This window comes from Prevotella sp. P3-122, assembly GCF_002251365.1.
Lineage (GTDB): Bacteria > Bacteroidota > Bacteroidia > Bacteroidales > Bacteroidaceae > Prevotella.
The window spans coordinates 1-57,671 of sequence record NZ_NPJH01000021.1 but is presented as its reverse complement, the minus strand read 5'-3'; the positions used below and the strand labels follow the sequence as shown (position 1 = coordinate 57,671).

The 57,671-nt window shown below is 49.5% G+C and carries 27 protein-coding genes and 5 tRNA genes (1 of these 32 running past the window's edge); 24 read left to right on the top strand and 8 right to left on the bottom strand.

Annotated elements, in window-relative coordinates; all coding sequences use genetic code 11:
- From CIL02_RS03955 to CIL02_RS03925, 7 genes are all read right to left on the bottom strand, one after another.
- On the bottom strand, nt 1-3,288 hold the 5' portion of the coding sequence (locus CIL02_RS03955; RefSeq protein WP_094399270.1) for a SusC/RagA family TonB-linked outer membrane protein. The gene continues 3 nt to the left of window position 1, outside the view; 3,288 of the gene's 3,291 nt are visible here — the first part of the coding sequence; the start codon lies at nt 3,286-3,288; its stop codon lies beyond the left edge, outside the window.
- 25 nt (nt 3,289-3,313) lie between these two features.
- Nucleotides 3,314-5,050, bottom strand: coding sequence for a fasciclin domain-containing protein (locus tag CIL02_RS03950; protein ID WP_094399268.1), 1,737 nt, complete (start codon nt 5,048-5,050; stop codon nt 3,314-3,316).
- A gap of 11 nt (nt 5,051-5,061) precedes the next feature.
- Nucleotides 5,062-7,149: a fasciclin domain-containing protein gene (locus tag CIL02_RS03945; protein WP_094399266.1), complete on the bottom strand. Its 2,088-nt coding sequence runs from the start codon at nt 7,147-7,149 to the stop codon at nt 5,062-5,064.
- Nucleotides 7,150-7,155: 6 nt separating this feature from the next.
- Nucleotides 7,156-8,922, bottom strand: a complete 1,767-nt coding sequence (locus CIL02_RS03940) for a RagB/SusD family nutrient uptake outer membrane protein (protein ID WP_094399264.1) — start codon at nt 8,920-8,922, stop codon at nt 7,156-7,158.
- A gap of 14 nt (nt 8,923-8,936) precedes the next feature.
- The gene (locus CIL02_RS03935; protein ID WP_094399262.1) at nt 8,937-12,332 is read right to left on the bottom strand and encodes a SusC/RagA family TonB-linked outer membrane protein; all 3,396 of its coding nucleotides are present in this window, start codon (nt 12,330-12,332) and stop codon (nt 8,937-8,939) included.
- Nucleotides 12,333-12,346: 14 nt separating this feature from the next.
- Nucleotides 12,347-15,169 carry a hypothetical protein gene (locus tag CIL02_RS03930; RefSeq protein WP_141210120.1) on the bottom strand — a complete coding sequence of 941 codons (2,823 nt, stop codon included), beginning with the start codon at nt 15,167-15,169 and terminating at the stop codon, nt 12,347-12,349.
- Between the two features lie 465 nt (nt 15,170-15,634).
- Nucleotides 15,635-16,627 carry a malate dehydrogenase gene (locus tag CIL02_RS03925; RefSeq protein ID WP_094399258.1) on the bottom strand — a complete coding sequence of 331 codons (993 nt, stop codon included), beginning with the start codon at nt 16,625-16,627 and terminating at the stop codon, nt 15,635-15,637.
- A gap of 242 nt (nt 16,628-16,869) precedes the next feature.
- On the opposite strand from CIL02_RS03925, the gene CIL02_RS03920 reads away from it, so the two are divergent.
- From CIL02_RS03920 to rpoC, 18 genes are all read left to right on the top strand, one after another.
- Nucleotides 16,870-18,657: an aminopeptidase P family protein gene (locus CIL02_RS03920; RefSeq protein ID WP_094399313.1), complete on the top strand. Its 1,788-nt coding sequence runs from the start codon at nt 16,870-16,872 to the stop codon at nt 18,655-18,657.
- 643 nt (nt 18,658-19,300) lie between these two features.
- Nucleotides 19,301-19,492 (top strand): 30S ribosomal protein S21, encoded by a 192-nt coding sequence (rpsU, locus tag CIL02_RS03915; RefSeq protein WP_094399256.1) that lies wholly within the window; start codon nt 19,301-19,303, stop codon nt 19,490-19,492.
- Nucleotides 19,493-19,570: 78 nt separating this feature from the next.
- Entirely contained in the window at nt 19,571-20,452 is an 882-nt protein-coding gene (gene xerC / locus CIL02_RS03910) for a tyrosine recombinase XerC (protein WP_094399255.1), read from the top strand.
- Between the two features lie 25 nt (nt 20,453-20,477).
- The gene (gene hpf / locus CIL02_RS03905) at nt 20,478-20,777 is read left to right on the top strand and encodes a ribosome hibernation-promoting factor, HPF/YfiA family (protein ID WP_094399253.1); all 300 of its coding nucleotides are present in this window, start codon (nt 20,478-20,480) and stop codon (nt 20,775-20,777) included.
- A 100-nt stretch (nt 20,778-20,877) separates the two neighbouring features.
- A tRNA-Thr gene (locus tag CIL02_RS03900) sits at nt 20,878-20,951 on the top strand.
- Nucleotides 20,952-20,981: 30 nt separating this feature from the next.
- Nucleotides 20,982-21,063: transfer RNA gene (locus CIL02_RS03895), tRNA-Tyr, on the top strand.
- Nucleotides 21,064-21,073: 10 nt separating this feature from the next.
- Nucleotides 21,074-21,146: transfer RNA gene (locus CIL02_RS03890), tRNA-Gly, on the top strand.
- An 11-nt stretch (nt 21,147-21,157) separates the two neighbouring features.
- A tRNA-Thr gene (locus tag CIL02_RS03885) sits at nt 21,158-21,229 on the top strand.
- Nucleotides 21,230-21,306: 77 nt separating this feature from the next.
- On the top strand, nt 21,307-22,494 hold the full coding sequence (tuf, locus tag CIL02_RS03880; RefSeq protein WP_094399251.1) for an elongation factor Tu: 1,188 nt from the start codon (nt 21,307-21,309) through the stop codon (nt 22,492-22,494).
- Nucleotides 22,495-22,543: 49 nt separating this feature from the next.
- Nucleotides 22,544-22,616, top strand: a tRNA-Trp gene (locus CIL02_RS03875).
- Nucleotides 22,617-22,632: 16 nt separating this feature from the next.
- Entirely contained in the window at nt 22,633-22,824 is a 192-nt protein-coding gene (gene secE, locus CIL02_RS03870) for a preprotein translocase subunit SecE (RefSeq protein ID WP_094399249.1), read from the top strand.
- A gap of 11 nt (nt 22,825-22,835) precedes the next feature.
- On the top strand, nt 22,836-23,381 hold the full coding sequence (gene nusG / locus CIL02_RS03865; RefSeq protein ID WP_094399247.1) for a transcription termination/antitermination protein NusG: 546 nt from the start codon (nt 22,836-22,838) through the stop codon (nt 23,379-23,381).
- Between the two features lie 62 nt (nt 23,382-23,443).
- A complete protein-coding gene (gene rplK / locus CIL02_RS03860) occupies nt 23,444-23,884 on the top strand; it encodes a 50S ribosomal protein L11 (protein ID WP_094399245.1) in 441 nt (146 codons plus the stop codon).
- A 23-nt stretch (nt 23,885-23,907) separates the two neighbouring features.
- Nucleotides 23,908-24,600, top strand: coding sequence for a 50S ribosomal protein L1 (gene rplA, locus CIL02_RS03855; protein WP_094399243.1), 693 nt, complete (start codon nt 23,908-23,910; stop codon nt 24,598-24,600).
- An 18-nt stretch (nt 24,601-24,618) separates the two neighbouring features.
- Nucleotides 24,619-25,137, top strand: a complete 519-nt coding sequence (gene rplJ, locus CIL02_RS03850) for a 50S ribosomal protein L10 (RefSeq protein WP_094399241.1) — start codon at nt 24,619-24,621, stop codon at nt 25,135-25,137.
- An 82-nt stretch (nt 25,138-25,219) separates the two neighbouring features.
- Nucleotides 25,220-25,597 (top strand): 50S ribosomal protein L7/L12, encoded by a 378-nt coding sequence (rplL, locus tag CIL02_RS03845; protein ID WP_094399239.1) that lies wholly within the window; start codon nt 25,220-25,222, stop codon nt 25,595-25,597.
- Nucleotides 25,598-25,745: 148 nt separating this feature from the next.
- Entirely contained in the window at nt 25,746-29,558 is a 3,813-nt protein-coding gene (gene rpoB / locus CIL02_RS03840; RefSeq protein WP_094399236.1) for a DNA-directed RNA polymerase subunit beta, read from the top strand.
- 11 nt (nt 29,559-29,569) lie between these two features.
- Nucleotides 29,570-33,898, top strand: a complete 4,329-nt coding sequence (gene rpoC, locus CIL02_RS03835; RefSeq protein WP_094399234.1) for a DNA-directed RNA polymerase subunit beta' — start codon at nt 29,570-29,572, stop codon at nt 33,896-33,898.
- Nucleotides 33,899-33,999: 101 nt separating this feature from the next.
- Here the strand turns inward: rpoC and CIL02_RS03830 are convergent, their stop codons facing one another.
- A complete protein-coding gene (locus CIL02_RS03830; protein ID WP_094399232.1) occupies nt 34,000-36,204 on the bottom strand; it encodes a sodium-translocating pyrophosphatase in 2,205 nt (734 codons plus the stop codon).
- Nucleotides 36,205-36,948: 744 nt separating this feature from the next.
- On the opposite strand from CIL02_RS03830, the gene CIL02_RS03825 reads away from it, so the two are divergent.
- The 6 genes from CIL02_RS03825 to CIL02_RS03800 form a co-directional block, all read left to right on the top strand.
- A complete protein-coding gene (locus tag CIL02_RS03825; RefSeq protein WP_170935008.1) occupies nt 36,949-37,308 on the top strand; it encodes a LytTR family DNA-binding domain-containing protein in 360 nt (119 codons plus the stop codon).
- A 260-nt stretch (nt 37,309-37,568) separates the two neighbouring features.
- Nucleotides 37,569-44,180: a dockerin type I domain-containing protein gene (locus CIL02_RS03820; RefSeq protein ID WP_094399228.1), complete on the top strand. Its 6,612-nt coding sequence runs from the start codon at nt 37,569-37,571 to the stop codon at nt 44,178-44,180.
- Between the two features lie 155 nt (nt 44,181-44,335).
- Nucleotides 44,336-48,076 (top strand): hypothetical protein, encoded by a 3,741-nt coding sequence (locus CIL02_RS03815; RefSeq protein WP_094399226.1) that lies wholly within the window; start codon nt 44,336-44,338, stop codon nt 48,074-48,076.
- A gap of 394 nt (nt 48,077-48,470) precedes the next feature.
- On the top strand, nt 48,471-52,541 hold the full coding sequence (locus tag CIL02_RS03810; protein ID WP_094399224.1) for an ATP-binding protein: 4,071 nt from the start codon (nt 48,471-48,473) through the stop codon (nt 52,539-52,541).
- Between the two features lie 179 nt (nt 52,542-52,720).
- Nucleotides 52,721-55,384: a glycosyl hydrolase gene (locus CIL02_RS03805; RefSeq protein WP_170935007.1), complete on the top strand. Its 2,664-nt coding sequence runs from the start codon at nt 52,721-52,723 to the stop codon at nt 55,382-55,384.
- Nucleotides 55,385-55,394: 10 nt separating this feature from the next.
- Nucleotides 55,395-57,671: carbohydrate binding domain-containing protein (locus tag CIL02_RS03800; RefSeq protein ID WP_141210119.1), on the top strand; the 2,277-nt coding region annotated here is incomplete at its 3' end.

The following is a 57,671-nucleotide window of genomic DNA, read 5'->3' as shown; positions in this document are numbered from 1 at the left end:
AAGATTAATCTTCAGTCCGAATGTGAAAGCACGGCTAAGAGCTATGTTGCCTGGGTCGATACCCTGATAGAGTACGCTGTTGGAAGCAGAGAACTCTGGGTCGCTGCCAAGGTAGTGGGTAAGTGTGAAGAGGTTGGAAGCCTCTGCCCAGATGGTCAGTCCCTGGAGCCACTCGCTGTTTACAGGCACCTTGTATGAGAGGTTCAGTGTCTTCAGCCTGAGATAGCTTCCGTCCTCTATCCAGCGGTCGCTGAAGCGAGAGTTGCCCATTGCGTCATCGAAGCTGATGCGTGGGATGTCGGTCTGCTGTCCCTCCTGACGCCAGCGGTTTGTCATTGCTGTGGTCTGGTTGTAGAAGTTGTTGCCACCCTCAAGGATAGAGCGTGAGTAGTTGAACACGTCGTTGCCCAGTGAGTAGTTGAAGCCGAGGCTCAGAGTGAAGTTCTTCCACATGATGGAAGCGAAGATGTTTCCGTAGATGTCCGGGTTCGGGTTGCCGATGATGGTCTTGTCGGCCTCGCTGATCTCACCGTCTCCATTGATGTCGACGAAGTGCATGTCGCCAGCCCTGAAGTACTGCTTTGCGCCAGTATTGTCGGTGAGGTAGAGGTAGCCGTCCTTGCCTGCTGCAGCGGCCTCCTTGTCGTCAGCAAATACGCCGGCTGTCTTGTAGCCATAGAAGCTTCCGGCTGCCTGTCCTACGATGGTAGCGATGTTGTCGGTGCCATATATAGAAGATGTGTAGCCGACAGCGTCCTTCTTTCCGTTGAGATAGATTTTGTCATCGTTAGGCAGAGACTTGATCTTGTTGGTGTAGTGGCCAACGCTTGCGCCCACCTCGATGTTGAAGTCCTTTGATACGACAGGCTTGGCTGTAAGAGTAACCTCGAAACCGTTGTTGTCCATGCTGCCGCCATTGCTCCAGTAGTTGTTGATACCAGCTACAGGGTTGTCGAAGCTCTTCAGGGTGAGCAGGTTGGTGGTGTGACGCATGTAGTAGTTGAAGTCGATGCCGAGACGGTTGTTCAGCAGGAATGACTTGAAGCCGAGGTTCAGCTGTCCGGTCTTCTCGTAGGTAATCTCGTCGTTACCGATGTTGTCGAGCAGGTGTGCTGCCGACTTGTTGAGGTAGCTGACAACGCTGAACGATGTGCGTGCGGCGTAGTTGTTGATATCGTCGTTACCGGTGATGTCGTAGCCTGCGCGGAGGAGCAGGTAGTTGATGGCATTGGTCTGTGGGAACCACTTCTCATTGCTGATAGCCCATCCGAGCTGTACGCTTGGGAAATAAGCCCACTTCACGCCTGCCAGGCCGAGTCCGCTGGCATTCTCGCCGAAGCGGCTGCTGGACTCCAAAGACATGGCAACCTGTGCGAAGTAGAGGTTACGGTAGTTGTAGTCTACGTTGGCATACCATGAAATGTTCTTCCATGCGTCGTCAACACCGTAAGACTCCTTGAACTCCATGTCCTTGGAGATGTTAGGTGTCTTGTCGTTGGCAGCGCTCGCATACTGGCCCTGAGGCTGGTTGTTGTCGAACGAGAACGATGTGAAGCGCATGCCTCCGTATACATCGAGGAAGTGAGCGCCGAGCTGCTTTGTGAACTGCAGACGTGTGTCGCTCATTACGCTTGTCTCCTTGGAGAACAGTGACATGGCCATGTTCTGCACGCGTCCGATACCGTCAATAAGGAATGTAGGCATACCTCCTGTCGGACGGTAGTAGCGCTGTGAGTTACGGTTCAGGCCGTAGCTGAAAGTCTCCTGGATGTAGAAGTGGTCGTTGAACTGATACTTCGGAGCGATGATAGCGTTGAACTCAGTGTTCTCCACGCGGTTCTTGTTGATGGCGTTACCATTCTCAAGGAGAGCTGTCGGGTTACCGAGTGTCAGGTTGTTGTCGAGCAGAGATACAAAGTTGTCCTCCTCAGCCAGCGTCGATGAGAGCTGTCCATTCTGGTTGTAGGTGTAAGGGTTGAGGATAGGAGCCTTGATAAGTCCAAGGAATGTCGGCGACGATACCGGTGCGGCAGAGAAGCTCTCGGGAGCACCATTGTCGAAGACGTCGCGGTTGACCTTTGTGAACGACATGTCGAAGCGTGTAGAGAGGTTTCCAATCACGCTGATGTCGGTATTGAAGCGTACGCTCAGACGGTTGAAGCCGTTCTCGCGTGCCGTGCTCTGTCCGTCGGTATATCCGAGTGAGAGGTTGTACATACCAACGTTGTCACCACCCTGCACGTTGATGTTGAAGTTCTCGGTGAGTGCTGTGTGGTAAACCTCCTTTGTCCAGTCGGTGTCGTTGTGGTATGTCTTGTAGTAGTAGCCGTTAGGGTCATCGTTCAGGAAGTTGAACCTGTCGATGTCGTACTTGTTGATGTCGGGATGAGTACCGAGCATCTCTGAGGCGTAGAGCCTGTACTGCGATGCGTTCATCATGTCGGGGAGTGTAGGCTCCAGTGTCACTCCAATGCCTATGTTGGCATCGATGCGTGTCGCCATGGAGCGTCCGCGCTTGGTCTCGATGAGGATGACACCGTTGGCACCCTTGGCACCATAGATGGCATTGCCGTTCTTCAGTACGGTCACTTTCTCCACATCCTCTGGGTTGATGTTGAGGAGCAGGTTGTTGTAGTCGCCATAGTGGAGAGAGTTGCGTGTGGTCTGCATGTCCTTTACCACGCCATCAACAACGATGAGTGGCTGGGCGTTGGCATTGAGCGAGCTGAGACCACGAACGAACATAGCCGCACCGTAGCCAGGGCCGCCAGAGCGTGTGACGGTGTGCACGTCGGCACCGAGATTGTTCTCTATGTCAGTCTCTACGGTCTGCGAGACAGTAGTCCTGATGGTAGACTTGGAACTGGCTGTCACATCGGTGGTGTTCTCGTACATGCTCTTGAACTTGTCGGCAATGAGCACTACCCGCACCTCACCGTCGCCAATAGCTACCTGCTGGCTGAGGTACTGTGGGGCATGAACATAGAGAGCAGTGGCGAATGTAGGCACCTTGATGGTGAACTCACCCTTCTCGTTTGTCATGGCGGCATAGTTACGGTCGTTGAGCGTCTGTATCTGAATACCTGCCAATGGAGCCTTTGTAACGGCGTCAATAACCGTACCCTTTACATCCTTGGTGGGGTAGGTGGGCCGTTTGGCCTGGGCTTTCTTCTTGACAACAGTAGTCTCCGCTCCATCGTCGTATGTGACATCGTCCTGTGCGAAGGCAGCTGTGCTGACACCAAAGGCAAGGACAACGCTTAAACAAAGAATATTATTTCTTTTCATTGTTTTCGGAATTTAATAGTGAGACTTAGTAAAGGCTCTGATAGTATTTGTAATCAGGATTCTCCTGCAGATAGTCGTACAGCTCTATTGGAACCAGTCTTATGTAGTCAATACGTATTGTACGGTCGTACTTGTCTGAGATGTTACTGGTTACACGGCTGAGCAGACGTACATACGGCATGGCGTTGTCAAGGCCGGCGGTAGAGACTGGGAACTCAATCTCACCAATCTTAACCTCGTCAACCTTTGTGACATCATTCTCAAAGTAGCCGGGGAATGATTTCTCTGCATATTTGCCTTTCTCATTGTGGTAGCCGCACTTAACCTGCAGACGGTTGGGCAGAACTGATGTCACGTACATTGTGCTGTCGATGTTGGCTGGTACAATAGACACGTAGAGCATGTACTTACCAGCGCGAACGCCTGGCAGATAGAAGTCAACCTCCGGGTTACCGGAAGAAGATGTCTGGCGCACTTCAGCGTATGCGTTGTTTGAGAGCTTGCCTTCTACATTCTGGTTTTTGTTGATGGAGTTTACGTTTACCCTGCTTACTGTACCGTTGAAGGTTCCCGCAACCCGGCTTGTCATCTCACCCTGTACTATAACTTCCGGTTTCCATAAGTTCCATGGGCGGACGTGCAGAGAGTCTGCTATCCATAGATAGCCGTTGCTCTTCTCTTTCTTGGCGATGGTGCCATCAAACAGACGTTTTGCATCCTCGGTATAGAGAATGTCGTATACGGTGCTTACCAAGGAGTCGGTCTGCAGAGACTCACCGTGTTGTAGTTCCGGCAGCTTAACGTTGCCATAATACTTGTTGTTGAACGCAAGGTCTGCAACAAGGAATAGCTTCTTGAGCGAGTCTGCAAGATATACATCGTCAATCAGGTCATAGTCAACCTGGCTTGCGTCTGCACCTTTGAGAGTCTGTGGGAACTCCTTGAAGTACTGGTAGCTCGGTATGTACTTGTAGTAATTGTCCAGAGTTGCCATAGCCTTGTTCCATGCCTCGTTGGTAGGAACTATCATGGTATAGGTGGAGTCCTCGCGGTCGATGTGTGCATTAATTAAGTTGCACAATTGGTTGTACTCAACCTTTACAGAGTCAAGGTATGTAATCTCACCATCCACTACCGGTCCCTTTACGCTGGCGTCAAGGTCGAGGATTTCATGGTTGAAATGCTTGAAGTATTCCGTGATGGAGTCCAGAGCGTACGTCTTGGTGTTGAGGCTCTCAAAGATATTATAGTTGAACTTGAGCTTGCCATCAATAGTGTGCATGGTACCGTTGCTGCTTGCGATGTTGATGTCTTGCAGCTTCACGTCACCCATCTGGTAAGTGCCGTTGCCCTGGAAGATGTTCATCTTCTCGTTGAGCATGAACACTCTCTCGTTGACGGGGCCAGAGGCGGGATAGCTGAAACGTGCGACATGGTTTCTCATGAACTCGTTGGTCAGCTCGGTGACATCAGAGTTGTTGAGAGTCTCGAAGTCGAATGTGCCGTTCAGCGGTGCCCATACAGTGAAGGTCTGTGAACTTTGAAGAACCTTGTCGTAGCCCGTCTTCTTGGCGAGCTGCGCAAACTCGCTGAGGTTATCGTTTGCGCTGATGTTCTCCCACAGGGTTGCCGAAGACGAGCCTGTTACGGAACTGTTGGCTTCATAGTGGTCGTCCCAGTCGGAGCAAGCCGTGGCCATGGCGCCCATTGCGAGGGCTGCCATGACTACTTTTGCGTTATTGAATATTCTATAGTTTTTCATAATCCAAATTTTTAATACATGTCCTCAAGATAACGGGTATTGTTGTAGACATTTACAGGAACAAGTTCCATATAGTCGAAGTACATCTGACGAGAGTCATCGTCAAGTGCCGACTTGATGCGGAACCAGTATGTGCCCTGCTTGAACTCACGTCGGGTAACGATGCGTCGGATAGAACCTGTTGTGGAGCGTGCAACGGTAGACGTTCCCTTACCTACTGTGTAGTAGAGAGGTCCGCGCATCCATCCGAGGTTATGCATGTTGTTGTCAGTCTCTACTCCAAGGTCTTCCATTGCGGTGTAGAGTGTCCAGCCCGTTGTCGGGTCTGGAGAGCCGTCGGCGTTGTTGACAATAACAGTACGCTCGTCGAGAGGAATGTCGAGTGCTTCCATCTGTGTACGGTTGTTTGTGCCCTCACCAAGGTAGAACTGGTACATACCACGGTTGCCGTTGAGCGATACGCCTACGCGCAACTCATAAGTGCCGTCCGGTACAGGAGGCAGACGGAAGGCGAGGTCCACATTACCCTTGGAGTTGTACTCGTCGCCCTGGTAGTTGTTCCAGTTGTTCTCGCGTCCGGCGAGGTAGTAGAGACGTGTAGACTCACCGTTGTAGATGACCATATTCTCTGAGAAGTCGATAGGAATACGTACGTAGTCACCGCCGAGGTTTCCGTCGGTACCGGTCTTGCTACCATTGAGTGCATTGATTTCAGCACCCAGTGCGCCACGCAAGTTAGCTGATCCAAGCTCCTTTGTCATTGCGGTAACGTCGAAGCGTATGCGCTCGTTGAGCACTCCCTTTGGAACCCAAGACTCATACTCGAGCATGCCCTTGATAGGATGTAGGTAGCCGTTGAGAGCCTGGATGTTGTCCTTGGCAATCTCTATGCCTGAGTGTCCGTCAACAACCTGATGGATGGCGTCTGAGCCAAGCTCTGCCACCTGGTCGGTAAGGGTGCTGTTGGCCTCATAGCGGTTGAGGAAGAGCTTGCCGGCACCGGCCTTTGCACTGCGTATAACCTTTACGAGGGTCATGGGCAGCATGGTCTCGTAGTACTCATAGAGAGGAACCTTCGTCACCTGGTTCCAGTCGATGACCATCTTGTCGTAAGGCACGCGCTGGCTGATGATGTGGTAGCGTACCCACATGTTCAGACAGTTGTATGGGCTCTGGTAGTCGTTGCCTGTGCTGACGGTGATACCGTTGTTGCGGTAGTAGTCGTACCAGCCTGAGCCTTCCGCGGCGCAGTTGCCGTAAACGTCGTTTGCGTGACTGATAAGGTCCTCGATGTTGTTGATGTTGTTCTCAGCGAGCACGTCGTCTGTCTCTGCAAAGATAGTGTAACCGAGAATAGCCTTCTCCGGAGTATAGAAGTTGTAGCTGTTGGCAGGAGGAGTGAGCTTCCTCTCCTGCTTGGTCAGCGAGTCGGCAAGACCGGTCAGCTTCAGAGCCTGTGAGAAGAGAGTGAACAGGTCGGGATGTTTCTCCATCTCACCTGCTACGAGCAGGTTGGAGCGTCTGATGACATGGTCAATCTCGTGCAGTACACCGTTCTCCAGCTCGTTGTCCATCGACGTGATGTGTGAGTAGGCATTGATGATGGTAGAGCCGGTGATGGAGTCGATGTTGGTGTTGATGTCACGTCCCAGCATGGTGTTGATGGTCATACCGCTTTCCATGTTGATGGCCATCACCTCTGTTGCTGCGATGTGGAACTTGGCGATGTCGTTGCACAGCGAGTCGGTGAGTCCCTCCAGTGAGTTCTCCGTCATGCCGTTGTGCGGCAGTTCCTTGTTCTCCTGGTCGTTGTACAGACTGTCGATGTATTCTGTTACCGCCTCGTTGGTAGGAGCGAAGCAGGTGTAAGTACCATATCCCGACATTAGTTTGTCGAGACCTGCGCGCTGCAATATGTAGTTGAAGCTGCTGAACTGGTCAGGGCGGTTGGCAAGATAGTCTTCGATGGTCTCGCCGGTGAAGGTGTAGAGGTTGGACTCGTCGATGTCCTCGCTACAGCTTGCAAGGCCCATCATGCCGGGTAGGAATGCCACGGCTGCAATCTTGCAAATAAGCTTCTTATAATTGTTCATTTTCATTGTTGACTAATTTTTACTTGTTGTTTCATCATCGAAGTAAACCGGATTCTGCTTGAGCAGACTGTTCACGTTAATCTCGCTTCGCTGTATCGGGAAGTAGAGATATGGCTCGCTCTTCATCTTGAACGATACGGCATCACCACCGCTCTCGTACTTTCTTGTGACAATCTTCATCATGTTCTTGCTCAATGCTGGCCATGATGCTCTGTCGGCGAGCTTGGTTGTGATGTCCACGCCTTCCATGTGGCGGTAGCCGTAGCGCACGAGGTCGAACCAGCGCTTGCCCTCGAAGCACAGCTCGCGTCCGCGCTCTGCGAGAACGAGCTGCTCCATATCATCAATGGTCTTGAAGTCGGCCATCTTCAGAGTGTCGGTAGCGTTAGAGAGCATAGAGCGCTTGTTTACGGTCTGTACGAGCGCGAATGCTTTTGTGAGGAGTTCGTCTTCGTCGCTTGTAGCCAGCTGCACCTGTGCCTCAGCCTTCATAAGCATCACGTCGGTGAGTCGGTAAACAATCCAGTTCTGACGGAAATATTTGAAGGCGCGGCTTGTTGTACGTGACATTCCCACTGTCGGTACGGTTGTGCCTTGTAGGTAGCCATCAGTACCAATCATCTTTCTAACGTACAGCTCGGATGCTTCCTCACTGCCTACTTCATAGACATTGTCCCAGAAGCGGCGGTCGTTCTTCGACTGGTACATCTTGCGTCCGTTAGAATTGCTTGCATTCTCGTCAACAACGTTGAATACGCTTGATGCCATTACCTCGCCGTAGCTCTTGTGCTCTTTTTCCGAACCTGTCATGTAGTATAGGTTCTCCAGTCCGATGTTGGTGTTTGCCGTACCATCGTACTGCCATTCCAGAATGCTTTCCTCGGCATTTCCGTAAGAGGAGCCGAAAATCGTAGAGAATGCGATGGAACCTGATGTGAGGTGATAGATATTGCTCTTGTCAGCGCTTGCGGCCATGTTGTGGTTCTCGCGGTAGTACAGGTCCTTGGCCTCGATAACCTTGTCGCAGTATTCGATACATTTCTCGTAGTCGCTTGCACTCTTGGTCATCGATGCGCGCCAGAGATAGATGTCGGCGAGCAGTGCGTTGACGGCATCACGGGTGAAGTAACCCTTGTTGCGCCAGTTGCCTCTACCATAGGCACCAGTCTTCAACACATACTTAGAAGCCTCTTCCAGGTCGTCGATACAGTGCTGTAGCACACTGTCGGGACTGGTCTGGGCAATAATCATGTTGACGTCATCCGTCTCGTAAGACTGTGTGGTGTATGGTACGTCGCGGAATGCCCTTACCAGATAGAAGTAGCAGAGTGAGCGCAATGAAAGCATCTGGCCCCGGGCAGTGTTGTAGTCGCCAAGTGTAAACTGCGGGTCCTCTTCCATAACAGCTTCTGCATGGCTAAGAACGATATTGCAGCGGTTGATGACGCTGTAGAAGCTTGCCCAGCTGTTGTAGCCGTTGGTGGGCAGCAGGTTTACAGCAGAGATATTGTCAAGGTCGGTGCTACTGAAGCTGGAGTTCTTGACAAGCTCGTCGGAGCGGTATGCACCCCAGATGATGGCTCTGCGCTGTATTTCTGAGGAGAGCATGCTGCTGTATGCTCCTGTGACCATGTTGTCGACGTCCTCCTTAGTTTTCCAGAAGTCTTCGCCGATGGTCTTGTCGGTAGGATAGATGGTCAGGAAATCATCGCAGCTGGACAGACCCGTAACGGCTACTGCTGCCACCGCCATCATCTTTATTATATTATTGAATTTCATATATGTCTCTGTTTTTAGAATCCAACATTAATGTTCATCGTCACAGATTTGCTTCGAGGAGTCTGCGAGTTGTCATATGCGATACCCCATGCGCCTGCAGAGTGCTCAGGGTCTGTTCCGCTATACTTTGACCAGCAGAAGAGGTTCTGGCCAGAGATGCTAAGCTGGAGCCTGCGCATGCCCAGTGCCTTGAGCAGCTTCTTGTTGAAGTTGTAAACCAGCTGGATGTAGCTCATACGTATGAATGAAGCATCCTCAACGTAGCGGTCGGAACCAAGGAAGTTGTAACCGGTATCGAACATGGCGCGTGGGATGTTGGTGACATCACCGTTCTTGCGCCAGCGCCAGTTAACGGCAGAGCTTTGGTTGTATGCGTTGAACATCTGCTCGAGTCCCATCTTAGCACTGTTGACAACCTTCACGCCGGCACGGTAGCTGAACGAAGTCTTGAGCGACCAGTTGCTGCCCCAGAAGAAGTTGAAGCCGAAACCTCCGCTGACCTTCGGGTTGGAGTTGCCGAGGTAAACGATGTCGAGTGAGTTGATCTGTCCGTCGTTGTTGATATCCTCGTAGATGGCGTCACCGCCCTGGAACTTATAAGTAGAGGAGCCGTCCTTGAAGTTGTATACCTGACGAACAGGCTCGCCTGTAGAGCTCATAAGCACCTTGCCCTCGTTGTCGATAGCGATAGGAGCCGTCTTGCCGCTTGGCAGGAACTCGTTGTTGATGTAGTTGCGGAGGTCCTCGCCCGACCAGTTGTTACGCTCCTTCATATTAATAAGGTACTCGTATGTATACTGGTATACACCCTTGAATCTAAGACCGTAGATAGAACCCAGAGGGTTGCCAATCTGTATGCGGTTGAGGTAAGAACCTCGTTTCGAGGCATCCCAGTCGGAGTTGATAGACTCGAGCACGCTCTCGTCCATAGCCAGTATCTTGTTGAAGTTCTGTGAGATGTTGAAGTTGGCGCTCATTGAGAACTTACCGATGTTGATGAATTTGTTGGCCTCGATGTTAAGCTCCCATCCCTTGTTCTCCATGTCGCCGACATTGGTCCATGCCAATGTGCTGAAACCGGTTGTTGAAGGAATGCGCACGTCCTTCATGAGCAGGTCGCGTGTCTTCTTGTAGTAGTAGTTGAAATCACCGGTGATGAGTCCGTTGAAGAAACCGAAGTCACCTCCAAGGTTAGTCTGTGTGGTCTTCTCCCACTTCAGTTTGTTGAGCTGTAGTGCCTCCAGGTAGGTTGTTCCGTCGTTGTTACCAACCTGTCCATAGATAGCGCCCGTAGCGTAGCGCGCGTACTGCAGGTACTCGCTGCCCGGCTGGTTACCTACGATACCCCATGACGGGCGGAAGGAGAGCATGGACAGCCACTTGTTGGCCCATTTCATGAATTTCTCGTCGCTGATGTTCCAACGTGCGGAGATACCGGGGAAGTAACCCCACTTCTTGGTGTCACCGAACTTAGTTGTACCGTCGGCGCGTACAGAGACACCGAGCGAGTAGCGGCTCTTGTATGAGAAGTGACCGTTGAAGAGTGCCGACATGCTACGCCACTGTCCGTTGCCCGTCTTCATGTCGCTGAGGTCACCACCGTCAACACTGGTGGAGTTGACATCGTTAGGTGTGTTGACGCGTAGCTGGTACTGGCTGTTGTTGTTACCGGTTGTCATTTCCCAACGTCCGAACATGGTGGCATACCAGTCCTTGTTCTTGAATGCCGGGGTGAATGTCAGGGTGTGGCGTGTGGTAAAGCCGAGAGAGTTGTACTCGTTGTTCTCGTTACGGTTGTAGTTGCTGTCTGTCCAAGTTTTTGTGAAGAGAGAGCCTGGCCAGAACTTAGGTGTACTTGAGGCATAGATGTCCATGTATACCATACCGGTATAGTCGAGCTTGGTCTTGTCGTCGTCTGTTCCGAGGAGCTTGTAGTCGAGCTTGAACTCAGGCGAGATACGGTAAGTCTTCTCGTGACGCCATGCAAGGTTGGCAATGGCTACAGGGTTGCCGAGGTTGCGGATGGATTCAAGCTCCTTGGAAGAAGTGTTTGGAGCAGTAGAGCCCGCGTAGTCGCCACCTGTAGGCAGCATGGTGTAGTACTCGTTGGTGTTGCTGCCGTCAGCGTTCTGGCGGTAGATGCCCATGTTTGGAGACACCTTCTGCGCACGTCCGAGGATGTTGTCGTCGAAGTTACGGTTGTTGCTGGTGTAGGTCAGCGGGAATGTCACGCGGAAGGTGATACGGTCGCTGACGAAATAGTCGAGAGCCAGCTTGGTGGAGAAACGGTCAAGCGACTGCTTGATGATGGTACCGTTCTGGTGGTCGTAACCGGCAGAGATGCGGAAGTTGGCTTTCTCACCACCACCGGCTATTGTTAGGTAGTGGTACTGGCTCCAGCCCGTCTGTGTTACGGCATCTACCCAGTCGGTGTTGTTGTTCCAGTTCTCATACTCAGCCCAGCTCTTGTTGTAGTTGATCTCGTTGATGTTGGTCGTTGAGGACGCACTCTGTGACGGGTTGTAGTACATCTCCTTGAGCATCATGGTGTAGTCGTCACCATTGAGCAGGTTGTAGCCCTTGGGCTGCCAGCTTGCCTGCACGCGGAGCGAGTAGTCGATGCGCGTAGCACCACGCGAACCACGCTTCGTGCGTATCTGGATAACACCATTTGCACCACGTGAGCCCCAGATGGCGGTGGCGGCGGCATCCTTCAGGACCTGGATGTCGGCGATATCCTGCGGGTTGATGGAGAGCAGTGAGGCATATGTCTCCTCGTTGGCGTTCTGGAAGTCGAAGGTCGCGTCGGGGTTGTCGAAGATGTTGTCGTCGACAACAATCAGAGGCTCGGCACTACCGTTGATGGAGGTGACACCACGCAGGCGCATTGATGTACCGGCACCAAGGTTACCGGAGTTGGCAACGATGTCGAGACCGGCAATCTGACCTTGCAGAGCCTCGTCGGCAGAGGTGAAGGCAAGACCTTCCACGTTGCTCATGTCGAACGTCTGGGATGCTACAGACACCTCGTTGGCAGGAATGGCCAGACCACCGTGGTTGAAGCGCTTCTTTGCGACAACAACAACCTCCTTAAGAGTCTGCTGGTCTTCCATCTCGATGTCGAAGACCGTCTTGTCGCCGATAGGCACAGTCTTGGTCTTGTAGCCGATATAGGAAACCTGGAGCTTGTTGGCCGTGCTCTTGATTTCCATAGAGAAGTTACCGTTGATGTCGGTCTGCGATGCAGAGACGATACGGTTGTTGGCATCACGCTCGGTGACATTACACATCATCACCGGTCCATCAGGAGCCATGACGGTACCCGATATACGTATTCCTTGAGCTGAGGCAAAGGCGGAGACCATTGCGAATGCTGCCAGGAGCAGGTATTTTATCTTATTTGTTTTCATAATCGTGGTGGGTATTATTTCCTATACATTTCTTTCTGCCTTTGCAGGAAGAGGTTTCTATGCTCCACGAGCCCCTTCTTGGCTTTTGCTGATGCCCACATGCCGTCGTAGCGTCCGTCGGCGTTTTTGCAGAGAGGCTTGTCAATCTCATGGACGACAGCGAATGAGGAAGTGGATATGGAGTTAGTAGTAAGGTTGCGTGCGTCCTGTGCAGACTTTGCAAACACGTAGTCGCGGGTCATCTTGTTGATGAGCTTGCCGTTGCCGTTGACTTCAACAGACTGGTTGGAACCGTCGATAACGGTGAACTTGTTGCCGCCTCCAACTACATTAACCTTGTAGGCGATACCGAGAGTATCGGAAGCAGCGGTCATGTACTCGCCGCTGCCAACGGTATTGTCAACATAAACGGAGTTGTTCTGGAAGTGGTAGCGGATGAAATCGTTGATGGCCTCTACCTTTGCAAGTACTTCAGCCTGTGCCTGTATCTTGGCAGGATCGCCATCTTCGGAATCAACATGCTGCTTGAAGATTGCGTAAAGGTCGTCCCATGTGGGCAGGCCCTTCTGGCGTGCTATCTCCATAGCGCTGTTGTCGGGAGCGTAGACGGTGTAGTTGTAAGAGCTGAAGTAGTTGACGTTGAAGTCAAGACCGTAGTAACCGGTTACACCAGTACGGAAGGTGTAGAAACGTGTCATAGGAGAAATCTTTGTTCCCTCAATGGTCTTTGTGGAGATACCTGCGAACTCACGGATGGAGTCGGCACGGTCATCGTTGCAAAGGTCGAAGAAGTCAGAGAACTGCTGTGTGCCGGAGAGAACTTTGTATACGGAGTTCTGTGGCATCTCTATGACGTGATCGAGGGTGTACGACTTACCGTTCTTCTGGTTGTCAACCTGAAGAATCCTGGATGGTGCCACACCGTTGTCCATCTGTGCTCCACCCATAACGGTGCTGTTGGCCTTGTCGAAATAGATGGTACCACCATTCTTTGTCTTATAGTATTTGTTAGCTCCCATTTCCTCGCCGTCTTCAAGCACCACAGTGTGAGTGTTGAGGATATCAATGAACTGAGTTACGGGGAACTGCGAGTTAGTAAGGATGGTACTGTCATTGCTTATCTCGCCGGTGGTGGGGTTGAAGTTCCTTGCCGAGCAGAAGATGTACGGAGACTTGCTGGAGTTATAGAAGTAGTGCAGCACTCGTGGCTGTGTGGCCAATGAGATTGGGTCTATATAGTACTTGTCGAACGCTGCGTCGTTGGGGATGAACAGACCATAGTTTGCATCCATGGCCAGAAGGTATGCATAGAAGTTAAGACCCAGACCATAGTTCTGGTCGCGGTTGGTCTTGTTGAAAATACCCCAGTTCATAACCCTCATGTCCTTGTTGAGCAGGGCGGGAGCCGATACAGCAACATACTTGTTGGGGGCGTGTACGGTGTTGAGGATGTAGATGACACCATTGTTGGCAATCTTCACATCGTATTTTCCGTCCTCAGTCTTGCTGATCTCGTCGATGGTGAGTCCCATCGGGTCGTTGGAGTCATCGGGAACATTGTCGAACTTGCTTGGTACTGCGGCGATGAACGAGCTCTTCATAAGCATTGACACGAAAGCGCAGACGATGTCCTGCGGAATCGAGTCGATGTTCTGCATGAGATGCTCCTCGTCGTTGGAGAAGCTGCCGAAACGGTTAATAAGGAATGCACCCTCGCCACCGGGGAGGAAGTACTTCTTCATTGCCTCGTCAGAAGGAACGAACATTGCAGCCACATCGCTCAGGTTGCTGTTGGTACCCTGTGTGTAGTATGCGTTCCATCCTGGATCGTAAGGCAGCACATAGTCGGTGCTCAGAGTGGTACCGTTCGGGTCGTCACGGAGTGTACCTCCCTGTGAGTAAGAGCTGAGATACCTCTTCTGGAAGATGGAGTCGATGGTAGTCTTACCGTTTGCCACTGCCCAGTCGTTGTAGTTGTTTGTCACCGACAGGCTGTAGTAAGGTGCGCTGAAGCGCTCAAGCATACGGCTGAAGATGGTAGTTGTTGGATTAGTGCGGAGCAGCTCAGCCATGTTGCCCGGAGGCACGATGACATCCTGCATCTGGTGTATGTAACCATTCTGGCAGGTAACGTCGGGCCTGATGATGCGGTCACGGAAGATGTAGGCTGTTGCCGCAGAGTCGTTGTACTCCTCACCAGTGATGATGGCAAAGTCGCTGTTGGCGCCAGTTGTGCTGATGTCGTTGGCTGTCATCTGCTCGGCGGTGAAGTGTACCATCATAGGACGTGTGCCGTCCATGACGAGGTTGATGCCGTGGCTGTTGTACCAATCCCAATACTTGTTGTTCTTTGGTAGGTCTGTGGCTCCATAGAAGTATGACACGGAGTCGATGACATTGGCACCCGTCTGGTGCTTCATGGCAATACCGGAAGCAACGGATGTTTTTCCGTCAGACACGTTAGAGAGCAGCTCGACGAGAATGGCGTTGTCGAGCATGGAGTTGTAGAGCAGAAGTTTCTTCTGTGCCTCCGTCAAGTCCTCGTATCTGCTCACGCCCCAGCTGTTGTTGCTGAAGAACCTCGCGAAAGCCTCGTCGTTGGCGGGGAACACGGTCTTAGAACCTGTCTTTGCCAATGTCTCGGCATAGCCCAGGTCCTCAATGAGTTTGACATAGTTGTTAAATGTACCGGTCAGCACGTTTTGGTTAGGATTTTTTAGCTCGTCGAAAATACTATTGCCAAGCCAACTCGGATAGTTGCCCGGGTCGTCAAGGTCATAGTCGTCGGTACAAGCTGCGAACCCACCACATAACGCTGCTACGCAAAAAGACATCATCGTCTTTTTTGTTAGTTCAGAAAAGCGGTAGTTCATAAATAAACGATTTAGTTATATAACATTTTTAGAAATTTCTTATTTTTAATACGAATTGACCACCATGTTTCCGCAATGACAGCATGAAAAAAGTGCTTAGGCGTACTCTGGTGGGTATGATCGTTTCAAGAGGTTGGTTTCATAACGTTGGCTTTAGGCGTTTTCGCTCTTGGTCTTAGTTGTTGATAGGAAGGCTCAATTAACATGGCGGAAAGGAACTATGAATTTTGTCCTCGAACCATAATTTTTGCTTTCACCTTGCAAAAATACCTAATTCTTGTAACACTACCAAAAATTAATTGCACAAATTTTAAAATATGTAATTTGTAGGGTATGGGGAAGAATGAAAAAGGTGCGACCATTCTGGCCGCACCCTCAAAAAATATGAAATGATTTATGGTGGTTTTTATAGGACCTACCTTATGGTAATTACAGGTTTGGATTCATTTCTGTCCATTCTGCTACTGGAGGAACGATGCCAAGCTCTACAATCTCGTCGCGCATCTTGCAGAGGTGCTCGTAGGACTTGTTGAGAGAGGCAAGCTCTTCTTCTGTTCCTACAGGATTGGTGAAGTGTACGCCAGTCTTGTCTATGGTGGTAGGCATAGCCATCATAACGTTCTTGTAGCCCAGTTCATCGTTGTTTACATAGCATCCTGCTGGGAGTGTGAATACCTCGCCTCCCATGGCAGCCTCTATCATCTTTACTGCATTGTAGGCAGGGCTTTGGAATGAGCTGCGTCCGCGGAGCTTGATGATGTTCGAGCCACCCTGTACGGTGTGATGCTTGATTTCTTCCCAGCGCTCGTCGGAAAGGCCCATCTCAGCCAACGGCTTGCCGTCGACCTTTACCTGAGATGCGAATACGGCCATCTGCTCACCATGACCGCCATATGTATGCGCACCAGTAACTTTGTCCTGCTGAACGCCAAACTCCAGTGCGAGAGCCTGCTGCAGACGGGTAGAGTCAAGGGCTGCGAGGGATGTGAGCTGGTTTGGCTTCAGACCAGAGTGGATGAGAGCAGTAAGGGCGGTAACGTCGGCAGGATTGAAGATGACAACGACGTGCTCAACCTCTGGGCAATACTTCTTGATGTTGTCGCCGAACTCGGCAGCAATCTTGCAGTTGCCCTTGAGGAGGTCCTCACGGGTCATACCGTCTTTACGTGGGGCACCACCGGAAGAAATAATATACTTGGCACCAGTGAAAGCTTCAGCTGGGTCAACGGTGTAAGTTACGTTTACGCCAGGGAAGGCACACTGCTGTATTTCGTCGAATACGCCATGTACACCTGGCTCATAGATGTCGTAAAGACAAATGTTTGGGGTTAGGCCGAGCATAAGTGCGCTCTGTACCATGTTGGAACCGATCATGCCGCCGGCACCGACAATCAAAAGCTTGTCATTAGTTAAAAAGTTCATAACTACTATGTTTTTTATGTTGTTTGTAATATCTCGTATTATATTTATGTAACGCTGGTGTGTTGCGTTAGGGGCGTATAGCCATGAGGATAAATGCCAATATTTGGCTCTTGTTGGCTATCTGAGCGCAAAGATAATAAAAAAACATAAATTCGTGCTATTAATTTATGTTTATCTTTTGTTGTTTATTCTTAAAATCGCTATCTTTGTAATGTCGAATTAGCAATTTTCTGATTATGAGCATGAATGTTACAGACAGACTGGCGCGTTTGCGCGAGCTGATGCGCAGGGAGAAGCTCTCTGCCTTTGTTTTTCCGAGTACCGACCCGCACAATGGCGAGTATGTCCCAGACCATTGGAAGGGCAGGGAATGGGTGTCGGGATTTAACGGCTCGGCAGGGACCGTCGTGGGGACTGGTAATGCTGCCGCACTGTGGGCGGACTCGCGATACTTCATTGCGGCGGCACAACAGTTAGAGGGTACGGGCATAGAGCTGATGAAGCTGAAGATACCAGGTACGCCTACCATAGCGGAATGGCTGGGACAACAACTCATAGACTGCCAAAGACCGGAGGTGGGCATCGATGGAATGGTGAACTCGCAGGCAAGCGCAGAGGCTCTGATAGCAGACCTACGCAGCCATGGGGGGATAACCGTACGTACCAACCTTGATCCGTTGAAAACTATCTGGACAGACCGTCCGCCCATTCCTCAAGACCTGGTCAGCGTCCATCCGCTGGAGTATGCCGGAGAGGATGTGAAATCAAAGGTGTCACGTATAAGGAAGGCGTTGCGCGACCTGCATGCCGACGGTATGCTCATGTCTGCGCTCGACGATATAGCATGGACATTGAACATGCGTGGCACCGACGTGCATTGCAATCCCGTGTTTGTCTCCTATCTCCTCATATCGTCCAATTCCGTAACCCTATATATAAATAAGGTGAAATTGTCGCATGTCGTGATGGCGTATCTTCAGGACAACGGTGTCAGCATCGACGATTACGAGAATGTGGACAAGGGGCTGAAAAGTTATCCCGACTATAATATTCTTATAGACCCTGATGAGACTTGCTATACGCTCGCCAGGATTGCAGCTTGCCAAGAGGTGGTAAGGAGCGAGTCTCCTGTGCCGGCGCTGAAGGCCGTGAAAAATGAGGCGGAGATAAGGGGCTACAGGAGCGCGATGCTCAAGGACGGCATCGCCATGGTGAAATTCCTGAAATGGCTGAAGCCCGCCGTCCAAGCCGGCGGGCAGACGGAGCTGTCAGTAGACCGCAAGCTGACAAGCCTTCGCAGGCAGCAACCGCTGTTCCGTGACATTTCCTTCGACACCATCGCCGGCTATGGCACTCATGCCGCCATAGTGCATTACGAGGCTACGCCGGAGACAGATATTCCGCTGGAGCCTCATGGCATGATACTGATAGACAGTGGTGCGCAGTATCAGGACGGTACCACGGACATCACCAGGACTATCGCCCTCGGTCCCGTCTCTGATTACGAGAAACATGTGTACACGTTAGTGCTAAAGGGGCATATACAGCTGGCGATGTGCAAGTTCCCCAAGGGAGCCGCTGGAACACAGATGGACATCCTCGCTCGCTCGGCGATGTGGCGCGAGGGACTGAACTACCTGCATGGAACGGGGCATGGAGTAGGCTCATACCTGAACGTGCATGAGGGACCCCACCAGTTCCGAATGGAATGGATGCCCGCCCCGTTTGTCGAGGGTATGACGGTAACGGACGAGCCTGGCATATATCTTCCCGACCGGTTCGGTGTGCGCATAGAGAACACGATGATAGTGGAGAAGTACAAAACTACTGAGTTCGGTGAGTTCCTGCAGTTCGATGCGCTCACCCTCTGCCCTATAGATACCGCACCAATTGACGTGAGCATGCTCTCTGACGAGGAGGTTGAGTGGCTGAACAGTTACCACCGTCGTGTCTATGATGCCATTGCTCCACATGTCAGCATGGACGAGCGTGAGTGGCTGAGGGAGGCTACGAAAGAAATCTGCAGGTGATACCATTGTGAGCTTTTGTCAAATTGGTAGGTGTACAGTTTGATAGGGTGTCCAGTTTGATGTGCAAAAATTGAATATCCTAATTCTGAAGTTCATGTCGGTAATTGTCGCGCTGAACCAAAGGTCGCCGGCTGAAAGGAAAGGCAAAGCGCAACCTGCTCATAGCCCAGGGCAAAGCGAAGCGACACCCTGGGTTATTTCATGTAGTTGACGGTCGCGCTGTAAGTGCAAAAGCGTAGATAACAGCAGGACAAATAACGCTTTTGCGCTTACAGCGCGCAGGGACAATGCCACCTTACCCCCAGGGTGCCGCTGCGCTCTACCCTGGGCTATGTGCTTCTGCGCTTACAGCGCGTGCTGGTCAATATATTTTCTGCGAACAAGTAGTCAGAGTAAATCAGCAACAGTCCCATTTTTGGTACAACAAACTGGACACCCTACTCAATAAGTGATGTTTTCAAATAATGTTTTGGCCTTTTATTTATATTGTGCCAAATCGTTTATGCCCCTTTTTTCTCACGGGACAATAAAATTTGCGATAAATGTTTGGCAGATAAGAAAATAAGATGTAACTTTGCACCCGCTAATTGTGGCGCTTGCCGCAAAACGAATGTTTAATTTAAATTTTAAAACCAAAAAAACAATGATTATTGTACCAGTAAAAGATGGTGAGAACATTGAGAGAGCTCTCAAGAAGTTTAAGAGAAAGTTCGAGAAAACAGGTGTCGTTAAGGAGCTTCGTGCCCGTCAGCAGTATGACAAGCCATCTGTCTTGAAGCGTCTCAAGATGGAGCACGCCATCTACGTACAGAAACTGCGTCAGACCGAGGAGTAAAAAAGTCCTCGGAAAATTTGGTAGTTTGAATATATTTCCGTAAATTCGTTGCCGAAAACATAACTGTTTAGCGTCGGCATGATGATAGAAGAATTTTTGGACTACTTGAGGTACGAGCGTAACCGCTCGCCACTGACGGTAAAGAACTATGGTGATGACCTTCGGGCATTCTATGTGTTCTTCAAAAGTTTGGATGATCATCTCTCTTGGCAATCCGTTGATGCAGACATAGTGCGAGACTGGATGGAGAGCATGATGGATAAAGGAAACAATGCCACGTCTGTTAACAGACGGTTGTCGGCGTTGCGTTCCTTTTATCGTTTTGCTCTGTCAAGACATCTCGTCGACCGTGATCCTGCACATAATATCGAGGGACCGAAGACCAACAAGCCACTACCACAGTTCCTGAAGGAGTCTGAGATGAACCGGCTTCTGGACGACATGGAGTGGGGGAATAGCTTTAATAATGTACGCGCGCGTACTATTATTATAGTATTCTACGAGACAGGCATCCGCCTGTCGGAGCTTATTGGTCTTGACGATGTGTCCATTGATATGGAGACCTGCGAGATAAAAGTTACCGGCAAGGGAGACAAACAGCGTGTAGTACCTTTCGGCAGCGAGATGCTCAGCGCCCTCAAGGATTATGTCGCCGTGCGTGACTCCTCTGTCATCCGCAACTGCGAGGCCTTTTTCGTTACAGATAAGGGTACTAGAATGCGGCCGGATACTGTAAGAGCCGAGGTCAGCAGATGCCTCTCTGCAGTAAGCACACTGAAGAAGAAAAGCCCTCACGTGCTCAGGCACACCTTCGCAACAGCTATGTTGAACAATGGTGCAGGTATAGAAAGTGTAAGGAAGCTGCTCGGTCATGAAAGCGCGTCGACAACAGAGATATATACTCACACGACGTTTGAGCAGCTCAAGCGAGTATACGAAGAAGCCCACCCACGGGCATAACCTTAACTAAAAAACGGAGGTAACTATGGAAATTAAGATTCAGTCGATTCACTTCGACGCTACCGAGAAGTTAGAGGCGTTCATCGAGAAGAAGGTCGCCAAGTTGGAAAAAACATTCGAAGACATTCAGAAAGTAGAGGTGCAATTGAAGGTGGTTAAGCCTGCCACTGCATTGAATAAGGAGACTAGCCTTACCGTTACCGTTCCTGGAAGCAAGCTGTTCGTAGAGAAAACTTGCGACTCTTTCGAAGAGGGTGTGGATGAGTGCGTGGATGCAATGAAGGTGCAACTGTCCAAATTTAAGGAAAAACTAAGAAATAGATAAAAAAGTTCCCCAAAAATTTGGGAGAATAAAAAAAATGCCGTATCTTTGCAGCCGTTTTCCAACAATATCCTGTTAGAGCCTTAACGGCTGCAAGGATTTTGCCTCTTTAGCTCAGTTGGCCAGAGCACGTGATTTGTAATCTCGGGGTCGTTGGTTCGAATCCGACAAGAGGCTCACCTTACGATAAGTATGGAATAGGAAGAAGGGTGGTTACCAGAGTGGCCAAATGGGGCAGACTGTAAATCTGCTGGCGATGCCTTCGGTGGTTCGAATCCATCACCACCCACTTCTTTCTTGCGGGAATAGCTCAGTCGATAGAGCACTAGCCTTCCAAGCTGGGGGTCGCGGGTTTGAGCCCCGTTTCCCGCTCTAACATTTTCGCTGTAATAGCTCAGTGGTAGAGCACTTCCTTGGTAAGGAAGAGGTCCTGAGTTCAACTCTCAGTTACAGCTCTCCTTCTGGTAGGGATAATCGGAAGAAGACATACAATACTGATAATTTCATTAAATAATATAAATAAAGTAAAGCTATGGCAAAAGAGAATTACGTGCGCACCAAACCGCATGTTAACATTGGTACTATTGGTCACGTTGACCACGGTAAGACTACTCTTACTGCTGCCATCTCACTGACTCTCCACGAGAAGGGTTTTGGTAGCGAGGATGTTAAGTCTTTCGATCAGATTGACAACGCTCCTGAGGAGAAAGAGCGTGGTATTACTATCAACACCGCTCACATCGAGTATGAGACAGCTAAGCGTCACTACGCACACGTAGACTGTCCGGGACACGCCGACTATGTAAAGAACATGGTTACTGGTGCTGCTCAGATGGATGGTGCTATCCTTGTAGTAGCTGCTACTGACGGTCCTATGCCTCAGACACGTGAGCACGTGCTTCTCGCTCGTCAGGTAAACGTTCCTCGTCTGGTTGTTTTCCTGAACAAGTGCGACCTCGTTGACGACCCTGAGATGATTGAGCTGGTGGAAATGGAGCTTACTGAGCTTCTGACCCAGTATGACTACGAGGAGGATACTCCTATCATCCGTGGTTCTGCTCTTGGTGCTCTTAACGGTGTAGAGAAGTGGGTTAACTCTGTAATGGAGCTCATGGACACTGTTGATGAGTGGATTCAGGAGCCTCCACGTGACGTTGAGAAGCCTTTCTTGATGCCTATCGAGGACGTATTCTCAATCACTGGTCGTGGTACTGTTGTAACAGGTCGTGTTGAGACTGGTCGTGTAAAGGTTGGTGACGAAGTTCAGCTCCTTGGTCTTGGTGAGGACAAGAAGTCAGTTGTAACTGGCGTCGAGATGTTCCGCAAGATTCTTGATCAGGGTGAGGCTGGTGACAACGTTGGTCTGCTTCTCCGTGGTATCGATAAGAATGAGGTTAAGCGCGGTATGGTAGTTGTACATCCGGGTGCTATCACTCCTCACGATCACTTCAAGGCATCTATCTACGTGCTGAAGAAGGAAGAGGGTGGTCGTCACACTCCATTCGGCAACAAGTATCGTCCTCAGTTCTATCTCCGTACAATGGACTGTACAGGTGAGATTACTCTTCCAGAGGGAGTTGAGATGGTAATGCCTGGTGATAACGTAGAGATTGAGGTTAAGCTTATCTATCCAGTAGCTCTGAACGAGGGTCTTCGTTTCGCTATCCGCGAAGGTGGCCGTACAGTAGGTTCTGGTCAGATCACCGCTATCGTTGAATAATATCAAACGATGATAATAGTTCCCGGTAGACAACTGCCGGGAACAATTTACGGGAATAGCTCAGTTGGTAGAGCATCGGTCTCCAAAACCGAGGGTCGTGGGTTCGAGTCCTCCTTCCCGTGCTAAATAAAAGATAATATGTTTAAGAAGATTGTAAATTATTGCAAGGCTTGTTACGACGAACTTGCGCATAAAACTACTTGGCCGACTATGAAGGCTCTGACGCACAGTGCAGTGGTTGTATTATCTGCTTCCCTTGTCATTGCATTGGTCGTTTTTGCTATGGACAGTCTGTTTAGGTTAATAATGAGTACGATCTATCCAAGTTAATTTCAAGGAAAATGGCAGAAACAAAAAAGAATTGGTATGTTCTTCGTGCAGTGAGTGGTAAGGAGGCTAAGGTGAAAGAATACATCGAGGCTGAGATCAAACACAACGATTTACTCCAAAAACATGTTTCCCAGGTATTGATACCTATGGAGAAGCATGCTTCTTTGCGTAATGGAAAACGTGTCGAGAAAGAGAAAATTTCCCTTCCTGGATATGTGTTCGTTGAGGCGACTCTCGTTGGTGATGTTGCTCATACGCTAAGGTTTATGCCTAATGTTTTAGGTTTCCTTGGAGGTTTGGATAATCCTTCTCCTGTTCCTCAGACAGACATTAACCGTATGCTTGGTGCTGCCGAGGAGACTGAACTGGCGAATACAGTTGATGTTCCCTACTTGGTTAACGAGACGGTAAAAGTTACGGATGGTCCATTCAGTGGTTTCGAAGGTGTCATTGAAGAGGTGAACACTGAGAAGCGTAAACTGAAAGTAATGGTCAAGATTTTCGGAAGAAAGACTCCTTTGGAGTTGGGTTTTATGCAAGTTGAAAAAGAGGCTTGATTAGTAGTTACGTGCTATCAGGAATCTTTTTATAAATTCATATTTTAATATTAACAAAGAAAATGGCTAAAGAAGTTGCTGGATTAATCAAATTGCAGATTAAAGGTGGCGCTGCGAATCCTTCACCTCCCGTTGGACCTGCTCTTGGTTCTAAGGGTATAAACATTATGGGATTCTGCAAGGAGTTCAACGCCCGCACCCAGGATAAGGCAGGAAAGATACTTCCTGTTGTTATCACATACTACACCGACAAGTCATTCAGCTTCGTTATCAAGACTCCTCCTGCAGCTGTACAGCTGAAAGAGGTTGCCAAGGTTAAGAGCGGTTCTGCTCAGCCTAACCGTCAGAAGGTTGGTACTGTTACCTGGGAACAGGTAAGGACTATCGCCGAGGACAAGATGGCCGACCTCAACTGCTTCACCATCGAAAGCGCGATGAAGCTTATAGCCGGTACTGCTCGTAGCATGGGTATCACTGTTAGTGGGGACTTCCCTGGTAAATAAATCAATAAACTTCAATTAAGAAAATGAGTAAACTGACAAAAAATCAAAAATCAGTAGCTGACAAGGTTGAAGCAGGGAAGGCATACGCATTGAAAGAGGCCATCGATTTGGTGAAGGAAATTACTACCACCAAGTTCGTTGCTTCTGTAGATGTAGATGTTCGTCTTGGTGTAGACCCACGTAAGGCTAACCAGATGGTTCGCGGTGTCGTTTCACTGCCCAACGGAACTGGTAAGGTTACACGTGTGCTTGCACTTTGTACTCCCGACCAGGAAGCTGCTGCCAAAGAGGCAGGTGCCGACTATGTTGGTCTCGACGAGTATGTTGAGAAAATCAAGGGCGGCTGGACAGATGTTGACGTTATCATCACGATGCCTTCTTGCATGGGTAAGATTGGACCTCTCGGACGTGTCCTCGGTCCTCGTGGCTTGATGCCAAACCCAAAGAGCGGTACTGTGACAATGGATGTCGCAAAGGCTGTTAAGGAAGTAAAGCAGGGTAAGATTGACTTCAAAGTTGACAAGACTGGTATTATTCATACTTCCATCGGTAAGATCAACATGACTTCTGATCAGCTCTACGGCAATGCCAAGGAGTTCATCCAGACTGTCATCAAGTTGAAGCCTGCTGCTGCTAAAGGTACATACCTCAAGAGTATCTTTATTTCGAGCACTATGAGTAAGGGTGTCAAGATTGATCCTAAATCAGTTGAATAACTCTAAAAGTTTTGTACAATGAAGAAAGAAGTAAAAGATACTATAATCGTTGAACTGGGTAAGAAACTTCAGGAATTTCCTCACTTCTACCTCGTTGACGTATCGGGTCTGAATGCCGAGGCAACAAGCAATCTCCGCCGCGAGTGTTTCAAGAGCGAGATAAAGATGGTTGTTGTCAAGAACAAGCTCCTTCACAAGGCTTTTGAGGCTTCAGAGATAGATTTTGAACCAATGTATGGCTCACTCAAGGGTAGCACCGCTGTTTTGTTCACACAGACAGCTAATGTACCTGCTAAGTTGCTTAAGAAGTATGCCGATGCTGGTATACCTGCTCTTAAGGCCGCTTATGCTGAGGAGTGCCTTTATGTCGGTGCCGACAAGCTCTCAGAACTTGTTGCACTAAAGAGCAAGAACGAGGTTATTGCAGATATCGTTGCTCTGTTGCAGAGCCCTGCAAAGAACGTTGTCTCTGCTCTTCAGTCAGGCGCAAACACCATTCATGGTGTGCTCAAGACTTTAGGCGAGCGTCCTGAGTAAACAAATGATAAGCCAACAGGCTTTGAATTTATTAAGGTCAAAAGAATAACAATTAAGAACAAATTAAAATTTTTAGAATAAAATGGCAGACATTAAAGCTATTGCTGAGGAGTTGGTAAACCTCACAGTAAAGGAAGTAAATGAGTTGGCAACAGTCCTGAAGGACGAGTATGGTATTGAGCCTGCTGCTGCAGCTGTTGCTGTAGCTGCTGGTCCTGCTGCTGGTGCAGCAGCTGCTGCAGAGGAGAAGACATCTTTCGATGTTGTTCTTGCAGAGATCGGTTCAGCTAAGCTCCAGGTTGTAAAGGCCGTTAAGGAGGCTTGTGGTCTTGGTCTTAAGGAGGCTAAGGATCTCGTTGATGGTGCTCCTGCTACTATCAAAGAGGGTCTTTCTAAGGACGAGGCTGAGAACCTTAAGAAGACCATCGAGGCCGCTGGTGCCAAGGTTGAGCTTAAGTAAGCTTCATATTTTCATAGAATATTGGTTAGGATTTGCCCAGTCGGTGAGTCCTAACCTTTTCTTTTCTAAAGACGAGCCTAAGGGTAGTCGTCTTTTTATGGGCTATTAGTCCTTACGTGTCTCCTCATATAGACCAATTTAATTATTTATGGCTACAAAGATTATTGATAACAGAGTAAATTTTGCCAGCGTTCATAATCCGTATCCTTATCCGGATTTCCTCGATGTGCAGTTGAAGTCTTTCCAGGACTTCCTTCAGTTGGATACTCCACCCGAAGAACGCAAGAATGACGGACTGTATAAGGTGTTCTCTGAGAACTTCCCTATTACTGATACCCGCAATAATTTCGTTCTTGAGTTCCTCGACTACTATATTGACCCTCCACGCTACACCATTGACGAGTGTCTGGAGAGAGGTCTTACATATAGTGTTCCCTTGAAGGCGAAGATGAAGCTTTACTGCACCGACCCCGACCATGAGGATTTCGGTACGGTAATTCAGGATGTGTTCCTCGGAACTATCCCTTACATGACCCAAAATGGTACCTTTGTCATTAATGGTGCTGAACGTGTTGTTGTAGCACAGCTGCACCGCTCACCCGGCGTGTTCTTCGGTCAGGGTGTGCATGCAAATGGTACTGTGCTTTATAGCGCTCGTATCATTCCTTTCAAGGGTTCTTGGATAGAGTTTGCTACTGACATCAATAATGTCATGTATGCTTATATCGACCGTAAGAAGAAGTTGCCTGTTACGACTCTTCTACGTGCCATCGGTTTTGAGAGTGACAAGGATATACTCCGAATATTCGACCTTGCCGAGGAGGTAAAGGTAAACAAGAAGAACCTTAAGGATGCTATTGGCAAAAAACTTGCCGCACGTGTGCTAAAGAGCTGGAATGAGGACTTCGTAGATGAGGATACTGGCGAGGTTGTTTCCATCGAGCGTAACGAAGTAATAATGGATCGTGAGACCGAGATAACTGAGGAGAATGTAGCTGAAATCCTTGAGAGCGGTGCATCGACCATACTTCTGCATAAGGATGTTGAGGCTGCCAACAAGTTCACCATCATCTTCAACACTCTCGCCAAAGACCCGAGCAACTCTGAGAAAGAGGCTGTAACGTATATCTACCGTCAGCTCCGCAATGCTGACCCTGCCGATGAGGCAAGTGCCAGAGAGGTGTTCCAGAACCTGTTCTTCTCAGACAAGCGTTACGACCTTGGAGAAGTGGGCCGCTATCGTATCAACAAGAAGCTGGGCCTCGATACCGATATGGACGTACGTGTGTTGACTCGTGATGATATTATCGAGATTATCAAGTACCTTATCCAGCTGGTTAACTCCAATGCTACTGTTGACGATATTGACCACCTGTCCAACCGCCGCGTACGCACTGTTGGTGAGCAGTTGGCAAACCAGTTCTCTGTAGGTCTGGCACGTATGAGCCGCACCATCCGCGAGCGTATGAACGTCCGTGATAATGAGGTGTTTACACCAACAGAACTGATCAACGCAAAAACTATTTCAAGCGTCATCAATACGTTCTTCGGAACCAATCCGCTTTCCCAGTTTATGGACCAGACCAACCCGCTTGCCGAGGTTACTCACAAGCGCCGTCTCTCCGCACTGGGTCCTGGTGGTCTGTCGCGTGAGCGCGCAGGTTTCGAGGTTCGTGACGTTCACTATACACATTATGGCCGCTTGTGTCCTATTGAGAGCCCTGAGGGCCCGAACATCGGTCTTATCTCCTCTCTTTGCGTATACGCGACCATCAACGAGCTTGGTTTCATCACCACTCCTTACCGTAAGGTTACTGATGGTGTTGTTGATATGGACAACAGCGATGTAGTCTACCTGACGGCTGAGGATGAGGAGAACCATATTATCGGACAGGGTAACGCACCGCTTAACGAGGATGGTACCTTTATCCGCAAGGTCGTAAAGTGCCGTCAGGACGCAGACTTCCCTGTCGTTCCTCCTACGGACGTAGACCTTATGGACGTTGCTCCTCAGCAGATAGCATCCGTATCTGCCGGTCTTATCCCATTCCTTGAGCATGATGACGGTCACCGCGCCCTGATGGGATGTAACATGATGCGCCAGGCTGTACCATTGCTCCACAATGATGCTCCTATCGTGGGAACAGGTCTTGAGAAGCAGGTATGTGAGGACTCACGCACCATGATAACCGCAGAGGGCGAGGGTGTCATCGAATATGTAGACGCTACAACTATCCGTATCCTATACGACCGTACCGAGGACGAGGAGTTCGTAAGCTTCGAGCCGGCTCTTAAGGAGTATCGCATTCCTAAGTTCCGCCGTACTAACCAGAATATGACCATCGACCTTCGTCCAATCTGTAACAAGGGACAGCGTGTGAAGGCAGGTGACATCCTCACCGAGGGTTACGCTACAGAAAACGGCGAGCTTGCCCTGGGCCGCAACCTTCTGGTTGCATACATGCCTTGGAAGGGTTACAACTATGAGGATGCCATTGTGCTCTCTGAACGTATGGTACGCGATGACGTGCTCACATCAGTGCATGTAGACGAGTACTCACTTGACGTGCGCGAGACTAAGCGTGGTGTGGAGGAGTTCACAAGTGATATTCCAAATGTCAGCGAGGAGGCTACCAAGGACCTCGATGATAATGGTGTTATTCGTGTCGGTGCGCGTGTTGAACCAGGCGATATAATGATAGGTAAGATTTCACCTAAGGGTGAGAGTGACCCGTCACCAGAGGAGAAGCTTCTTCGTGCCATATTCGGCGACAAGGCCGGTGATGTGAAAGACTCCTCGCTCAAGGCCAACCCGTCACTCAGCGGTGTTGTCATCGACAAGAAGATATTCTCACGTGCCCAGAAGACACGCGAGTCAAAGAAGCAGGATAAGGTGATTCTTGCAAAGATTGACGAGGAGTACGAGGCAAAGATCAATGATCTCAAGGATATCCTTGTTGACAAGCTCATGACACTCACCGACGGCAAGTCTTCTCAGGGTGTTAAGGATTATACCGGAGCAGAGATTATCACGAAGGGTGCCAAGTTCACTGTTACAGCCCTCAAGAATCTTGAGTATGACGGTATACAGTCTAATGACTGGACAGGCGACGGGCATACCGACGGCCTTATCCAGAAGCTCATAATGAACTATATCCGCAAGTACAAGCTGCTCGACGCAGAGCTGAAGCGTCGCAAGTTCGCTATTACAATCGGTGACGAGCTGCCTTCAGGTATACTTCAGGTTTCTAAGGTATACATTGCCAAGAAGCGTAAGATTGGTGTCGGTGATAAGCTTGCCGGACGCCACGGAAACAAGGGTATCGTTTCGAAGATTGTGCGCATGGAAGACATGCCGTTCCTTGAGGACGGCCGTCCTGTGGACATCGTTCTGAACCCTCTGGGTGTGCCGTCACGTATGAACCTCGGCCAGATATTCGAGGCTATTCTCGGTGCCGCTGGCCGCAAGCTCGGAGTGAAGTTCGCTACCCCTATCTTCGATGGCGCAAAGCTTGAAGACCTCGGTGAGTGGACTGACAAGGCCGGCCTGCCACACCTCTGCTCTACATATTTGTATGACGGAGAGACTGGTGAGCGCTTCGACCAGCCAGCAACGGTAGGTATCACCTACTTCCTTAAGCTCGGCCATATGGTTGAGGACAAGATGCACTCACGTTCTATCGGTCCTTACTCTCTCATCACCCAGCAGCCACTTGGTGGTAAGGCACAGTTTGGTGGACAGCGTTTCGGAGAGATGGAGGTTTGGGCTCTTGAGGCATTCGGTGCAAGCCACGTGCTCCAGGAGGTGCTCACCATCAAGTCTGACGATGTTGTAGGACGCTCGAAAGCATACGAGGCCATTGTCAAGGGCGACCCAATGCCAACCCCTGGCATCCCCGAGTCTCTCAACGTGCTTCTGCATGAGCTTCGTGGTCTTGGACTAAGTGTTAAACTCGATTAAAGGAAAAGAAAATGGCTTTCAAAAAAGATATTAAGGTAAAGAATAATTTCACGAAGATTACCATTGGTCTCGCTTCACCACAGGAGATTCAGAAAAATTCGTTTGGCGAGGTAACAAAGCCTGAAACCATCAACTATCGTACCTACAAGCCTGAGCGTGATGGTCTGTTCTGCGAGCACATCTTTGGTCCAACCAAGGACTATGAGTGTGCCTGTGGTAAGTACAAGCGCATACGCTATAAGGGCATTGTATGCGACAGGTGCGGTGTTGAGGTGACGGAGAAGAAGGTACGCCGCGAGCGTTCCGGACATATCGAGCTTGTGGTGCCCGTTGCACATATATGGTATTTCCGTTCTTTGCCAAACAAGATTGGCTACCTACTCGGACTTCCAACCAAGAAGCTCGATGCGGTAATATATTATGAGAAGTATATCGTTATCAAACCCGGTGCGCTTGAGGGACGCAAGGGTGATGACGGCACTGAGGATCTCAATGGCTCGCACAAGTTCGACCTCCTCTCAGAGGATGAGTATCTCGATATAATCGACAATAAGCTTCAGCCCGACAATGACCTTCTCGAGGATACAGACCCCAATAAGTTCGTTGCCAAGATGGGTGCGGAGGCCATATACGACCTGCTCGTAGATCTTGACCTCGACAGTTTGAGCTACGAGCTTAGAGACCGTGCCAACAACGACTCAAGCCAGCAGCGCAAGACTGAGGCGCTGAAGAGACTTCAGGTTGTTGAGGCATTCCGTACATCTCAGGAGACCAACCGCCCGGAGTGGATGATAATGAAGATAATTCCTGTCATTCCACCAGAGTTGCGCCCTCTTGTACCATTGGATGGTGGACGTTTTGCTACTTCTGACCTCAACGACCTTTATCGTCGTGTCATCATACGTAATAACCGTCTGAAGAGGCTCATGGAGATAAAGGCTCCTGAGGTTATTCTCCGCAACGAGAAACGTATGCTTCAGGAGGCTGTAGACTCGCTGTTCGACAACAGCCGCAAGGGCTCTGCCGTAAAGAGCGAGAGCAACCGCCCTCTAAAGTCACTCTCTGACTCTCTAAAGGGAAAGCAGGGACGTTTCCGCCAGAACCTGCTTGGTAAGCGTGTTGACTATTCTGGCCGTTCGGTTATTGTTGTGGGTCCCGAGCTGAATATGGGTGAGGTAGGTCTGCCAAAGCAGATGGCTGCGGAGCTTTACAAGCCATTCATCATCAGAAAGCTTATTGAGCGCGGCATCGTGAAGACGGTAAAGAGCGCAAAGAAAATCGTTGACCGCCGTGAGCCAGTAATCTGGGACATCCTGGAGAATGTCATGAAGGGTCATCCTGTTCTCCTGAACCGTGCGCCGACACTTCACCGTCTGTCTATCCAGGCGTTCCAGCCGAAGCTCATCGAGGGTAAGGCTATCCAGCTCCATCCTCTGGCATGTACTGCGTTCAACGCCGACTTCGACGGTGACCAGATGGCTGTTCACTTGCCATTGAGCAATGAGGCCATTCTTGAGGCACAGGTACTGATGCTGCAGAGCCATAACATCCTCAATCCTGCCAATGGTGCTCCTATCACCGTACCTTCACAGGACATGGTGCTTGGTCTCTACTATATCACTAAGATTCGTCCGGGTGCCAAGGGTGAGGGCTTCACATTCTATGGACCAGAGGAGGCCATCATTGCCCACAACGAGGGCAAGTGCGACCTTCACGCTTTGGTGAAGGTTGTGGTAAACGACCTTGTGGATGGCAAGATACAGAAGCGTATGGTAGAGACCTCAGTCGGTCGTGTCATCGTAAATGGCATCATTCCTGACGAGGTGGGCTTCTTCAACGATATCATCTCCAAGAAGACCCTTCGCGGCATCATCGCTGATGTTATCAAGGCTGTAGGTATGGCACGCGCCTGTGCGTTCCTCGATGGTATCAAGAACCTCGGTTACCGTATGGCATACGTGGCCGGACTGTCCTTCAACCTCGATGATATCATCATTCCGAAGGAGAAGGCAGGCATCGTAGAGAAGGGTAACAGGGAGGTAGAGGCCATCATGGACAACTACAACATGGGCTTCATCACCGACAAGGAACGTTACAATCAGGTTATCGATACATGGACACACGTTAACACAGACCTCAAGAAGACTCTGATGAAGCAGATGACCGAGGCTGACCAGGGATTCAATGCCGTATACATGATGCTTGACTCTGGTGCCCGTGGTTCAGCAGACCAGATTGCCCAGCTTGCCGGTATGCGTGGACTTATGGCCAAGCCGCAGAAGGCTGGTGCCGAGGGCGCACAGATTATCGAGAACCCTATTCTCTCAAACTTCAAGGAAGGAATGTCCGTGCTTGAGTACTTTATCGCCTCACACGGTGCCCGTAAGGGTCTTGCCGATACCGCTATGAAGACTGCCGATGCCGGTTATCTGACTCGCCGTCTTGTAGACGTTTCCCATGATGTTATCATCACGGAGGAAGACTGCGGTACGCTCCGCGGACTCTCATGCTCGGCTCTGAAGAACGGCGATGAAGTTATCTCTTCTCTTGGCGAGCGTATCCTTGGACGTGTTTCCGTTCATGATGTCATCAATCCTACCACGGGCGAAGTTATTGTTTCTGCTGGTGAGGAAATCAACGAGGAGAAAGCACGCATCATCGAGGAGTCACCAATCGAGAACGTGGAAATCCGTTCGGTGCTCACCTGCGAGAGCAAGAAGGGTGTCTGCATGAAGTGCTATGGACGCAACCTTGCTACAGCTCGTATGGTTCAGCTCGGTGAGGCTGTCGGCGTTATCGCTGCTCAGGCTATCGGTGAGCCTGGTACACAGCTTACTCTCCGTACTTTCCACGCTGGTGGTGTTGCCGGTAACGCTGCTGCCAATGCGAGCGTTGTTGCCAAGAACGACTCCCGTCTGGAGTTTGACGAGCTACGTACTGTTCCGTTTGTTGAGAATACCGGCGAGAAGGATATCGAGTGCCAGATGGTTGTAAGCCGTCTTGCTGAGGTCCGCTTCGTCGACACCAATACAAATATAGTTCTCTCTACTCTCAACGTTCCTTACGGCTCATCACTCTACTACAAGGATGGTGATGTTGTAAAGAAGGGCGACCGTATCGCCAAGTGGGACCCGTTCAATGCCGTTATCGTCAGCGAGTATGCTGGTAGGGTTAAGTTCCACGATGTGGAGCGTGACATCACCTTCCGTGCTGAGACCGATGAGACAACCGGTATGACAGAGAAGATTATCACCGACTCCAAGGACCGCTCGAAGGTGCCTACTGTGGATATCCTCGACGAGAATGGTGAGGTTGTGGGAACATACAACCTTCCGGTGGGTGGTCACCTTGCCGTGGAAGACGGACAGACCATTGCCTCTGGTACCACCCTTGTGAAGATACCACGTGCTGTAGGTGGTGCTGGTGACATTACCGGTGGTCTGCCACGTGTTACCGAGCTGTTCGAGGCCCGCAACCCGAGCAACCCGGCCGTAGTATCGGAGATTGACGGTGAGGTTACCATGGGTAAGGTTAAGAGAGGTAATAGAGAAATTATCATTACTTCGAAGACAGGCGACCAGAGGCAGTATCTCGTATCGCTGTCTAAGCAGATTCTGGTACAGGAGCACGATGCCGTACGTGCAGGAACTCCTCTCTCCGATGGTGTCATCACACCTAACGATATTCTCTCAATCAAGGGCCCGACGGCCGTTCAGGAGTATATCGTCAACGAGGTTCAGGATGTATACCGTCTGCAGGGTGTGAAGATCAACGACAAGCACTTCGAGATTATTGTTCGACAGATGATGCGCAAGGTACGCATCGATGATCCGGGCGATACCACATTCCTTGAGCAGGAGATGGTCGACAAGCTTGATTTCGCTGAGGAGAACGACCGTATATGGGGCAAGAAGGTAGTCACCGATGCTGGTGACTCCGAGGTTCTCAAGGCAGGCCAGATTGTTACGGCTCGTAAGTTGCGTGACGAGAACTCAAGCCTCAAGCGCCGTGACCTTCGTCTCGTACAGGTTCGTGATGCCGTTCCTGCAACATCTACCCAGATACTCCAGGGTATCACGCGCGCATCTCTTGCCACCAAGAGCTTCATGTCTGCCGCTTCGTTCCAGGAGACAACAAAGGTTCTCAACGAGGCTGCCATCCGTGGAAAGGTAGACCGTCTCGAGGGTATGAAGGAGAACGTTATCTGCGGTCACCTGATACCGGCAGGTACTGGACTTCGCCAGTGGGAGAAGCTCATCGTCGGTTCCAAGGAAGAATACGAGCGCATGGAGGCAAACAAGAAAAACGTAATCGACTTTGCTGACAAGGTATCAGAGTAATACTATTTGTCACAATATACAACAGCAGGAAAGCCGCGGGACCGTTCCCGCGGCTTTCCTGTTGTTGTATATTGTGCTGGTCAATCCTTATACGCTGCCTGTCAAGCGAAGGCAACGGTCAGACCTGCCATTACGATGCTCACCATCGACATTAGCTTGATGAGGATGTTGAGCGACGGGCCGCTGGTGTCCTTGAACGGGTCGCCTACGGTATCACCTACTATGGTTGCCTTGTGACAGTTGCTGCCCTTGCCTCCATAGTTTCCTTCCTCAACATATTTCTTGGCGTTGTCCCATGCTCCGCCTGCATTCGACATGAATATGGCGAGTGTGAAGCCTGCCGCAAGACCGCCTGTGAGCAGTCCTAGAACACCAGCTACTCCCAATACTATTCCCACGATGATTGGGATGATGATTGCCAGCAGAGACGGAAGAATCATCTCCCTCTGTGCGCTGCGCGTGCTTATCTCCACACAACGTCCGTAGTCGGGAGTAGCCTTGCCCTCAAGAATGCCTTTTATCTCACGGAACTGCCTTCTAACCTCAGACACCATGGCACCGGCAGCCCGTCCTACTGCGCCCATCGTGAGTCCGCAGAACAGGAATGCCGCCATTGCGCCGATGAATGCTCCTGTTAGCACTTTCGGGTTGATGAGCGTCACTTGGAAGAACTCCATGAAGTCGTTGATGCCTGCAGCAGAGGGATTGAATATTTCCCCGACGGAGTTGGTGAATACTCTTCCTTCCTCTACGGCCCTAATCATGGCAATCTTTATCTCCTCAATGTATGATGCCAGCAGAGCCAGTGCCGTCAATGCAGCCGAGCCAATAGCAAAGCCCTTGCCCGTGGCTGCGGTAGTGTTTCCAAGAGCGTCGAGAGCATCTGTCCTGTGGCGGACATCCTCGCCCAGTCCGCTCATCTCTGCATTTCCGCCTGCATTGTCGGCAATAGGGCCATAGGCATCTGTTGCCAGGGTTATACCCAGTGTAGAGAGCATTCCTACAGCGGCGATGCCGATGCCATAGAGGCCGTGGCTAATGGAAGCCGTGCTCATGGAGAGGTCGAAGCCGTTGGCAAACAGGAAGCTCAGCATGATGGCTATAGAGATGGTTACTACGGGAACCATTGTCGATATCATTCCCGTGCCTATACCTTTTATAATAACAGTTGCAGAGCCTGTCTGCGATGCTTCGGCAATTGACTTTGTCGGATTGTAGCTCTGTGATGTGAAGTACTCTGTGGCCTGTCCGATGATTACTCCGGCAGCCAGACCTGTGATAACCGACATCGACAGACCGAGCCAGTTCTCCATGCCGAGAAGGTACAGTATGATGAATGTCGCCACGGCGATGAGCGCTGCACTGAGGTTAGTGCCAAGTCCGAGTGAGTGCAGCAGGTCACGCATTGTCGCACCTTCCTTGGTCCTGACAGTGAAGATGCCAATCAGTGACAGGAATATGCCCACCGACGCTATCGTCATTGGTGCTATGACGGCCTTGAGCTGCATCTCTCCGTTCATGGCAAATGCCGTAGCTCCAAGTGCCGCGGTAGAGAGTATCGAGCCGCAGTAGCTCTCGTATAGGTCTGCTCCCATACCAGCCACGTCACCAACATTGTCGCCAACATTGTCGGCAATGGTAGCCGGGTTTCTTGGGTCGTCCTCGGGTATGTCTGCCTCAACCTTGCCGACGATGTCTGCACCAACGTCTGCGGCCTTGGTGTAGATGCCTCCGCCCACACGTGCAAACAGAGCTTGTGTCGAGGCTCCCATGCCGAAGGTAAGCATCGTTGTCGTGATGGTAATCAATGCCGTCGGCTCTCCGTCGTAGAAAGCATTAAGGATAAGGAACCATATCGCAATGTCAAGAAGCCCCAGTCCCACTACGACAAGTCCCATCACAGCACCACTTCTGAAGGCAATTCTCAAGCCTCTGTCCAATCCCTTGCGTGCGGCGTTTGCCGTACGTGCCGATGCGTATGTGGCTGTCTTCATGCCGAAGAAACCAGCCAGTCCGGAGAACAGACCGCCGGTAAGGAATGCGAAAGGCACCCATGGATTCTGTACCTTCAGCACGTAGGCCATAAATGCGAAGAGCACTGCCAATACTGCGAATACTATGCCCACTACCTTGTATTGCTGCCTGAGATATGCCATGGCGCCCTTCCTCACGTGGGCTGCAATGTCAATCATCCGGGCAGTACCCTCTTCCTCTTTCATCATGGTCCGGAAGAAATACCATGCCATCGCCAGTGCGGTGATGCTCGCTGCTGGGATAAGCCAAAATACCAATGGAATGTTGTTCATGTCAAAAAGTTATTTTTGGTTTGTAATAATGTGATGTCAGTTAATAGGTCTCGGTTCATCTGCAAAGATAGCGAGAATACCAATATGCCCCAAATACTTTTCCGTTTTTTTTTCTATCATAATGCCCGAAAAAAGATGCGTCCCTACACTTAGGGTGCGCTCCCTCCCTTCAAGGGAGGGCTGGGGAGGGTTCCCTTCGTCCTCTTATAGAAAAATACAAGCGAAAATTTGGCTGCCCCAATAATAATCCTTAAATTTGCAACGGCTTTAAGCCCACAGATACTCAGAACAAGCGGATTAGGCTGTGTCGACAGTCCTGTTCATTGAGATTCTGGCCACACGCCGAAACTGCGTCCAACCATAGCGTATGGCGGCAGAGGGTAGGGTAAGGAGCCAATTTTTTGGTATGGCGTTTATCTGACGCTTTGTTTCCTGACATCGTGAAATCTGGCAGTTTCTGATCAGTCACGGAACATTGCAACGATAGATGCCCATGGGTGTTTATTTACTCCATGCTGTCATGCCTACCACCTTGTTGTATATATAATGAGGTGGAACGCATGACGTAGAGGTTGTATATATAAATATCGGCGTGGGTTTCTGTGCGTTGCTCGTTCTTGACTGATGGGCATGCCAGAGCCTCGCGATGTGGAACGGGTGACCAAGTCAGCTATCCACGCTCTTTTTTTGGGGGGTGGTACTTTATGGAGTCCACCTTATATGCAACCTTTAAACTCATCTGGCATGAAACTTTTCATCACATCGAGAAATGGCATTGAGATTATCAATCTCGAAAAAGTAGTCTTCCTGAAGGCAGACGGCAACTACACCGACTTCCACCTCGTCGACGGCAAGGTGCGTACACACCTCTCTACACTGTCTGTATTCGCTGATGCCATCACCTCACGCTATGAGTCCATCGGTGAGCGTGCGCCATTCTTCCGTATGGGCCGCAGCTATGTCGTCAATGTCACCTATATCACCTCTGTAAACCTGGTCAACAACATGCTTGTCTTCGATAGTGATGCTGTCAAGCCTGTTGCCGTGACAAAGAGCCAGCTGAAGTCCCTACGTGATTTCGTCAGCGATTTCTATAGGCTGTAACCCAATACTTATTAGTAGAGAATACGAAAAAACTGCAGCAACCTGAAATTACGTTTAAACACTAATCAATAGTATTCAAGTATTAACTCCGCAGCTTCACACAGCGAGCGTTTTTATATACCTGCGGTTTGTACGTTTTTGTCTAAATTTGCACTGCAATGTGCTATGGCTATACGCCAACCCCGCCAGTTTTTCCGGTTTAGGTGGGGCACTGTAAGTGAATTGTCAAAAACTATATAAACTTTAAAGTATTATTGATTATGAGAAAATCTACTATTCCCGTAGCTGTTGTTCTCGCTGCGTCGGCAGTCCCTGTGCAGGCACAGGATGCTGTTGAACTCAGTTATACTCAGCAGGAGTTATTGCAGAAATGCGATAATGCTATTCAAACTGTCAGTACCTATGCCAACGAGGTTAAGGGTAGCGAGGATAACGAGCTTAGCTATTTGGCGCAGCTTGCTATTCTTTATAAACAAATTGAAGGTCTTTCTTCTGATGCGAGCCAAGAAACTCTGAATGAGTATAATGGTAAGATAGATAATATACTTGCGGCGGCTGAGGCAAAAGAGAAAGAATACGCAGAGGCTTATTATGACCTTTTGACGGCAATCGAAACTGAGGGTACTAAGAAGACTTATGCCCAGACTACGATTGACGGACTATCCCCTCTTGTCCAGAGTAAATACCAGACACAGTTCGATGGAATAACACCTTCAAGTTATACCGAAGCGGAATTGGAAACATTCCATAACGCCCCTACAAAGGCTCAGGAAGCATTGCGCAATGTAACTGCCAATATTGAGGCATACGAGAAGATTATAGATGAAGCCCCAAAGGCAGATCAGGATGCAAAAGATGCTCAGGATACTCTGAAGGCAGAACTCCTGGACAGCATAGTTGTGGCAAAGACAGCAGCCGTGGCCGATCTTGAAATCGTTAAGGGCTACATCAACTATGTAGATGGTGATGAGAATGCTGGGAAAATCAGTGCTGCCATATCAGAGTATGATCAGATAAAGGCAGACGTAGAGACAGCTGCTGCCAACAATACCCTTACTGACAAGACAGCGTACGAAACCCGTATCATAGCGCAGAAGAACAATGTGTCTGATGCAACGACAGCCGCTGAGACAGCTGCAGAGGCAGCCGCCAAGGAATATTCTGACAATGCGGTAAGCGGTCTCACTAAATATACCTTGCCGAGCGAGGGCGATGACGAGTATACCAATGTCAAGAAGCAGGCTGCAAATAATTCCATCGATGCTGCAATAGACAAGGCAGCGGAGGGATATTACATCATTTCCAAGGGTAGTGACCGCACGACGTTCGAGAGTGAACTGGCAACTGCTATCGCTAATGCAAACAACGCCATTTCTGCCGTCACGCTTGCAGAGAACAACTACAAGGCATACGAGGCAGCAAAAACTTATATTGAGGGCTTGCAGGAAGCGTATAATGAAGTAGCCATCAAGCTTTCCTCAATGAAAGTGGATGGCACAATCAATACAAACATCTACAACGATGCCAATAACAGGCTCAACGAGGTTGCGGCTATCATCGCGAAGATGCAGAAGGATAACGAGGATAATTATGATGGTGAAAAGTATAAGAAACCTGTAGATGGAGGTGATGTGGACGAGGTATATGCTGAACTCGTCGGCAGACTTAATACAGGAACTATCAACGACATCCTTGATAATGCTACAGCAGCCAACGGTAATGTCAATGAGCTGACAGTAGCCCTTGCCACAGCCAAGACCTCAGCTGATGAGGTAACCAACGATACCATGAAGACTGAGCTTGAGGCTGAATACAATAATGCCAGTGCTGCTATTGACGCTTATGCCAAGGATGCTACTGATGAGAACAAGACAGCGGCAGACGAGGCTCTCGAAGCTTATAAAACAGCCATTGCAACGGCAAAGGCAGACCTCCAGGCATATAACGATGCGCTCAAGATGATTGAGGACTGGCAGAAAGACCTTGACTCTGTAGTTCTCCCAAATCTCGGAGAAGACAGTGATTATCCTGACAAGCAGGAGATTATTGACCTTAATACCGAGAACGGTACTCTGGACGGTCAGCTTGCAAGCGCAAATACAACGGTAGAGAACAGCTTCAAAGCCAACCCACGTACATGCCAGGGAGCACTCAGTGACCTTGAGACTGGAACTCTTGGTGAGCAGGTTTCTAAATGGAAGAGCGAAGCCCAGACTGCACTCGAAAAGTACAACAACTGGTATGGCGAACAGTCCGACGAGACGCTGTACAATGAGGCAACGAGCCGGGTAGCCAATCTTCAGGCAGAACTTGACGCTGCGATTGCTGCCACTGCATCTACTGCAAAAGGCTATGCTGAAAATCAGACAGCAATCAATGAACTCAAGACAGAGATCGACAGGCATAATACAGAGACTGATCACACCACAGGCTGTGTAAGCAGCTTCCCTGATTGGGAGAAGAAGATAGATGAAATCAGTGCAAGCATCGAGGCCAACAAGAAAGCGTATGAGGCAGACCTCACCGAATACAACTCTCTAAAAGGTACTCTTTCTTCCCTGAAGAACGACTCGTACTATATAGCCCTGACCGACAAGTCGGAGGTAGATGCGAAGATTGTGGAAGTTCAGACTGATCTCGATGAATATAATAGTGCTCAGACGGTAGTGGACAACCAGACCTCCGTTGAGAACTCTATCACAGCAATCAAGGATCTTATAGCATCCAAGTACCTGCTTCAGGTAGCCGGTGAGGTAGAGACCTCTCTCGCTACAGCCAAGGCTACCATAGAGGATGATGCCACGCTCAATCCTGATAATCATTACTCCGGCATTCTCTCTCAATACGAGACAACGCTTGCAGGCCTGAAGACATCATACAGCACTGCGGAGTATAGTAAAATAGCGACAAAGGAAGCAGAACTTGACACACTGAAATCGAACATTAATCAAGTCGTTCCTGACGCACAGGAAAACTATCGGCAGTATCAGGCACAGCTCGCAACTCAGAAGAAGAACAAGGCAGACTGGGCAATAATCTACAGCGAGGTAGGCGCATTGTACAGTGGAGAGCAGTTTGCCGGCGCACAGGCTCTCTATCAGGGTAAGCTCAACGATTGCCTCAAGGTCATCAATTACTACGACGCTGAGATTGAAAGCAAGTACAAGAACGGTGAATCTGCGAACTTCGCAACAGTGGACTACAACAATAAGATTGCCGAAAACAAGAAAGCCATGGTGGCTATCAGCGTGGCTGCACGCAACAACCGCACGACATACGACTCACAGACAGAGAGCGTAGAAACTCTTAATACCAGTTACAAAAACGCTGTTGATGCAATTCAGGCTCAGATAGAAGATGTGACTGCGAAGATAGATGCCGCAGAAGAGGGTACTGGTACGTCTGACCTGACAGAAAAGAGGACAAGTCTGGTGACTCAGATGACGGAACTTACAAATTATAAGACAGAAATTGACGCACTTGACACTACTGTCGGCCAGAAGGTCAATGAGGGTATGTCTGTAGAATATGGTGATACGTTCACTCAGAAGTACAGCGACATCCTGCAAGCCATCAGCGATATATTGTCTTCTGCAAACGAAACATATGACGAGGCAATCAGTGCACACAATACGATTGTCATAGAAAACTTCAGAGCCGAGTATGCCAAGGCGAAGACTCTGTACAACGAAGTGGTCTATGCCATCAGCAAATATGCTTCATACGAGCATGCTCTTGATGCAGAGGGCAACAGTGCTTATGCTGCTGTCATACAGACTGCCAATGAGGGACTCTTCCCAATCATCGAGGAACTGAAGGCTATAAGCAAGACCGCAGAAAACGGTTATGCAAATGCTAACGGCAGTTACTTTGACACCACGCAGGGGAACAAGCAGGCTGTGGAGGACAAGGAAGCTACAATCAACGGCATCCTCGATGCGTTCCTCCGTGAGACACAGACCATTGCTGACAACAATAGCTATGCAGCTGACATCACTGCTCTCTCTACAAAGTATAACGATATCGTCACCGCAATTGACGGCTATACCTACAAGGAGGCAGCAAAGGCTACGTTTGAGGCAGTTGAGGGCGGCAAGGCATCTGCTATCGTTGACGCATACGTTGCTGCCAAGGAAGAGAACAAGGGTCCGCAAGTGATAGACGACCTCAAGCTGAAGATTGTCACCGATAACGCTGACACCAACCTCGACAAGGCTCATAACGAAGCCGCCAAGGCAGAGGCTGAAGGACATATCGTTGCTGCCAATGCAGAGATTACAGCCAATCCGAAGAGTGCTTATCCGCTGTCTGCCACATGGGAGACAACAATCGAAAATGTCAAAGTAAAGGTCGAGACCGCACAAACAGCACTTGACGCTTCATACGCAGCAGGCACGGTACCTGCCGAGCTTGCAACTATCCTCAGCAATCTTGACGGCATTGATACAATGTTTGAAGATGCCAAGGCTACGGCAGAGGCAGAGCAGGAGGTTGCGGAGGCAGAGCAGGCAATCACAGACCAGTATGATGAGTACGAGGGACAGATTGCCAAGATTGCCGACGGAGACGAAGAGGAGGATATCAAGGGTATCAATGACTACAAGGCTCCGTATGAATATGCCGATAAGCTGACCGACCTGCTTGCCGACGGCGATACAGCTGTTGATGCAGCACGTGAGGCTAACGAACTTGCCAAGAGGAATGGCTATAATACTGCCAACATCCAGACGGGTACTATATCTGTGACAAAGTACCGGAATAAAGTTACGGGTAATATAATCTCTAAGGAGCAGTATGATAACTTAGCATCGAATGGGCCTTTTGGTTGGTTATTACAAGCTCAATATGAAGCAGTAACAGTGGATGAGCCAGTCTATGAGGATGTTCCTGCCAAGCAATACGTAGAAGCAAAGATAGCTGCTGCCCAGAGTGTTCTCGACCAGATAGAAGCCAAGGTGGCTGAACTGGAGGCTAATGACCTCAGGTTGATAGTCAACAACCTCAAGGAAGAGGTTGAGACCCTCATACCGCTTTATAACCGTGCGGTAGCCAACGGAGGCGATGAGGACGCCCTCGCCGGTATCTACACAGACATCGAGACCTTGCGCACCTCAGTCACTATCACTGCCACGATACCTGAGGAAGACATTGAGCAGATGGCTTCAGAGGACAACCAGAAGTCTGTACGTGAGCAGATAAAGACCCTGAAACAGAGGATAGAGGCACAGGATGCCGAATATCAGACATACGCTTCGCTCATGGAGGCTCTTGACGGTGTCAAGACGCAACTGGCAGAGGCGCAGGCAAAGATTGAAGCTGCCGGCGACTTCACCGCTGACCTTGAGACTGCATTCGCTACGGACAAGGCAAGCATACAGAATGCCATCGCCAAGGCAGAGAAGGATCTCAATGCCGACCACGCCAACAATCTCTGTGGCAAGGAGGGTGCAAAGGTTACCGAGGCCACTGTCAGCAACATTGCCGCTGACATCACGACGCTGTCAGAGAACATTGACACCAAGCGCGCCGAGCTGCAGACTGCCGCACAGGATGCCGCTACGCGGGAGGCTAACAATGAAGCATTCAACACTGCCAACACTGCCCTCAACAATCTCTATCAGACGTTGCAGGATGCTGTGGACGAGATAGAGACTCTCGCAGTCCAGACATCATACATCGAGAGGGAGAACGCTCTAAAGGGTGAGATTGACGATGCAATAAGCAGTCTGGAGACCGCCTGCGATGAAGCCAATGCCGGTGAGCATCCTACGGCTCTCGACACCTCTGCCGCACAGCAGGCCGCAGAGACCATCAACGGCAAGATTTCCACACTCCTTTCCGATGCACAGCAGGCACAGGCTGAATACGAAAACAGCCTCAGCGCATTGCAGGAACGTATCTCCGCCCTGGAAACTACTATCTCCGGAATAGAAATCTCCGAGATAGCAGCAGCTAATGAGGATGTGATACAGGCACAGCAGGAACTTGACGCAGTGAAGCAGAAGATTGACGACAAGATGGCTGCGGTAAATCCATACGTCATCGAGGACATCAACAAACTTGTTGATGAGGCAGAGCAAAAAGCAGCCGCCCTCGTTTCACTCATAGAGGAGAAGACCTACGTTCCTGGTGATATCTCTGGCGATGGCACTGTGAACGTGCTTGACCTCTCACTCATCCGTGACCTTGTTTCTGGCAAGAAGGATGCTGAGGAGCTTGAGGAGAATCAGGCAAAGGCTGCCGATATGGATAAGGATGGTGAGTATACTGTTGCTGACCTTGTTCAAATCAACAACATATATGTCTTTGGCAATAAGTACGGACAGAATGTTGCCGCTGCCAAGGCTGCTATGAAGGCTGACGTTGAGCCGGGTAGCATGAGCATGCAGATGGATACCGACAACATGGATGTGATGCTAAACAGCTCTACTGGCTATGCAGCTCTCCAGATGGATGTTGTTCTTCCAGCAGGTGTGAATATCAGGGAGGTAGACTTCGCAGGCGAGTCAAAGAACGTTATGGTTACCGCCAATGTTCTTGAGAATGGCTCATACCGCATTGTTCTCTACACTGTTGATGGCTCCAACATGCTCAATGGCGAGAACAGACTTCTCAACTTGAAACTTGCCGGAGAGGGAACAGGCGTTGTCTCTATAGACAACATCATTGCCTCTACAGGTGCTGGTATGCGTCACAACCTTGATGCCGTATCAGGTGCATACACCATCGTTACTGGTATTGAGGCCGTTGAGACTACCGAGGGCAACTCTTCGGTATTCGGTACTGACGGTGTGGTTCGCAGAACCTTGCAGAAGGGTATCAACATCGTTAAGGATGCCGCAGGTAAGGTTAAGAAAGTACTTGTGAAATAAATAAGGCGGAATAGCCGGCAGGCGGAGCGTTCATGCTCAAACGGCATAGAGCCTCTTGCCTGTCGGCCTTCTATTAGATTAGTTTAATCTGTCTTGGCTACAGCCTCGCCTCGTCCGGGTCGGCTGGTGCCTGGCATAATCACAAACAGAAGTATATGAATACATCAATAATCAAACAGGTTAAGAACGGCAGGCTCGCCATGCTCCTGCTCCTTCTTACCACTGTGCTGACGTCTTTCGCACAGACCGTTAAGGTGTCTATGGAAGACTTCGATATTGCACCAGGCGAACAGAGGGTGGTGGACATTAATGTCACCAACGATGTTCCTTATGGTACTGACCTCGGAGGAGATATCTACCTGCCAGCAGGACTGAAAATCGTTCCGAATGAGGATGGTGACTATCTCACCCGAAACATGACGCGTTGTACGTCAAGTCATGCTCTGACTGCTGCTACAAAAGCGGAGAACTCCAGTCTGATAGAGGGACAGATAAGGTTCTCGTTGGTTAGCCAGTCTGGTAAGACTCTGAAGGGCAACGAGGGTGCTGTGGTATCATTTACCGTAGAGGCTACAGACGAACTGGCTGAGGACTCTAAGATAACCCTTAAGGATGCCTTTATTACAAATACATCCGCCAGCAACGTAGTTGCCGATTGTGAGGCAAACGTGCATAATTCCAATTATGTAAGACCTGTACTCACATTGTCTGCCCAGGATTTCGAGCTGACTCCTACCAAGCAGCTGAACCTTTCGTTTGCCTTTGCAACCAACAGAGAGGTAAGCGCATTGCAGGCTGACATTACATTGCCAGCTGGACTTGAATTCGTGGAGAACGAAGATGGTGAGTATGCTACATTCAACATGTCGCGCCTGACCTCCTCGCATACTCCAAGCACAACTCTTAACGGAAACAAGCTTAATATTATCCTTAGCTCTACCAAGAGCAGTAACCTGAAGGGTGAGGATGGTGAGCTGTTTTTCGTTACTCTTAAGGCTACTGGTGACCTTGCTGCCGAGTCAGCCATAACGGTAGACCGCATCATTGCCTCAACAAGTGCTGGAACCCGTATGAACATCGAGGCTATTCAGGTAAATGTGTCCAACCTTGATGTGGCTGCTAAGGCTGTCATTGATGAGGCTGTCGCAGGACTGAAGACATCGTTGGAGCAGGTAAAGGCCGACTTGGCTACATACGCAGATGGTGTGCAGGCTATGTTCAACGATAAGGTTGAGGAGGCTGGCAACTCTATCGAAAACATTGAGACAGCTATATCAACAGATGTGGCAAATGGTGATGTTGCTGCTAATGCAGAGACTCGCAATGCAGAGATTGCTGCCCTTGCTGAGGTAATCGCACAGATTGCCGATGATGCCAAAACAGCACAGGAAAACAGCCTGTCTAACGATGGACAGTATCAGAATGACCTTACTGCCATTGCTGATGTCCAGGCATCACTTAATGAAGCTACGACTACAGTAGCTGGTTATGACGAGAGCGTACAGGCTGCTTTCGCAGAGACACTTTCTGCTTTGCAGGAGTCTGTAACAGATCTGACAACTACTGCTGAGGCTTCACATAATAATGGTACATCCGTAGCAGATGCTGCTGCTTTGCAGGAGAGCATTGCTGCTGTTGTAGCTAACATAGAGAAACTTCTTGCTGACGCAGCTGCTGCCCAGCAGGAGTACGAGGAAGAGGTTGCGAAGGCCGCAGCCAATGAGGAACAGCACACCGCTGACCTTGCTGCCATAGCAGAGGTTCAAACCAAGCTTGATGCAGCCAAGACCACTGTTGAAGGTTATGCTGAGAGCGTACAGGGTGCATTTGCTGAGACCGTAACCACTTTGGAGACATCTGTTGCAGGTCTGACAACTACTGCTGACGCTTCATATAATAATGGTACATCTGTAGCAGACGCTACTGCTTTGCAGGAAAGCATTGCTGCTGTTATAGCTGACATAGAGAAACTTCTTGCTGACGCAGCTGCTGCCCAGCAGGCTTTCGAGGCTAATGAGGCACAGCACACCGCTGACCTTGCTGCCATAGCAGAGGTGCAGACCAAACTTGATGAGGTTCTGAAAACCATCGACGGTTACAGCCAGTCTGTACAGGATGCAATGGCTGAGGCTGAAGCTGCCACACAGACAAGCATTGACGATTTGACGGCTGCTGCTGAGGCTTCTTACGCTGCCGGTACATCTGTTGCCGACAAGGAGACCTTCGATGCTGCCATAGCCGCACTGAATACTCAGATTGCCAACCTTGCCGCAGCTGCTGAGGCTGCCCAGAATGGATATGATGCCAACGAGTTGCAGTACAAGAATGACCTTGCTGCCATAGCAGAGGTGCAGACTAAGCTTGAAACAGCCACGACTACAGTTGCTGGTTATGCTGAGAGCGTACAGGGTGCATTTGCTGAGACCGTAACCACTTTGGAGGCATCTGTCGCAGCTCTGACAACTACTGCTGAGACTTCATATAATAATGGTACATCTGTGGCAGATGCTGCCGCTTTGCAGGAGAGCATTGCTGCTGTTGTAGCTGACATAGAGAAACTTCTTACTGATGCCGCTGCTGCCCAGCAGGCTTATGAGGCCAATGAAGCACAGCATATAGCTGACCTTGCAGCCATAGCAGAGGTGCAGACCAAGCTGGATGAGGTTCTCGCGATTATCGATGGTTACAGCCAGTCTGTACAGGATGCAATGGCAGGGGCTGAGGCTGCCACACAGACAAGCATTGATGAACTGAAGGTTGCTGCTGAGGCATCATACGCTGCTGGTACATCTGTTGCCGATAAGGAGACGTTCGATCCTGCCGTAGCCGCACTGAATACTCAGATTGCCAACCTTGCCGCAGCTGCTGAGGCTGCCCAAAATGGCGTTGATGCCAATGATGCTCAGTATAAGGCTGACCTTGAGGCAATAGCCGCTGTACAGGCTTCACTCGATGAGGTTAAGCAGGCTATTGACGGCTATGACGAGCCTGTTCAGCAGGCTGTAGCAGAAGAGGAGGCTGGTGTACAGGAGGCTGTTGGTGCCCTGAAGACTTTGGCTGATGCTTCATACACTGCCGGCACCTCAGTTGCTGATAAGGACAACCTCCAGGAGGAGATTGCTAAGGTTCTGCAGCTTATAGAGAAACTTTCTGCTGATGCTGCCGCTGCCAACGGAAGCTATGCTGAGAATAACGCACAGCACGAGGCTGACCTTGCTGCTATAGAGGCTCTCAAGGAGCACTTCGATGACATGAAGGCTGTCGTTGAGACATACGCTCAGGATGTTCAGGACGAGTTTGCTCAGGACATGACTGCTATACAGGAGTCTATAGACGGACTCGTAGCAGCTGCTGACGCTTCGTTCACTGCTGGAACGGCCGTAGAGGATAAGGAAACCCTGCTTGCAGGCATCGTTGCTGTGACAGAGAATATTGATGCTGTTGCAGCTGAGGCTGAGAAGGTTTGGCAGGCTTATCAGGAGAATGAGGCACAGTACGAGGCTGACCTCGCAATCATTGAGCGCGTACAGAACAAGTTCGATGCTGTTCTAGAGAAGATTGCAGGCTTCGATGAGACCGTAGCTGAGGTAGTAGCTGAGGATATTGAGACTGTTAGAACAGCCATCGACAGACTAAGCTCTACAGCTGAGAAGTCACACGACAATGGTACTTCCGTTGAGGATGCTGACCTCTTGCAGACCATGGCCTACAACGTTGAGGCTCTCATCGCTGCTCTTGACAACAAGGCAGAGCTTGAACAGCAAAAGATTACAACAAGCATAAGTAAAGTTACACAACTTAATAATGGCAACGTAATGTTTGACTTGTCAGGACGACAGGTTAAGCAAGGTAAGGGACTTGTCATCATTGGCAAGAAGAAATACGTTGTAAAGTAATAATAGATTAAGAATGAGCATTAATCAAATGTGGGGAGTCGTGAGATTCCCCACTTTTTTGTAGATGGGCTGCTTGCTGTGAGTACATGTTCAATGTCTTAAAGTGCTGAATGAGGGTAGGTGAGGAGTAAAGGCAAGATAGCTGCGTTGGTGAGAGTAGCTAACAGTTGTTGGTGAGAGTAGCTAACAGTTGTAGGCGAGCGGACTAACTGTTGTTGGTGAGCGGACTAACTGTAGATGGTGGTGCAAGTGCTTGGAAGTGTTATCGGAAATGTCTGATGGGTATAAAAAATAACAGATATCTTGGAGATAAGAAAGAAAAAGCTTAACTTTGTCATCGCGTTTCAAAATATTACTATTAACATAAACAATAGACAATCACACATTATTTAACATGAACCATAGACAATCACACATTATTATATTACTGTTGCTATTACTGTCGTTATGCCATGCAGCAGTGGCTGTTGACAGCGGTCGTTTCGCTTTTCGCAAATTCAATGCCATCGATAAGCTGCCTATTGATGAGGTTCGCTGTATGCATCAGGATCGGCTGGGCTTTGTATGGATAGGAACAAAAAATGGACTTTACCGCTACGATGGCTTTCACATCAAGAGCTTCCGCAATACAGAACACACTCCTTTCCTTCTCCCGTCAGACAACATTACCTACATTACCGATGACAAAGACTGCAATCTCTGGATAGGAACAAAGAATGGACTTTGCTGCATGGATATGCGAACGGGACTGACAAAAACATACCATTTCACCGATTTTGACAATTGTGATGCCGTCAATCGTATACTCGTCATGTCGGATGGAAGAATGTATGTTGGTACTGAGGGCGGACTCTATTCCTATAGTCGAAAGGATGACTCCTTTGAGCTATTGTGCGACCAGCGCGGCAACTCCAAGGTTCCGCACTCGTCGGTGTCTTGTCTCTATGAGGGACGCAATGGCATGTTGTGGGTGGGAACATGGGACAGGGGACTCTACCGTTACGATAAGCGTATCAAGCAATGGTATGAGCTGCCGCCGTTCAACACCCAACATTCTGCTCAATGCGTGTATGAGGATTTGGATGGAACGTTGTGGGTCGGCACATGGGGTAGTGGATTGTACAAGATTTACAATCCCCTTGATACGGGTACCCCTTTGCGGTTTACTAACTTTACGATCGACACGACTGGTGGACAGTTGACGTCAAACATCATTTGGGATATCGAGCATGAGAACGTTACGGGCCTGACATGGATTGGCATGCCAAACGGTCTGGCTATGATCGACAATACCGATGGAACCGATGAAATAATGCTGCTGCCAAAGGCGTGTGAACCTGGCCCAGACTTTTTTGGACAAGGGGCAAACTCTTTTTTCTGCGACAAGAGCGGTCAGCTGTGGATTTGTGGTACCCATAGAGGCATAGTGTCGGCGTCGGTGCGGCAAACACCTTTTACAAAGTGGCAGCTGCCAATAGGCATACTTTACAAAGACTACATTACTTCTTTGGGATTTATTGACAATAGCCATCTACTCGTTGGTCTTCATGGCAAGGGCCTTGTCGTTGCCGATATGAGAGAACAGAACCAATACTCACACATTGATCTTTCGACAAGCGTCAACGCCTTTGCTACTATCGGCAATGACGTCTTTGTGGCTACAGAACGGAAGGGGGTAGTGGTGTTGCGTGATGGTACCATTGCGGAAACATACAACATAGATAACACCCCATGGCTGAATGATAATTGTGTCTACTCGTTGCTTGCTGATAAAAGTGGCAACTTGCTTTTGGGAACTTACAAGGGACTGTCTGTCCGTTATGCCAACGGCAAAGGACTGTACTTCAAGGGTGAGCAACTCGGCAGCCTTCCTACCAGCAAGATTTCCTCTCTTGCCACAGACGGAAAAAGCTACTGGATAGGAACTCTCCAGAATGGTATATTCCACCTGTATGGTAATATTCATAATCCCAAGTCTCTCCGCATCAAGCAGTACGACCATCTTTTTGGCACAAATCTGAAACTCAGCAACGTAAGCAAAATGCTTGTAGACCGCCGCGGCACGGTTTGGGCATGCTCAAAGGAGTCTGGACTTCTCATGTACGACCCCAGCTGTGACGGTTTCGTCAATGCCTGCAAGCGATACGGCCTGCCAGTGGGCGATGTGTGTACCGTAGAGGAGGGCAAGTATGGCAATATCATTGTCGCTATGAGCAACGACCTTGTGTGCATGACTTTCGGCACAGACGGAGAACTTGCGCAGATGAGGCTTTTCTCCCGTCATGATGCGGTTGACGATGACAACTTCTCAGATGGCTGTTCTGCCGTTTCTTCCGATGGAATGGTCTGTTTTGGTGGCTACAATGGTGTCTCGCTGTTTAATGAGAAAGCTTTTGTAGGCAATCGGGGAACAGCAAAGGCTTATATTACTGATGTAAAGGTGTTCAACCTCTCGCTTGCTGTTCCTGGCGACTCTGCCCGTGGGACTGTCAATCAGCTATTGCCGCCCTATGGCAATGAGGTTGTTCTTTCTCCTGACCAGCGTGACGTAACCTTTGAGTTTTCCACACTTAACTTTGAGACTCTTAACGGAGTTCGCTTCTCCTACAAGCTCGATGGCTATGATGACGACTGGTACTATACTGATGCCCATGAGAGCCATGCCGTGTATGGCAATCTGCCACCTGGCAATTACCTGTTTCGGCTGAAGGCCACAGATGTCAACGGACTGTGGAGCCAGTCGGAGACAACGTTGCGGCTTGTCATTCTTTATCCCTGGTATATGCGTTGGTATGCGTGGGTTCTGTATACCGTATTAGCGATAGTGGCTGTGGCTGTTGTGGTGCGCTACTTCCAAAATCGCGACAAGGTCAGGAGAGAGGTTCAGATGGCTCGTTTTGAAAAACAGAACATAGAGGAACTGAACCACAAGAAGCTACAGTTCTTCACAAATATCACTCACGACCTGATGACTCCTCTTACTGTTATTTCAGCTACCGTGAGTACTTTGCTCAATGATGATCCGTCGAAATCGACATCATACAAGATTATCGACAGCAACGTCAACAGGCTTATGAGGTTGCTGCAACAGATACTCGAGTTCAGGAAGTCGGAAACTGGCAATCTGCATCTCCGTGTGTCGTCTGGATCACTTACTGAGTTCTTCAGACGCGAGGTGGAGAGCATTCGTCCACTTACAAATAAGCAGAACCTCCATTTGTCATTGGTGTGTAAGCCCGATGAAATCGTGGGATTTTTTGATTCTGACAAGCTCGATAAAATCATCTACAACCTTATCTCCAATGCGATAAAGTATAATTCCCCTGCGGGATATATACAGGTGACCCTTACCTGCATAGACGATAAGACAGCGGTGTTCACCGTTAAGGACAATGGTGTTGGCATTGCCGCCGACAAGCTGCCACAATTGTTCAAGAGATTTTATGAAGGTGAGCATCGTAAGTTCAAGACCTATGGAACAGGTATCGGACTATCTTTGACCAAAGACCTGGTGGAATTGCACCATGGCTCTATCAGTGTAGAGAGTACAGTCGGCAAGGGCTCAACCTTCACAGTTACGCTCCCTATAGAGCGTAGTGCTTTCCAACCCGATGAAATCGATGATTTCTCCGATATTCCCAGTAGTGATGATGATGCCGATACTCGTCCTTGTGCTGACGAGCCTGTAATGGAAGGTACACGAGCAACCGTTCTTGTGGTAGAGGACAATGAGGATTTGCAGGCAATGTTGTACAAGCTGCTTGCCCAACGCTACAATGTCGTTTCTGCATATAATGGTATTGAGGCACTCGATGTGCTCTCAGAACAACGAATAGATATTGTTCTTACAGATGTTATGATGCCTGTCATGGATGGTGTGGAGTTGACGCGACGTATACATGCTGATGCGTCCATGAGTTTCATTCCTGTTGTCATGCTTACTGCAAAGCGCGATGACGAGGACAGGGCGGAGGCTTACCGCGCTGGTGCGGATGCCTATATCACAAAACCCTTCAATACCTCAGTGCTGTTGGCCCGTATCGACAATCTGATTTCCAACAGGTGTAATGTCGAGAAGGAGATTAATGCCAAATTCTTCGACATACTTAAAGACGTTTCCCTGAGTACGGCAGATGAGCAATTCATCACTATGTGTGTGGAGTGTGTTCAACAGCATCTTGCCGATACGGAGTTCGACCTTGAGGCCTTCTCCAGTGCCATGAATATTTCAAAGTCATCGCTATATAAGAAGCTGCATGCTCTTACCTCGTTGAGTCCTTCGTCCTTCATACGCAACATCAGGATGAAATATGCCTCCGAGCTGCTACGTAAGAATCCCAAAGTGCGAATTGCAGATGTAGCATATGCAGTAGGCTTCAACGACCCCAAGTATTTCTCCTCATGTTTCAAGAAGGAATTCGGGATGTTGCCGTCTGATTATGTCAAGGATGAGTTGGAAAAATAAGTATATTAGGTCGAAAAATCCGTATTTACTTAATAATCTATCTGCATTCTCTTTATTTCTACCTTGGAAACCTGTTGTTTCCCTTATCTTTGCAATTGCGGATGGGCAGAATGATTTCTGGATACAGACATCTTCATTCTTGCCCGTTGCAGTTTAATGTCTAACCAATGAATATTATAATGAAGCATTATCTTTGTATTGTATTGTTTTTGGCTTTATTCAAGTCTTTCTGTATTGGGCGTGAGCAGATAGAGGTGCAGCATGTTACTTCCGACATAGTGTTGGATGACAGTGTTGATTATCATGTGTTGTCTTCCTCCGATGCAATATCTTCTGGTGTAAAGATAGATATTTGCAGTACGGAGTCATGGCTGTTCTTCGACAATATCAAGCCCGATGATTTCCTCTCCCGTTTTTCTTCCTCTGTCACCATCAATGGCGAGCCCCTTAAGGCAGATGTCAATGCCAGGGTATCGCTATACCGTCTTGGTACTGTTGTTACGGCTCACCCTGCAGATTACTGCCCCCTAACCACCTTCACCGATCAGGGCATGAAAGGCGAATCGGACAACTACACCTTATTATATTATTATACAAACTGTCCTCCCGACAGTGCTCCAGCCAATCTCGTCCGTTCCTTGCGTTCTGACAATAGTATCCGCTCGTTCAAGCTAAAGCGCGGATATATGGCTACTTTTGCCACAAATGCCGATGGAATGGGCTATAGCAGGGTGTACATAGCCGACAAGTCCGACCTGGAGATACCGGAGTTGCCTTTGGAACTGGATGGGAAGGTCAGCTTTGTCAGGGTATTCAGATGGCACTACACCTCTAAGAAAGGATGGGCAGGAAGCAAATGGCCGGAAATGCCTGAAGGACTGAAATATGCTCCCGAACAGGCAAGCCTCACAAATTCAACGTGGTATTATAATTGGGGAAGTCATCCTACGATAAATCCGTTAAATGCCCAAAAGAGCTATAATCAGGAGTATGTGCCCGAGAAATGGGGAGCTGGCGGTATGTGGAACGGAGTGTACACCATAGAAGATGCCTGTCATCTCATGGGGTATAACGAGCCCGACCATACCGAGCAGTCAAATGTGTCCGTAGAGAAAGCTATTGAGGAGTGGCCATTGATGATGAAGACCGGCATGAGACTTGGCTCACCAGCAACAACCGATTTCTCTTGGCTCTACAATTTCATGAACCAATGCCGTCAGCGAAACTATCGTGTAGATTATGTTGTCATACATGCCTATTGGGGTGGCTTGTCGGCATCTGAGTGGTACGACAGACTCAAGAATGTGCATGAGCGCACGAAACGCCCTCTGTGGATAAAGGAATGGAACAACGGTGCCAACTGGACCAAGGAGTCGTGGCCTTCGTCGCAGTCAGAGCAATATGCCAAGCAGCTACGCGACCTGACAGATATCGTCAATATGCTAGACACCTGCAGTTTCATCGAACGCTACTCAATATACAACTGGGTTGAGGACAAGCGAATGATTATCGACAAGACAGGCAAGCTGACTCCGGCAGGAGAGTTCTATGCAGGCAATAATGCTCCTTATTTCTATAATCCCGATAACGATGTTGTCATGGACTGGCGTTTCAACGAAGCTCCTGTGCTGATGTACGATTCCATTACGTCTGCAGGCAATCTGGCGTTGAGCTGGACAGATACCAATGGAGAGCAGGTAGGCCATTTCTGCCTGTACGAGGATGGCAATGAGATACTTTCCACAACGGCCAGCAGAGCATTGCTTGACATGCTGCCTGCCAATGATGTCTCGTACACTGTCTCGTCAGTGCCGGAAGATGACAGCAAGAGTGGTCTTTTGTCCAATTCTGTAAAGTTGTCGGTCTCTAATAATAATGCTGCTGACTGGCTCTTTGCCGACGAGATGGTCTTGAGAGAAAAGTGGCAACCACTACTCTTTCGTAATCCTTTGTCCTCGTCTCCACTGGCTTTTGCGGGAGTGGCAACTTATCGCAACAAGCTACCGCTGACAGCCCGTTTGCGCAGGGTTACACCCAAGGCACTTGATGCAAGGTTGCGTACATGGGAATACCAGCTTAATCCCTCTTTCTACAATCCTGACACATTGGCCGTAATGCTTATGCCTGCTGGGAGATACACAGACGGCAGCATGAAGATGGAAGCAAAAACCGTGGAAGGCGTGGACGAGAAATGGAAGAGTGTGGCTTTTGACACATCTTTTGAAGACATTCCTGTAGTGGTATTGTCTGCGCAGGAGAGTTCTTCCGATACCGCTTTTGCAATATGTGTGCGTAATGTCACACGATATGGTTTTGAAGTTCGTCTGAGATATGAAGGCCGATTGCATAAACCTAATCATACAGAAAACTTGGCTTACTTAGCTGTATCGGAAGGTTGCGGAAGTATTTGTGGGCGTAGGATAGAGGTTGGATATACCAATGATGCGTCTGTGGGTAGTAGTCTTACTGAAATGTGTCAGGTCGTAATGAAATCAGAATATGCTGTTCCGCCGATGATTTTTGCTCAGATGGTAACAGAAAACGACACCATTACCTCAACATTGCGACTGCAGAGACGAGGCACATCCAGCTTTACAATATTCAAGGACAGAGAGAAGTCTGTTGCCCATGAACTTGTCAAACCGGAGAAAGTCGGGTGGATAGCAGTAGGGAAACCGGAAGATACTGGCGTCAACCCGATAGTTGCTTCCACGCAGCAGTCAGCCTGTTTATTGTTGTCTGGTAAGAACTTTGATGGATATGTGGCTCCAGAACGTGGGAAGAAATATATAGGAAAGAAAAAAGGAATTAAAAACGATAGTATTAAATTGTTTAACTATTAACTATTCAATCATGAAACGCAATTATCTTAAACTGTTCGTCAGTACCCTGTTGTTGGGGCTGACACATGGTATTGGATATGCGGCTCCATTAGCAAGTGGCAGCAGTGAGTCTGTTGTCGTGAAGTTTGCAGCCAAGAATGGAGCGGCAGCGCGTGGTGCAACATCCACAATGCCTGATAAGCTTGTGTTGGATGGCACGGGTGCCACAGCTACCGTCTTTGTTGAGGCTATAGGCTTGGAGCAGGATATCCAGGTTTCTGCAACGTCCGGCTTTTCTGTTACGCCGGCTATTATCAAGGCAGGAGCGGAATCTGTGGAGGTTGTTGTCACCAACACCTCTTCTCTCAATCGTAATGAGGGTCGTCTCATACTTCGCAGTGGTGATGTAAGAACTTACGTTGAAATGGTGTCTTTTGGAACTCCCCTTGCCGTAAAGGACATCTCCTCAAATCCTGTCTATGCAGGTGGTACTGACGATGCGAAGACCTACGCAGACTTTGCTCCGGGCGCAGAGGGCTATACCCTTGAGTTCAAGGTAAAGGCCGATGACGCTTCCAAGGAGTTCTTCCCGTTTGCTGTCAGCAGCGACAAGGCAGGCTTCAAGGGCTATGTGAAGTCTGAGAGCATGGGCTTGTACAATGGTGCTGATACCTACATCTGCGACGAGGGCATATCCAACCCGTCGAATGGTGGCACGTTCTACAACACCGACGGCCAGTACCATACTTACCGCTATGCCGTTACAGCCGACAAGCGAGTATTCGTCTACCGTGACGGCTTGGCAGTCGATACCTTCCGTGTTGCCGACCTTGCCCTTCAGCCCGATTGGTCTGTGGAGAACGGCGACATGAAGGAGAACCTGATAAAGAACCCCGGCTTCGAGGGTGAGTGGGACTTCTCCAAGAGCCGCAACATCGTTACCCGCATAGAGGGTTGGGACGTATATCCTTACGACCAGTACAACTCCACTCAGGAGATTGTTGCCGAGGAGCGCAGCAACGAGGTTGACCAGAACAACCACGTGTTGTCCATGGACCGCTATATGTGGAACGACGGCTGGTCTGCCGGTGAGGTTTCCCAGATTGTGGACGTTGCTCCCAACGAGACCTATTCGTTCTCAGCCCTTGCCAAGGGTGGCATAAAGAGCGATGGCAGCCGCTTTGGCAGCCTTCGCATACAGGACTTGCAGAATGCGACCAACAAGGTTACCATCCCTGTAACGAGTGACAGCTACCAGACCTACGCCTCTGACTTCACCACTCTTGCCAATACCAAGCAGATACGCATAATCTGCTACATAGAGCGCGACAAGTGGGGTGCATCCATCAGTTCACTTAAGGTCGATGATGTCAAGCTCACTGGCGTTGACCGCAACGTTGCCGCAACTGTAGGTTTCCAGAACAATGGTGCCGATATAGCATACTTCACCTATGACACCACAGGTGCCTATGCTCCTGCCTTCGCCAGCCTGACGGCATCAACAGATTCACTTGTTATCGATGGTACAGGAAACAGCGCGACCTTCACAGTGAGCGGTGCCAATTTGCAGAACGACATACAGGTGTCTGCTACAAGTGGCTTCGAGGTTACACCTTCTGTCATATCAGCCGGTGCCGGTGAGACCACAGTAAGTGTGAAGCTTACCTCATGGCTCAACCGTACCGACGGCAAGGTTATCCTCCGCAGCGGTGATAACCGTGCATACGTATCCCTTGCCGGCAAAGGCACATCCCTTGCCGTAAAGGACATCTCTTCAAATCCTGTCTATGCAGGTGGTACTGACGATGCGAAGACCTACGCAGACTTTGCTCCGGGCGCAGAGGGCTATACCCTTGAGTTCAAGGTAAAGGCCGATGACGCTTCCAAGGAGTTCTTCCCGTTCGCTGTCAGCAGCGACAAGGCAGGCTTCAAGGGCTATGTGAAGTCTGAGAGCATGGGCATGTACAATGGTGCTGATACCTACATCTGCGACGAGGGCATATCCAACCCGTCGAATGGTGGCACGTTCTACAACACCGACGGCCAGTACCATACTTACCGCTATGCCGTAACTCCTGACCGTCGTGTGTTCGTATACCGTGACGGCTTGGCCGTCGATACCTTCCGTGTTGCCGACCTTGCCCTTCAGCCCGATTGGTCAGTAGAGAACGGCGAGATGATGGAGAACCTGATAAAGAACCCCGGCTTCGAGGGTGAGTGGGACTTCTCCAAGAGCCGCAACATCGTTACCCGCATAGAGGGTTGGGACGTATATCCTTACGACCAGTACAACTCCACTCAGGAGATT

Excerpts from the sequence above, each read along its gene's own strand:
- CIL02_RS03930 (WP_141210120.1), bottom strand. The coding sequence starts at position 15,169 with ATGATGTCTTTTTGCGTAGCAGCGTTATGTGGTGGGTTCGCAGCTTGT.
- nusG (WP_094399247.1), top strand. The coding sequence starts at position 22,836 with ATGGCAGAAACAAAAAAGAATTGGTATGTTCTTCGTGCAGTGAGTGGT.
- CIL02_RS03805 (WP_170935007.1), top strand. The coding sequence starts at position 52,721 with ATGAAGCATTATCTTTGTATTGTATTGTTTTTGGCTTTATTCAAGTCT.
- CIL02_RS03815 (WP_094399226.1), top strand. The coding sequence starts at position 44,336 with ATGAATACATCAATAATCAAACAGGTTAAGAACGGCAGGCTCGCCATG.
- rplJ (WP_094399241.1), top strand. The coding sequence starts at position 24,619 with ATGAAGAAAGAAGTAAAAGATACTATAATCGTTGAACTGGGTAAGAAA.
- secE (WP_094399249.1), top strand. The coding sequence starts at position 22,633 with ATGTTTAAGAAGATTGTAAATTATTGCAAGGCTTGTTACGACGAACTT.
- CIL02_RS03950 (WP_094399268.1), bottom strand. The coding sequence starts at position 5,050 with ATGAAAAACTATAGAATATTCAATAACGCAAAAGTAGTCATGGCAGCC.
- rpsU (WP_094399256.1), top strand. The coding sequence starts at position 19,301 with ATGATTATTGTACCAGTAAAAGATGGTGAGAACATTGAGAGAGCTCTC.
- CIL02_RS03830 (WP_094399232.1), bottom strand. The coding sequence starts at position 36,204 with ATGAACAACATTCCATTGGTATTTTGGCTTATCCCAGCAGCGAGCATC.
- CIL02_RS03810 (WP_094399224.1), top strand. The coding sequence starts at position 48,471 with ATGAACCATAGACAATCACACATTATTATATTACTGTTGCTATTACTG.
- rplL (WP_094399239.1), top strand. The coding sequence starts at position 25,220 with ATGGCAGACATTAAAGCTATTGCTGAGGAGTTGGTAAACCTCACAGTA.
- rplA (WP_094399243.1), top strand. The coding sequence starts at position 23,908 with ATGAGTAAACTGACAAAAAATCAAAAATCAGTAGCTGACAAGGTTGAA.
- rplK (WP_094399245.1), top strand. The coding sequence starts at position 23,444 with ATGGCTAAAGAAGTTGCTGGATTAATCAAATTGCAGATTAAAGGTGGC.
- CIL02_RS03945 (WP_094399266.1), bottom strand. The coding sequence starts at position 7,149 with ATGAAAATGAACAATTATAAGAAGCTTATTTGCAAGATTGCAGCCGTG.
- CIL02_RS03920 (WP_094399313.1), top strand. The coding sequence starts at position 16,870 with ATGAATGTTACAGACAGACTGGCGCGTTTGCGCGAGCTGATGCGCAGG.
- rpoB (WP_094399236.1), top strand. The coding sequence starts at position 25,746 with ATGGCTACAAAGATTATTGATAACAGAGTAAATTTTGCCAGCGTTCAT.
- CIL02_RS03825 (WP_170935008.1), top strand. The coding sequence starts at position 36,949 with ATGAAACTTTTCATCACATCGAGAAATGGCATTGAGATTATCAATCTC.
- CIL02_RS03940 (WP_094399264.1), bottom strand. The coding sequence starts at position 8,922 with ATGAAATTCAATAATATAATAAAGATGATGGCGGTGGCAGCAGTAGCC.
- tuf (WP_094399251.1), top strand. The coding sequence starts at position 21,307 with ATGGCAAAAGAGAATTACGTGCGCACCAAACCGCATGTTAACATTGGT.
- rpoC (WP_094399234.1), top strand. The coding sequence starts at position 29,570 with ATGGCTTTCAAAAAAGATATTAAGGTAAAGAATAATTTCACGAAGATT.
- hpf (WP_094399253.1), top strand. The coding sequence starts at position 20,478 with ATGGAAATTAAGATTCAGTCGATTCACTTCGACGCTACCGAGAAGTTA.
- CIL02_RS03935 (WP_094399262.1), bottom strand. The coding sequence starts at position 12,332 with ATGAAAACAAATAAGATAAAATACCTGCTCCTGGCAGCATTCGCAATG.
- CIL02_RS03820 (WP_094399228.1), top strand. The coding sequence starts at position 37,569 with ATGAGAAAATCTACTATTCCCGTAGCTGTTGTTCTCGCTGCGTCGGCA.
- xerC (WP_094399255.1), top strand. The coding sequence starts at position 19,571 with ATGATGATAGAAGAATTTTTGGACTACTTGAGGTACGAGCGTAACCGC.
- CIL02_RS03925 (WP_094399258.1), bottom strand. The coding sequence starts at position 16,627 with ATGAACTTTTTAACTAATGACAAGCTTTTGATTGTCGGTGCCGGCGGC.